51 protein-coding genes and 1 riboswitch (2 of these 52 running past the window's edge) are annotated in these 57,263 nt (G+C 59.9%); of the genes, 35 read left to right on the forward strand and 16 right to left on the reverse strand.

The annotated features are described in order from the left end of the window. Positions 1–429, forward strand: the final stretch of a protein-coding gene (locus tag HKK55_RS28130) for a glycosyltransferase (protein ID WP_169357568.1). The gene continues 456 nt to the left of window position 1, outside the view; the window shows 429 of its 885 coding nt (coding positions 457–885); its start codon lies off the left edge, out of view; its stop codon occupies positions 427–429. A gap of 67 nt (positions 430–496) precedes the next feature. Here HKK55_RS28130 and HKK55_RS28135 read toward each other — a convergent pair whose 3' ends face one another. Then, complete coding sequence (locus HKK55_RS28135) at positions 497–2,341, reverse strand: bifunctional O-antigen ligase/aminoglycoside phosphotransferase family protein (RefSeq protein ID WP_169357569.1); 1,845 nt, start codon at positions 2,339–2,341, stop codon at positions 497–499. 155 nt (positions 2,342–2,496) lie between these two features. Between HKK55_RS28135 and msbA the strand changes: the two genes are divergently transcribed. From msbA to HKK55_RS28160, 5 genes are all read left to right on the forward strand, one after another. After that, on the forward strand, positions 2,497–4,302 hold the full coding sequence (gene msbA, locus HKK55_RS28140; RefSeq protein WP_169357570.1) for a lipid A export permease/ATP-binding protein MsbA: 1,806 nt from the start codon (positions 2,497–2,499) through the stop codon (positions 4,300–4,302). A 185-nt stretch (positions 4,303–4,487) separates the two neighbouring features. Next, a complete protein-coding gene (locus tag HKK55_RS28145) occupies positions 4,488–5,192 on the forward strand; it encodes a sulfotransferase family 2 domain-containing protein (RefSeq protein ID WP_169357571.1) in 705 nt (234 codons plus the stop codon). Continuing rightward, positions 5,185–5,793 (forward strand): adenylyl-sulfate kinase, encoded by a 609-nt coding sequence (gene cysC / locus HKK55_RS28150; RefSeq protein ID WP_169357572.1) that lies wholly within the window; start codon positions 5,185–5,187, stop codon positions 5,791–5,793. The genes HKK55_RS28145 and cysC overlap by 8 nt, the downstream gene beginning before the upstream one ends. 103 nt (positions 5,794–5,896) lie before the next feature. Next, positions 5,897–7,327 carry a bifunctional D-glycero-beta-D-manno-heptose-7-phosphate kinase/D-glycero-beta-D-manno-heptose 1-phosphate adenylyltransferase HldE gene (gene hldE, locus HKK55_RS28155; RefSeq protein WP_169357573.1) on the forward strand — a complete coding sequence of 477 codons (1,431 nt, stop codon included), beginning with the start codon at positions 5,897–5,899 and terminating at the stop codon, positions 7,325–7,327. Positions 7,328–7,341: 14 nt separating this feature from the next. Next, positions 7,342–8,274, forward strand: a complete 933-nt coding sequence (locus tag HKK55_RS28160) for an NAD-dependent epimerase/dehydratase family protein (protein ID WP_169357574.1) — start codon at positions 7,342–7,344, stop codon at positions 8,272–8,274. A 42-nt stretch (positions 8,275–8,316) separates the two neighbouring features. On the opposite strand, the gene HKK55_RS28165 is transcribed toward HKK55_RS28160, so the two are convergent. The 4 genes from HKK55_RS28165 to HKK55_RS28180 all read right to left on the reverse strand — a co-directional run bounded on the left by HKK55_RS28165 (position 8,317) and on the right by HKK55_RS28180 (position 11,766). Then, the gene (locus HKK55_RS28165) at positions 8,317–9,282 is read right to left on the reverse strand and encodes a metal ABC transporter ATPase (RefSeq protein ID WP_169357575.1); all 966 of its coding nucleotides are present in this window, start codon (positions 9,280–9,282) and stop codon (positions 8,317–8,319) included. 41 nt (positions 9,283–9,323) lie between these two features. Beyond that, the gene (locus tag HKK55_RS28170) at positions 9,324–10,136 is read right to left on the reverse strand and encodes an aldo/keto reductase (RefSeq protein WP_169357576.1); all 813 of its coding nucleotides are present in this window, start codon (positions 10,134–10,136) and stop codon (positions 9,324–9,326) included. Then, a complete protein-coding gene (locus HKK55_RS28175; RefSeq protein WP_169357577.1) occupies positions 10,133–11,308 on the reverse strand; it encodes an FAD-binding oxidoreductase in 1,176 nt (391 codons plus the stop codon). Before HKK55_RS28175 ends, HKK55_RS28170 begins: the two co-directional genes overlap by 4 nt. A gap of 122 nt (positions 11,309–11,430) precedes the next feature. Then, positions 11,431–11,766: a multidrug efflux SMR transporter gene (locus tag HKK55_RS28180; protein ID WP_048727637.1), complete on the reverse strand. Its 336-nt coding sequence runs from the start codon at positions 11,764–11,766 to the stop codon at positions 11,431–11,433. Positions 11,767–11,868: 102 nt separating this feature from the next. Between HKK55_RS28180 and HKK55_RS28185 the strand changes: the two genes are divergently transcribed. Together HKK55_RS28185 and waaA are read left to right on the forward strand one after the other, a co-directional pair. Then, complete coding sequence (locus tag HKK55_RS28185; RefSeq protein ID WP_169357578.1) at positions 11,869–12,759, forward strand: LysR family transcriptional regulator; 891 nt, start codon at positions 11,869–11,871, stop codon at positions 12,757–12,759. Between the two features lie 23 nt (positions 12,760–12,782). Continuing rightward, on the forward strand, positions 12,783–14,060 hold the full coding sequence (gene waaA / locus HKK55_RS28190; RefSeq protein ID WP_169357579.1) for a lipid IV(A) 3-deoxy-D-manno-octulosonic acid transferase: 1,278 nt from the start codon (positions 12,783–12,785) through the stop codon (positions 14,058–14,060). 99 nt (positions 14,061–14,159) lie between these two features. On the opposite strand, the gene HKK55_RS28195 is transcribed toward waaA, so the two are convergent. Then, a complete protein-coding gene (locus tag HKK55_RS28195; RefSeq protein WP_169357580.1) occupies positions 14,160–15,599 on the reverse strand; it encodes a TolC family outer membrane protein in 1,440 nt (479 codons plus the stop codon). Positions 15,600–15,796: 197 nt separating this feature from the next. Continuing rightward, positions 15,797–15,902, forward strand: a riboswitch (TPP riboswitch). 149 nt (positions 15,903–16,051) lie between these two features. Here HKK55_RS28195 and thiC point away from each other — a divergent pair. Continuing rightward, a complete protein-coding gene (gene thiC / locus HKK55_RS28200; RefSeq protein WP_169357581.1) occupies positions 16,052–17,956 on the forward strand; it encodes a phosphomethylpyrimidine synthase ThiC in 1,905 nt (634 codons plus the stop codon). Between the two features lie 121 nt (positions 17,957–18,077). Beyond that, positions 18,078–19,367, forward strand: coding sequence for a putative hydroxymethylpyrimidine transporter CytX (gene cytX, locus HKK55_RS28205; RefSeq protein ID WP_169357582.1), 1,290 nt, complete (start codon positions 18,078–18,080; stop codon positions 19,365–19,367). Here the strand turns inward: cytX and HKK55_RS28210 are convergent. Then, positions 19,336–20,082, reverse strand: coding sequence for an RsiV family protein (locus HKK55_RS28210; RefSeq protein ID WP_169357583.1), 747 nt, complete (start codon positions 20,080–20,082; stop codon positions 19,336–19,338). The two genes, cytX and HKK55_RS28210, sit on opposite strands and share 32 nt — an antisense overlap. 224 nt (positions 20,083–20,306) lie before the next feature. Here HKK55_RS28210 and HKK55_RS28215 point away from each other — a divergent pair, with 224 nt between their 5' ends. The 3 genes from HKK55_RS28215 to cpdA all read left to right on the forward strand — a co-directional run bounded on the left by HKK55_RS28215 (position 20,307) and on the right by cpdA (position 22,280). After that, positions 20,307–20,924, forward strand: coding sequence for an NUDIX domain-containing protein (locus tag HKK55_RS28215; protein ID WP_169357584.1), 618 nt, complete (start codon positions 20,307–20,309; stop codon positions 20,922–20,924). Then, the gene (locus tag HKK55_RS28220) at positions 20,915–21,364 is read left to right on the forward strand and encodes a DUF1249 domain-containing protein (protein WP_169357585.1); all 450 of its coding nucleotides are present in this window, start codon (positions 20,915–20,917) and stop codon (positions 21,362–21,364) included. The genes HKK55_RS28215 and HKK55_RS28220 overlap by 10 nt, the downstream gene beginning before the upstream one ends. A gap of 100 nt (positions 21,365–21,464) precedes the next feature. Next, positions 21,465–22,280 (forward strand): 3',5'-cyclic-AMP phosphodiesterase, encoded by an 816-nt coding sequence (gene cpdA, locus HKK55_RS28225; RefSeq protein ID WP_169357971.1) that lies wholly within the window; start codon positions 21,465–21,467, stop codon positions 22,278–22,280. Positions 22,281–22,338: 58 nt separating this feature from the next. Here cpdA and HKK55_RS28230 read toward each other — a convergent pair whose 3' ends face one another. The 3 genes from HKK55_RS28230 to HKK55_RS28240 form a co-directional block, all read right to left on the reverse strand. Beyond that, complete coding sequence (locus HKK55_RS28230) at positions 22,339–23,322, reverse strand: M14 family metallopeptidase (protein WP_169357586.1); 984 nt, start codon at positions 23,320–23,322, stop codon at positions 22,339–22,341. An 85-nt stretch (positions 23,323–23,407) separates the two neighbouring features. Continuing rightward, positions 23,408–24,724 carry an MFS transporter gene (locus tag HKK55_RS28235; RefSeq protein ID WP_169357587.1) on the reverse strand — a complete coding sequence of 439 codons (1,317 nt, stop codon included), beginning with the start codon at positions 24,722–24,724 and terminating at the stop codon, positions 23,408–23,410. A gap of 275 nt (positions 24,725–24,999) precedes the next feature. Continuing rightward, on the reverse strand, positions 25,000–25,890 hold the full coding sequence (locus HKK55_RS28240; protein ID WP_169357588.1) for a LysR family transcriptional regulator: 891 nt from the start codon (positions 25,888–25,890) through the stop codon (positions 25,000–25,002). A gap of 225 nt (positions 25,891–26,115) precedes the next feature. Here HKK55_RS28240 and HKK55_RS28245 point away from each other — a divergent pair, with 225 nt between their 5' ends. The 6 genes from HKK55_RS28245 to HKK55_RS28270 all read left to right on the forward strand — a co-directional run bounded on the left by HKK55_RS28245 (position 26,116) and on the right by HKK55_RS28270 (position 33,356). After that, positions 26,116–26,724, forward strand: coding sequence for a YqiA/YcfP family alpha/beta fold hydrolase (locus tag HKK55_RS28245; protein ID WP_169357589.1), 609 nt, complete (start codon positions 26,116–26,118; stop codon positions 26,722–26,724). Positions 26,725–26,781: 57 nt separating this feature from the next. Beyond that, entirely contained in the window at positions 26,782–28,683 is a 1,902-nt protein-coding gene (parE, locus tag HKK55_RS28250) for a DNA topoisomerase IV subunit B (RefSeq protein ID WP_169357590.1), read from the forward strand. After that, positions 28,683–29,678, forward strand: coding sequence for an esterase-like activity of phytase family protein (locus HKK55_RS28255; RefSeq protein WP_169357591.1), 996 nt, complete (start codon positions 28,683–28,685; stop codon positions 29,676–29,678). The genes parE and HKK55_RS28255 overlap by 1 nt, the downstream gene beginning before the upstream one ends. Beyond that, complete coding sequence (locus HKK55_RS28260; protein WP_169357592.1) at positions 29,675–30,196, forward strand: TIGR02281 family clan AA aspartic protease; 522 nt, start codon at positions 29,675–29,677, stop codon at positions 30,194–30,196. The genes HKK55_RS28255 and HKK55_RS28260 overlap by 4 nt, the downstream gene beginning before the upstream one ends. A 10-nt stretch (positions 30,197–30,206) precedes the next feature. Continuing rightward, positions 30,207–32,471 (forward strand): DNA topoisomerase IV subunit A, encoded by a 2,265-nt coding sequence (gene parC, locus HKK55_RS28265; protein WP_169357593.1) that lies wholly within the window; start codon positions 30,207–30,209, stop codon positions 32,469–32,471. A 174-nt stretch (positions 32,472–32,645) separates the two neighbouring features. Beyond that, positions 32,646–33,356, forward strand: coding sequence for a membrane integrity-associated transporter subunit PqiC (locus tag HKK55_RS28270; protein ID WP_169357594.1), 711 nt, complete (start codon positions 32,646–32,648; stop codon positions 33,354–33,356). Positions 33,357–33,453: 97 nt separating this feature from the next. Here the strand turns inward: HKK55_RS28270 and HKK55_RS28275 are convergent, their stop codons facing one another. After that, the gene (locus HKK55_RS28275) at positions 33,454–35,001 is read right to left on the reverse strand and encodes an AhpA/YtjB family protein (protein WP_169357595.1); all 1,548 of its coding nucleotides are present in this window, start codon (positions 34,999–35,001) and stop codon (positions 33,454–33,456) included. Between the two features lie 134 nt (positions 35,002–35,135). Between HKK55_RS28275 and serB the strand changes: the two genes are divergently transcribed. Next, a complete protein-coding gene (gene serB, locus HKK55_RS28280) occupies positions 35,136–36,350 on the forward strand; it encodes a phosphoserine phosphatase SerB (RefSeq protein ID WP_169357596.1) in 1,215 nt (404 codons plus the stop codon). Between the two features lie 156 nt (positions 36,351–36,506). Here serB and asd read toward each other — a convergent pair whose 3' ends face one another. The 3 genes from asd to HKK55_RS28295 are packed head-to-tail and all read right to left on the reverse strand — an operon-like array spanning position 36,507 to position 39,793. Continuing rightward, entirely contained in the window at positions 36,507–37,367 is an 861-nt protein-coding gene (asd, locus tag HKK55_RS28285; protein ID WP_169357597.1) for an archaetidylserine decarboxylase, read from the reverse strand. A gap of 16 nt (positions 37,368–37,383) precedes the next feature. Beyond that, positions 37,384–38,199, reverse strand: coding sequence for a rhodanese-like domain-containing protein (locus HKK55_RS28290; RefSeq protein ID WP_169357598.1), 816 nt, complete (start codon positions 38,197–38,199; stop codon positions 37,384–37,386). Positions 38,200–38,257: 58 nt separating this feature from the next. Next, positions 38,258–39,793, reverse strand: a complete 1,536-nt coding sequence (locus tag HKK55_RS28295) for an HDOD domain-containing protein (RefSeq protein ID WP_169357599.1) — start codon at positions 39,791–39,793, stop codon at positions 38,258–38,260. A gap of 166 nt (positions 39,794–39,959) precedes the next feature. Here HKK55_RS28295 and motA point away from each other — a divergent pair, with 166 nt between their 5' ends. Continuing rightward, positions 39,960–40,811 carry a flagellar motor stator protein MotA gene (gene motA, locus HKK55_RS28300; protein ID WP_155582802.1) on the forward strand — a complete coding sequence of 284 codons (852 nt, stop codon included), beginning with the start codon at positions 39,960–39,962 and terminating at the stop codon, positions 40,809–40,811. Between the two features lie 3 nt (positions 40,812–40,814). Next, positions 40,815–41,840, forward strand: a complete 1,026-nt coding sequence (motB, locus tag HKK55_RS28305) for a flagellar motor protein MotB (RefSeq protein ID WP_169357600.1) — start codon at positions 40,815–40,817, stop codon at positions 41,838–41,840. Between the two features lie 163 nt (positions 41,841–42,003). Here the strand turns inward: motB and rsgA are convergent, their stop codons facing one another. After that, positions 42,004–43,035 (reverse strand): small ribosomal subunit biogenesis GTPase RsgA, encoded by a 1,032-nt coding sequence (gene rsgA / locus HKK55_RS28310; protein ID WP_169357601.1) that lies wholly within the window; start codon positions 43,033–43,035, stop codon positions 42,004–42,006. Between the two features lie 106 nt (positions 43,036–43,141). On the opposite strand from rsgA, the gene orn reads away from it, so the two are divergent. Both orn and HKK55_RS28320 read left to right on the forward strand, forming a co-directional pair. Continuing rightward, complete coding sequence (gene orn / locus HKK55_RS28315) at positions 43,142–43,684, forward strand: oligoribonuclease (RefSeq protein WP_169357602.1); 543 nt, start codon at positions 43,142–43,144, stop codon at positions 43,682–43,684. Positions 43,685–43,856: 172 nt separating this feature from the next. Next, entirely contained in the window at positions 43,857–44,468 is a 612-nt protein-coding gene (locus HKK55_RS28320; protein WP_155582798.1) for a trimeric intracellular cation channel family protein, read from the forward strand. Here the strand turns inward: HKK55_RS28320 and queG are convergent. After that, positions 44,450–45,529, reverse strand: a complete 1,080-nt coding sequence (queG, locus tag HKK55_RS28325; RefSeq protein ID WP_169357603.1) for a tRNA epoxyqueuosine(34) reductase QueG — start codon at positions 45,527–45,529, stop codon at positions 44,450–44,452. The genes HKK55_RS28320 and queG overlap by 19 nt on opposite strands. A gap of 63 nt (positions 45,530–45,592) precedes the next feature. Between queG and HKK55_RS28330 the strand changes: the two genes are divergently transcribed. From HKK55_RS28330 to HKK55_RS28380, 11 genes are all read left to right on the forward strand, one after another. Beyond that, the gene (locus HKK55_RS28330) at positions 45,593–46,453 is read left to right on the forward strand and encodes an NAD(P)H-hydrate dehydratase (RefSeq protein WP_169357604.1); all 861 of its coding nucleotides are present in this window, start codon (positions 45,593–45,595) and stop codon (positions 46,451–46,453) included. Continuing rightward, positions 46,441–46,911 (forward strand): tRNA (adenosine(37)-N6)-threonylcarbamoyltransferase complex ATPase subunit type 1 TsaE, encoded by a 471-nt coding sequence (tsaE, locus tag HKK55_RS28335; RefSeq protein WP_169357605.1) that lies wholly within the window; start codon positions 46,441–46,443, stop codon positions 46,909–46,911. Before HKK55_RS28330 ends, tsaE begins: the two co-directional genes overlap by 13 nt. Before the next feature lie 3 nt (positions 46,912–46,914). Beyond that, complete coding sequence (locus HKK55_RS28340) at positions 46,915–48,348, forward strand: N-acetylmuramoyl-L-alanine amidase (protein WP_202020938.1); 1,434 nt, start codon at positions 46,915–46,917, stop codon at positions 48,346–48,348. 14 nt (positions 48,349–48,362) lie between these two features. Continuing rightward, the gene (gene mutL, locus HKK55_RS28345) at positions 48,363–50,261 is read left to right on the forward strand and encodes a DNA mismatch repair endonuclease MutL (protein ID WP_169357972.1); all 1,899 of its coding nucleotides are present in this window, start codon (positions 48,363–48,365) and stop codon (positions 50,259–50,261) included. After that, a complete protein-coding gene (miaA, locus tag HKK55_RS28350; protein ID WP_169357607.1) occupies positions 50,261–51,232 on the forward strand; it encodes a tRNA (adenosine(37)-N6)-dimethylallyltransferase MiaA in 972 nt (323 codons plus the stop codon). The genes mutL and miaA overlap by 1 nt, the downstream gene beginning before the upstream one ends. A 94-nt stretch (positions 51,233–51,326) precedes the next feature. Then, positions 51,327–51,587 carry an RNA chaperone Hfq gene (gene hfq, locus HKK55_RS28355; RefSeq protein ID WP_094950970.1) on the forward strand — a complete coding sequence of 87 codons (261 nt, stop codon included), beginning with the start codon at positions 51,327–51,329 and terminating at the stop codon, positions 51,585–51,587. A gap of 12 nt (positions 51,588–51,599) precedes the next feature. Next, positions 51,600–52,901, forward strand: a complete 1,302-nt coding sequence (hflX, locus tag HKK55_RS28360) for a ribosome rescue GTPase HflX (RefSeq protein ID WP_169357608.1) — start codon at positions 51,600–51,602, stop codon at positions 52,899–52,901. Between the two features lie 96 nt (positions 52,902–52,997). Next, positions 52,998–54,176 carry an FtsH protease activity modulator HflK gene (gene hflK, locus HKK55_RS28365; RefSeq protein ID WP_169357609.1) on the forward strand — a complete coding sequence of 393 codons (1,179 nt, stop codon included), beginning with the start codon at positions 52,998–53,000 and terminating at the stop codon, positions 54,174–54,176. Next, on the forward strand, positions 54,176–55,042 hold the full coding sequence (gene hflC / locus HKK55_RS28370; protein WP_169357610.1) for a protease modulator HflC: 867 nt from the start codon (positions 54,176–54,178) through the stop codon (positions 55,040–55,042). The genes hflK and hflC overlap by 1 nt, the downstream gene beginning before the upstream one ends. 302 nt (positions 55,043–55,344) lie before the next feature. Then, positions 55,345–56,532 (forward strand): ATP phosphoribosyltransferase regulatory subunit, encoded by a 1,188-nt coding sequence (locus HKK55_RS28375; protein ID WP_169357611.1) that lies wholly within the window; start codon positions 55,345–55,347, stop codon positions 56,530–56,532. 54 nt (positions 56,533–56,586) lie between these two features. Beyond that, on the forward strand, positions 56,587–57,263 hold the 5' portion of the coding sequence (locus HKK55_RS28380) for an adenylosuccinate synthase (protein ID WP_169357612.1). 613 nt of this gene lie beyond the right edge of the window; 677 of the gene's 1,290 nt are visible here — the first part of the coding sequence; it begins with the start codon at positions 56,587–56,589; its stop codon lies off the right edge, out of view.

The raw sequence follows: 57,263 nt of genomic DNA on the forward strand, positions 1-57,263 counted from the left end.
CTGGAGCGTAAGCCGTACCCACCTGCGCCGACGTTGATGATTCGGCGTGAGGCGCTGGATAAGGTCGGTGGTTTTGATCCAGAGATCCGTCTGGAAGACTTGCTGATCGAGTTGAAAGTGACCCATGCCGGGTACTTTATCGATGGGTTGAATGTATTGATGGCCCGCTATCGCAAACATGCCACCAATTCATACAAGAATCATCGCTTCATGATTGATAGCATCCTGCGCACCTATGCGTTGTTCAGCGACCATCCGCTGTACGACCAGGTGCGCTACAAGTTTCTTAATTCGATGTTCCTCAAAACCTCTAACCGCGACCGTGCGTTGGCGCGCGAGGTGCTGGCACAGATTCCACTGAAGGCCTGGAACGGCAAGACGTGGCGTGGGCTGGCGCGGATGTTTTTTTCTCCCCTGGAGAAAAGCTGAGGCCTCGAGTGGGCGCTGGTGGTTTCGCCGGCGTCTGCATCTGCAAGCGCCTGGCTGAACGGCTGCGCTAGTGAGTCGACTGGATTTGTTTTTGCAGGCTTTCAACCGCCTGCACCGACGCCTTCGTGCCATACCCCTCAAGTAGCGCGTGCAGATGCTCACCGAAGAGCCAGGCACGGTCTTCGTCATAGCGCTGCATATGGCGCAGGTTGCGCTGGCGTAGTGACAGGCTCAGCGGCGAAGGGTAAATCCGCATGTCGGCCAGATCGATCAAGCCAAATCCGCCGGCTTCAAGTACCAGCACATTGCCCAAGTGCAGCGAACGGAAGTAGATGCCTTGTTCATGGAGTTGGGCCATGAAACGACCGAACTGCGTTACCTGTTCGTGGCGCTCGGTCGGGCTGCTCGAGCCTAGTACATGACGAAGTGTCTGCCCGCCCAAGGGTTGGTATTGCACGGCGTTACTCCCATCGTGCAAGTCATACAGCGCCCGCACTTCTGGCGTCGTTATGCCCAGTTCGCGAAGGCGCTGGCAATTGGCAGCAAAGCGCTGTGAATAAGGGTTGTAGCTGCCGGAGGTGTAGAAGCGGCGGCGGCGGAACAGTTTTAGAAAGTTGCCGTCCTTCAACTTAAGCACTTTCGGCCCCAGCCCGTCGGCTTCGATCACCTGTGCATCGGTCATCATTTCCTCAGCGCTCGAACGACTCAGTGGCTTCACCGGCAGGGTGAGCAAGCGCTTGGCGCGAGCATTGATAGACAGTGCGACGATCAGTGATAGGGGAATCCACAAGAGGAACCAGTGTTCTTTGGGGCGGGCAAGAATACCGCCGCCCTCGGTGAGGCCTGCGCCGATACCGTAGAGCAGCCAGGTCGAGGCCATGATGAACAGCGGCTGTGCGCGATGTTGCCAGCAGGTCAGCAGGCCTTTGAACTGAATGAACAGCCACGGCAAAAAGCCGATGATGCCAACGTAATAAAGGACGCCCAGGGCAAAGCTATGGGGCTCCTCCAGGACATACCCCAAGCCTGGGAGGCTGGCGCTGAAAGGCGCGTCGAAGCCATGGCCAATCCATGGGGTGCTGGCAATTTGTCCCAGCGCCAGTTGCCAGATGTCGAAGCGGTAGGAGCTGCCTCGTTCGATCAGCATTTGTGAGAGCAGAACGGAGACTACAACTGTGCAGATCACCATGACGCCGGCCAGTACCAGCGATCTACGGTTCCAGCAGTTTATGCTGATCCATAGGGCCGCCAGGGTCAGGGCTACGAGCGGGGTTCTTGAGCCCGTAGCCAGCACGGCCGCAAACATGATTGCGGTTGCCGGAAGGCTGAGCCAGAGCAGGGCATGGCGTCGGCAAGTCATGCTCAGGCTGAGCCAGTAAACACAAAAGAATCCAAACAGATGGGAGCTCAGCAGCGGGTTGTCAAAGGCCCCGCCACCAATCATTCGTAATTCAGGGCTATAGCCTCGAGCAAAGACGTAGAGGTCTTTCAGGGTGAAAACGAGCGCCAGGACCGCCGCGCCGAACAACAGTGGGCGCAGAATATCTTCGCGGTAACGAACCAGCGCGAAGCAGCCGACAAATAGAAATACGGTATGCAGCGGCGGCTTTGCTTCACTCAGGAATCCGTCGGTTTGCGGGCTCCACATCAGGCTCGTGAGTGCCCAGGCGACGAATAAAAGCATGGCAATGAAAATAGGCTCCCGCAGCAGCTCTTTGAACTCGCGGGGTCGCAGCAGCAAGGCAATCAGGGCCGGAATGCTGAACAGGCCATAATAAAATTTGTGCAGAACGCTGCGGTCCGGCAGGAAAAAAAGACCGCACAACAGCATGAAAAAACCAGCTGGAAGGATCCAGAGGCAAATGAAGTCGAAGATTCGATATGGGGTATTTTTAAGGCCGCTGAGGTGCATGCTTTGAAATTCGTCGCCGAGATGAGTGGCCATCATAACGGTAATGGGGGCGGGCTGTCGTTTGTCCGGTTCCCTCGACAGCAGCTTTTGCTGGTGCCGGTCCGACAGGGAAGCTGTGCTAAAGTCTGCATCCTTTCCAACGACTGTCGCGTGATATGACCAACTCCAGTCTCTCCGCAGACCCATCGAGCTTGAAAATCTACTTCCGTTTGCTCGGCTATGTCCGGCCTTACGCGGGGTTGTTTCTCATCAGTATCGTCGGGTTTCTGATTTTTGCTTCGACCCAACCGATGCTTGGGTACATCCTCAAGTATTTCGTCGATGGGCTGTCGAACCCCCAGGCCGTACTGTTTCCTTCGGTGCCTTACCTGCGTGACTTGCAATTGCTGCAGGCCGTGCCTTTGCTGATCGTGCTGATTGCCGCCTGGCAGGGCCTGGGTTCTTTCCTGGGTAACTACTTCCTGGCCAAGGTATCCCTGGGGCTGGTGCATGACCTGCGGGTGCAGTTGTTCAACAACCTGCTGGTATTGCCCAACCGTTACTTTGACCAGCACAACTCGGGGCACTTGATCTCCCGCATTACCTTCAACGTCACCATGGTCACTGGGGCGGCGACGGATGCGATCAAGGTCGTTATCCGTGAGGGCATGACAGTCATATTCCTGTTCGCCTCGCTGCTGATCATGAACTGGCGCCTGACGCTGGTGATGGTCGCCATTCTTCCGCTGATCGCCGTCATGGTCAGCACGGCCAGCAAGAAATTTCGCAAGCAAAGCAAGAAAATCCAGGTGGCGATGGGTGACGTGACTCATGTTGCCTCGGAAACCATCCAGGGCTATCGCGTCGTGCGCAGCTTCGGTGGTGAAGTCTACGAGCAGAAGCGCTTCCTCAAGGCCAGCCAAGGCAATACCGACAAACAGCTGCGTATGACCCGCACCGGTGCGATCTATACACCGATGTTGCAGTTGGTGATTTACACCGCGATGGCCGTCCTGATGTTCCTGGCGCTCTATTTGCGTGGCGATGCTTCGGCGGGCGACATGATCGCCTACATCACTTTGGCGGGTTTGTTGCCCAAGCCTATCCGGCAGCTGTCGGAAGTCAGCTCGACCATTCAGAAAGGTGTCGCAGGGGCCGAGAGCATTTTCGAACAGCTGGACGAAGAGCCAGAGGTCGATCGCGGCACCGTTGAACTGGACGCTGTGACCGGGCACCTTGAAATTCGTAACCTGAGCTTCACCTACCCAGGCACCGAGCGCCAAGTGCTCAACGACATCAGCTTCAGCGTCGAGCCTGGAAAGATGGTGGCATTGGTAGGTCGCTCCGGCAGTGGCAAGTCCACATTGGCCAACCTGATTCCGCGTTTCTACCATCACGATAAGGGCGAAATTCTCCTGGATGGCACCGAGGTGGAAGACTTCCGCCTGTTGAACCTGCGCAAGCATATTGCCCAGGTCACTCAGCATGTGACCTTGTTCAGTGACACCGTGGCCAACAATATTGCCTACGGTGACCTGGCGAACGCGCCTCGCGAGGATATCGAGAAGGCCGCCACCGATGCCTTCGCCATGGACTTCATTGCGCAGTTGCCACAGGGCCTCGACACCCAGGTCGGTGAGAACGGTGTGCTGTTGTCGGGCGGCCAGCGGCAAAGGCTGGCCATCGCACGGGCCCTGCTGAAAAATGCCCCGTTGCTGATTCTCGATGAGGCGACATCGGCGTTGGACACCGAGTCCGAGCGCCACATTCAAGCGGCGTTGGACAAGGTCATGAAAGGCCGCACGACCCTGGTCATTGCTCACCGCTTGTCGACCATCGAGAAGGCGGACCTGATCCTGGTCATGGACCAGGGGCAGATTGTCGAGCGTGGGACCCATGCAGAGTTGCTGGCGCAGAACGGCTACTACGCACGCCTGAATGCCATGGGGCTCGACGCGCCGGCGGCTGTCGACATCGTTTGAAAAAAAGCGGGGTGAGCCCAATCACCCCGTCATTCTCCAGGGCGTGCAACGCGCTCTGAGGCTTTGTATCCGCATCTTTACACACTTGACCAAAGCCAAATAATTCCCCGCCCTTCGTTTGTTATGTTGGCCCCCAGTTCTTGATGGCGAACGATGGGGGTTAACCCTCTCGCGTGGGTAATGGGATGTTGCAACGTATTCTCTGGAAATTACTTCCAAAACCTCAAAGGGCTTTCCTGTTGGCGCGCTTGTCGGTGGTTGATCGCCAAGCCGTGAACAAGTCCATGTCTGAGGGCACAGCGTTTCCGGAGCCTTTTCGGCGGCATGCCTGCGTGTTCATCCATGTCCCCAAGTGCGCCGGCAGTAGCGTCTGTTCTGCACTCTTTGATAACTGGAGGCCGGGGCATTTACCGTTGTATTGGTACCAGCAGCAATTCCCCGAGCACTGCTCGCGCAGCCTCAAGTTCACTTTCGTTCGTGACCCTCTGGAACGTGCCTACTCGGCCTATGCCTTTCTGCGGGGCAACCACTTGGGTACCCGTGACCATCAGGCTCAGGTGTTGGTGTCCAGCTACCGGGACTTCGACGATTTTGTCGCGCGCTGGCTGCACCCGGAAAACGTGCGACGCCAACTTCACTTTGCTCCGCAGACCGACTTTCTGGTGGACGCCATGGGGCACATGGCCATGGACTTCATCGGCCGCCAGGAGCATCTGGGTCGAGATTTCCAGCACCTGTGCGAGCGCCTGGGAGTTGCGTCAGCCCTGCCTCATTTAAATGGTTCCGTTGAGCGTCGTCCGGAACCTGTCAGGGAATTTTGCTCCCTGCGCACGCGCCGTCTGGTCAGACGTGTCTATCAACGTGATTACGAGCTCCTGGGTTATGAATAATGTGTCCCCCTCAGTCGGTTTTGCCTCTATTCGCCCATTTGCGTTGTCACTGTCAGTGGCCGCCCGTGCAGCCCTCAAACATCAACAGCCCTGTTGCCTGTGGTTGACGGGATTGTCTGGGGCCGGAAAGTCGACCCTGGCCAATGCGTTGGAGGTGAAACTCAACGAGCAAGGGCGCCATACCTTTGTGCTCGACGGCGACAACCTGCGCACCGGCTTGTGCAATGACCTGGGGATGGGTAATGAGGCGCGCAAGGAGAACATCCGCCGTATTGGCGAGGTAGCGCGCCTGATGGTGGACGCCGGCTTGATCGTGATTGTCTCGGCCATCTCGCCGTTTCGTGCCGATCGGGACACCGCCAGGGCGTTGTTTGGGCGTGGACAGTTCTTCGAAATTTACGTCAGCACGCCGTTTGATATTTGTGCCCGGCGCGACCCTAAAGGCTTATACCAGGCGGCATTACAGGGGCGTATCAAGGATTTCACCGGGCTGGACAGTCCGTATGAAGCGCCGCATCAGGCCGACTGTGAGATCAATACCGATGAGTTCGAATTGTCTGATGCCGTTCAGCATATCTTGGGCGATCTGTTCAAAAAATGATCAGTGCGAGGGTGTGATTCATTGCAGGTAAAGCTCTCGAACGAGCCAGCGCTCACCCTGTGGTAATATCGCGCCCCTGTTCATTTTGTATGTGGGTTGCTCCATGAAGTTGTCCATGCCGCGATTCGATCAAGCCCCTGTCTTGGTGGTCGGCGATGTCATGCTCGACCGTTACTGGCATGGCGGTACCTCACGGATTTCCCCTGAGGCACCGGTACCGGTAGTCAAGGTCGAGCAAATCGAAGACCGCCCAGGCGGCGCTGCCAACGTTGCCCTCAATATTGCCGCTCTCGGCGCCCCGGCCTCCCTGGTGGGTGTGACCGGTGACGACGAAGCCGCCGACAGCCTGGCCAACAGCCTGCGTGGTGCTGGCGTGCGTGCGCTGTTCCAGCGCATTGCCCATCAGCCGACCATCGTCAAGCTGCGGGTCATGAGCCGTCACCAGCAGTTGCTGCGTATCGATTTTGAAGAACCCTTCGCCACCGACGCCCTGGCTCTCAGCGAGCAGGTTGACGAGTTACTGGAAGGCATCAAGGTGCTTGTGCTGTCCGATTACGGCAAAGGCGCGCTGAAGAATCACCAGATGCTGATCCAGGCCGCCAAGGCCCGGGGCATCCCGGTGCTGGCCGATCCCAAGGGCAAGGACTTCTCGATTTATCGGGGGGCCAGCCTGATCACGCCGAACCTCAGCGAGTTCGAAACCATCGTTGGCGGCTGTGTCGATGAGCACGAACTGGTGACCAAGGGTGCAAAACTCATGGCCGATCTCGACTTGGGCGCCTTGCTGGTCACCCGTGGTGAGCACGGCATGACCCTGTTGCGTCCGGATCACCCGGCGATGCACCTGCCCGCGCGGGCCCGTGAAGTGTTTGATGTCACCGGTGCCGGCGATACAGTGATTTCCACCTTGGCGGCTGCGATTGCTGCCGGTGAAGAGCTGCCCCACGCTGTGGCCCTGGCCAATCTGGCGGCGGGTATCGTAGTCGGCAAGCTGGGTACGGCGGCCATCAGTGCCCCGGAACTGCGCCGCGCGATCCAGCGTGAAGAAGGTTCGGAGCGGGGCGTGTTGGGCCTGGAGCAGTTGCTGCTGGCGGTCGATGATGCCCGTGCCCATAACGAAAGCATTGTCTTCACCAATGGCTGTTTCGACATTCTCCATGCCGGTCACGTGACCTACCTGGAGCAGGCGCGCGCCCAGGGCGATCGCTTGATCGTCGCGGTCAACGACGACGCTTCGGTCAGTCGCCTGAAAGGGCCGGGCCGGCCGATCAACAGTGTCGACCGCCGGATGGCGGTGTTGGCTGGGTTGGGTGCAGTGGACTGGGTGATCAGCTTCTCCGAGGGGACCCCGGAAAACCTGCTGGCGCAGGTCAAACCGGACGTACTGGTCAAGGGCGGCGATTATTCCGTCGACCAGGTGGTCGGTGGCGATATCGTCAATGCCTATGGCGGCAAGGTCAAAGTGCTGGGGCTGGTGGAGAACAGCTCGACCACCGCGATTGTCGAAAAAATCCGCAGCAATGACGTTACTTAATAGGTTTTACCGATATGGCTGATGCTCCTCTCGTTCTGATCACCGGCGGTGCTGGCTTTATTGGCTCGCACCTGGTGGATGCCTTGCTCGTCAAGGGCTACGCGGTGCGGATCCTCGATGATTTGTCTACTGGCAAGCGCAGCAACCTGCCCATGGACAACGCTCGGGTGGAGTTGCTGGAAGGCAATGTTGCCGATGCTGCGTTGGTTGCCCGCTCGGCCATTGGCGCTTGTGCGGTGGTGCACCTGGCGGCAGTGGCCTCGGTCCAGGCGTCAGTGGACGACCCGGTCAGCACTCACCAGAGCAACTTCATCGGCAGCCTGAATGTCTGCGAGGCCATGCGCGAGGCCGGGGTCAAGCGCGTGGTGTTCGCCTCCAGTGCCGCTGTGTATGGCAACAATGGCGAGGGTGCTTCCATTGATGAGGAGACGTCCAAGGCGCCATTGACGCCTTATGCCTCGGACAAGCTGGCCAGTGAACACTATTTCGATTTCTATCGTCGCCAACATGGTCTGGAACCGGTGATTTTCCGTTTCTTCAATATCTTCGGACCACGCCAGGATCCTTCTTCGCCGTATTCCGGGGTGATCAGTATCTTCAGTGAGCGCGCGCAAAAAGGCCTGCCTATCACCGTGTTTGGCGACGGCGAGCAAACCCGCGACTTCATGTATGTGGGAGACCTGGTGGACCTGCTGGTGCAAGCGATTGAAGCCGAAGAAGTCCCGGCGGGCGCGATCAACGTCGGCTGGAACCAGACCACCACCCTTAAGCAGGTGCTGGAGGCGCTGGTCGAAGTGGTTGGCGACTTGCCGGCTGTCAGCTACACATCGGCACGGTCGGGGGATATTCGTCACTCGCGGGCGAACAATCAGCGCCTGTTGGCAAGTTTCAAACTGCCGGCGCCGACGCCAATGAAGGTGGGGTTGGCGCGGTTGCTCCAGCTCTGACTCAAGGCCGTCGTGGTGCCGAGCAATGAGTGAAGCCGTTAGTTAGCGGCTTGCCTTCTTCGGCACCATCTTGCGCAAGATCTGCCGCGCCTTGCCGGTCAATTGTTTCAGCTTCGATTCTTTCTCGGGTGTGCTCAGTCCCTGCTGTCTGAGCCAGTCCTTCCACCTGATCCGTTCGTCGCGTACCAACCAGCCTTCCTGCTGGGCAAAGCTTTCTGCCAGATACAGTCCGCGGGTGCTGGCGGGATAGAGCTGATCCTTCTTCAAGGTATACAACTCGGCGCTCGGTTGGCCGTCCTTGAGAGGCATCAGGTACAGGTCGGGGCGCTGACGGTCCAGTCGCGCCACCAACTGGTCGCCCTCCAGTCGCTCATCGACATGAAACAGGCTCAGGGACTTGGCCTCTTTCGGCACTTCCAGGCGCAAGTCATAAATCAATTGCAGCGAAGCTGTGGGCAAATGCACGTAGGCCCGTGGGCGCTCGATCAGTTGCATGGTGGCGCAACGTACCGGGCGGGCGGCACCCGATAGCGGGCTCAGGCGAAACGGTAAGGCTTCCCGGTAATGCAGGGCAGAAGAGTAGGGCGCTGGCAGCCAAGTGTCGTTGAAGCGACCGCCGAGCCAGCCTTCCGGGGTTTCCAGCAGGCACTCTTCGGCGATTTCCTGGATAGCGGTGTGCAGTGGCAGGTTCAGCTCGTGGGCCGGGACGTAACCGGAAATCAGCTTGAGCACCACGTCGCCGCGATCCTGCCGACGTTGGCGCACCAGTACCCAGTAATCGCGATTCTGCCAATGCAGGGTCAGGCGCACTGAAACGCCGAGATTGGCCAGCTCCAGGGAAAACCGCTCGGCGTCCGCCACGGTTACCGGTTTGCGTCGTTGTAAGGTTTGGGCAAAGTTGAGCGGCATACCGACGCTCTGGTAGCTCAGGCCTTCGGGGGTGGCTTCGACGAACAGCGGCAGTGTTTTAAAGTTACTGGGGTTTTTTCTTATGAGCGTTCGCGGCATGTCGGCTCCTTCTTGCGTCGGGGTCGGCCGCGTCGGCGGCATCAGAGTTGGCGAATGACCTGGGCAGCGGTCGCCACGTTATGGGCGAGGTGCAGCGGATTAATGGTCCCGACAATAGCACTGGCAACGCCGGTTTGCGCAAACAACAACATGAAACTGGCATGAATTGGATCCATTCCAGCTTCCAAGCACACGTGACCACTGGCCAGGGCCTTTTTCACCAGAATGCCTTTGCCATGGGCAGCGGCATAATCGATCACGGCTTTCTCGGCCTGTTCGTTCAGATTGTAGGTCACCATGGCACAATCACCCCGTTCCAGAGCCTTCACGCCGCCTTCGACAGTTTTGCCGGAGAAGCCATAACCGCGAATCTTGCCCTCGCGCTTGAGGTCCTCCAGGGTCTGGTAGACCTCGCAGTCATTGAGGATGCGCAGGTCGTTGCCGTCGGAGTGCACCAGCACCAGATCGATAAAATCCGTTTCCAATCGTTGCAGGCTGCGTTCCACCGAAAACCGGGTGTGGGCAGCACTGAAATCGTGGTGGGACACGCCATTGACGAACTCTTCGCCGACCTTGCTGACAATCACCCAATCCTGGCGCTGGCCACGCAACAGCGGGCCCAGGCGTTCTTCGCTATGGCCATAGGCGGGGGCGGTGTCGATCAGGTTGATGCCCAGGTCGCGGGCCTGGCGCAAGAGCATCCGCGCTTCGTCGTCTCCCGGAATCTGGAAGCCGTTGGGGTATTTCACCCCTTGGTCACGGCCCAGCTTGACGGTGCCCAGTCCCAGCGGCGAGACCAGCAGGCCGGTGCTGCCCAAGGGGCGATGTAGGTCATGCAGGGTCGGCAGGCTCATGGCAGCAGTTGCTCCCAGGCGGGTTGGGCGAGGGGCGGCTTTGGCAGTTCAGGCAGCTTTTCAGTGGTGGATGGCTTGATGCCGTCACGTTCCAGTGCATTGATCACTCGATCGGCGAAGTCGGGTGCCAAGGCCAGCTTGGTCGGCCAGCCCACCAGCAGGCGATCCTGTTCGGCGAGGAAGGCGTTGTCCGGGCGGGTCAGGCCTGATTGCAGCGGTTCGGCGCGATCCACTCGCAGGGTGGCCCACTGTGTCTGGCTCATATCGATCCACGGCAGCAGTTGCGCCAGTTCCTTTTGCGCAGTGGCAATCTGTTCTGCTGGCGTGCGGGCGACACCTTCGGCTTCGGCAATATCGCCTCCCAGGTACCAGACCCAATTGCCGTCGGCTGCCGGGTGAGTGGTGACGGTGATGCGAGGCTTGGTGCCGCCGCCCAGGCAGTGGGCATACAGCGGCTTCAGGCCGGGGCCTTTGGCGATGATCATGTGCAGTGGGCGACGCTGCATGGCGGGCTGGCTCAGGCCCAATGCGGTCAGCAGATCAGCCGTCCCGGCGCCGGCGCTGAGGACGATGCGCTGGGCGCGAATCTCGCGGCCATCGACCTTCAGTCCCGCCAGTGTGCCGTCTTCCAGCAGCGGTTCAATCTGTTGCCCGGCGAGCAAACCATCACCGGCCAATTCTGCCAGGCGTTTGATCAGACTCGGCACATCCACCACCAGTTCGGCCAGGCGATAGACCTTGCCCTTGAAGCGGCGGTCTTGCAGGGCGGGCGGCAGGTCGTCGCCCTTGACCTGATCCACCCGGCCACGCACGGCCTTGCTGGCGAAAAAGCTGGTGAGGTTGCCGGCCAGGGTGCCCGGGGACCATAAATAGTGGGCCTGGGACAGCAGGCGCACGCCGGACAGGTCCAGTTCGCCGCTGCCGGCCAAGGCCTCGCGCCAGCGGCGGGGCATGTCGGCAATGGCTTCGGAGGCGCCGGTCAGGGCGCCGTGCAGGGCATATTTTGCACCGCCGTGAATGATCCCTTGGGACTTCACGCTTTGCCCGCCGCCCAGCGAGGCACTTTCCACCAGCACCGTGGAAAACCCCTGGCTGCGCAGGCGCGCATTGAGCCAGAGGCCGGCAACCCCGGCGCCGACTATCAGAACGTCGGTGGAAATAACGGATGGCATGCGGCGACCTCAGTGTTCAAGACAAGCTGCCAAGTATACAGGCTCATGCCATGTGCACTGTAGGCGCTGTCGAGTGAAACGAGGCTGCGAATTCTGGACTCCCTTGAGTGTTGAGCGAACGGTCAATGCCCAGCGGTTTTCGAAAACAACTGAATCACTACCACCCCCAACACAATCAAGCCCATCCCGAGCATCGCGGGGATATCGAGTTTCTGCCCATAGATAAACAGTGCAGCAATGCTGACCATGACAATCCCCATCCCGGCCCAGACGGCATAAGCCACGCCCACTGGCACGGTACGTACCACCAGGGTCAGCATCCAGAAGGCCACGCTGTAGCCGACAATCACCAGTAGCAGGGGGATTGGTGTGCTGAAGCCCTTGATCGCTTTCATGGAAACGGTGGCGATCACTTCCGAGCAAATGGCGATAGCCAGGTAATAGTAAGCAGCGTTCATGGGGTAATCCTCGGTGTAGGGTCGCTTGATAAGGTCGGCATTCTAGAGACTCCACAAATGGGGTAAAGTCATTACCTATCAGAAATAAAGATGGGTTGAGCCATGAGTGTGCAGTGGAGCCTGGAGCAGATGCGTCTGTTTGTCAGCGTCGCCGAGCAGCGTTCGTTTTCGGCAGTGGCGCGGGACCAGCGTAGGGCGCAGTCGGCGGTTAGCAATGGCATCGCCTTGTTGGAAGCAGACCTGGGGCTCAGTCTGTTTGATCGCAGCAGCGGCCGTCAGCCACGCCTGACCGAAGCCGGAATGGTATTGCTGGAGGAGGCGCGGGAAGTCTTGCGTCAGTGCGAGCGCCTCAACGGTCGTGCCATGTCGCTGATGCGCGGCGAAGAGGCGTGCCTGCGCCTGGCGCAGGATGAGGCGATGCTCTATCAGCCGGTACTCGACAGCCTTGAAGCCCTGGCGGGGAAATTCCCCAGCCTGGAAGTGCAGCTGTCCAGCGCGGCCCAAGGAGACGTGGCGCGCAAATTGGTGGAGCGCCAGGCGGACCTGGGCCTGTTGTTCTACCACGACCAGATCCCCGAAGCCCTGGAGCGGCGGGTGGTGGGCAGTGTGGAAATGGTCACGGTGTGCGGCGTCGGGCATCCACTGGCAACGGGGAAACACGTGCTTTGCCAGCATCTGGCGCAGTTTCGGCAATTGCTAATGTCCACCCAAACCAGCGTGTATCCCGGCAGCGAAGCCGCCAGCCCGCAGGTGTGGCGTGCCGACAGCTTCTATGTGCTGGCCGAATGGCTCTCGCGGGGATTGGGCTGGGCCTGGTTGCCGCGACACGTGGTGCAGTACCCGACGTATCAGGGCCAGATGGTCGAACTGGACAGCGAATGGACTCCGCCGGCGCTGGTAGTGGAGATGGTATGGCGTCGTGATGAGCCCTTGGGCCCGGCCGCCCGCTTCCTGGCCGAACGTTTTGCCGAGTGCTTGCAGGCGATCGACTGAAAAAGCCGATAAACTCCGCCGCCATGAATAGAACTCTCTACAGCTGTCTGTTTTACCTGGCGCTGCCGTTGGTGGCTTTACGTCTATGGCTGCGGGCCCGCAAGGCACCGGCTTATGCCACGCGCGTCAGCGAGCGCTTTTCCTACGGACTGCCGGTGATGCAGCCCGGCGGAATCTGGGTGCACGCCGTGTCGGTGGGGGAAAGCATCGCCGCCGCGCCGATGATCCGCAGCCTGTTGCAACGTTATCCACAGCTGCCGATCACCGTCACCTGCATGACGCCCACCGGTTCCGAGCGGATCCAGGCGTTGTTCGCCAATGAGCCGCGGATCCAGCATTGCTATCTGCCCTATGACTTGCCCTGCGCTGCTGCGCGGTTTCTCGATAAGGTCCAGCCGAAGCTGGCGGTGATCATGGAAACCGAGCTGTGGCCCAACCACATCCATCAGTGCGCCAAGCGCGGGATTCCGGTGGCACTGGCCAACGCGCGACTGTCAGCGCGTTCGGCGAAGGGTTACGGACGTTTCGCTAAACTGACCGCGCCGATGTTGTCGGAAATGAGCCTGTTCGCTGTGCAGACCGAAACCGAGGCCGAGCGTTTTCGCAGCCTGGGTGCGCGACCGGAAACCGTCGAAGTCACCGGTTCGATCAAGTTTGACCTGACGATTGATCCTCAGCTTCTGGCGCGTGCAGCCGCCCTGCGCCAGCAATGGCAGGCCAGTGAGCGCCCGGTGTGGATCGCCGCCAGTACCCACGAAGGTGAAGATGAAGTAGTGCTGGCCGCCCATCGCCAGTTGCTCGCCAGTCATCCCGATGCGCTGCTGATTTTGGTGCCGCGTCATCCGGAGCGTTTCAACGCGGTGTTTGAACTGTGTCAGCAGCAAGGGTTTGCCACGGTGCGGCGTTCCAGCGGTGAGCCGGTTGCGGCCGATACTTCGGTATTGCTTGGCGACACCATGGGCGAATTGCTGTTTCTGTATGCCCTGGCCGACAGCGCCTTTGTCGGCGGCAGCCTGGTGCCTACGGGCGGGCATAATTTGTTGGAGCCGGCGGCGCTGGCCAAGCCGGTCATCACCGGCCCGCATTTGTTCAACTTCCTCGAGATCGCCGCGATGATGCGCGAAGTCGGCGCGTTACAGGAAGTGGATGATGCCGAAGGGTTGGCGGTGGCGGTGCAGCGTTTGTTCGAGTTGCCGCAGGATGCGCAGAAGATGGCGCAGGCGGGGCTCAAGGTGATGCAGGCCAATCAGGGAGCGTTGCAGCGGTTGTTGGATGGGTTGGGCAAACTGCTGAACCCCTGACAACACAAAGCCCAATGTGGGAGCGGGCTGCTCGCGAAGGCGGTTGTAGCCGCATTCGCGGGCAAGTCGCACCGCCGCCCCCACATTTTTGTGTTGTGCTTAATAGTTGGGATTAGCCTTCAACTGCTCCGCAGCCGCCTTGGCCAGATCCGGCGGCAGGAAGTCTTTATCCGGGTTGTAATCCGCCTTCAGATACCGCGACAAATCCTGCAAATCCCCCGGGTTCAACGTCCCCGCTGCCTGTTTCAAGCGCAGGTTGTCGAGGATGTAGTCATAGCGACTGTTGTTGTAGTTGCGCACCGAGGTGTACAGCTGACGCTGGGCATCGAGCACGTCGACGATATTACGCGTGCCCACCTGATAGCCGATTTCCGTGGCTTCCACCGCGCTCTGGTTGGAGATGATCGACTGGCGGCGCGCTTGCACCTGCTCCACATCGGTGTTCACCGCGCGGTGCAGGTTGCGGGTATTTTCCACTACCTGGCGGCGCAGGCCTTCGCGTTGCTGCTCGGTCTGATCCAGGCGGGAATAGGATTCGCGCACTTGCGAACTGGTCAGGCCACCGCTGTAGATCGGGATGTTCAGGCGCAGGCCAACGGTGCGTTGCGAAACATCACCACCGTAAGGGACGGGCAGTTGGTTTGGGTTGCTGAAGCCGAGAGCATCATTGTCACCCTTTTCGTACTGCGCCACCGCATCCAGGGTAGGTGCGTGGCCGGCCTTGCGTTGCTTGAGGGTTTCCTCGGCGGCGGTTACCGCATAGTTGCTGGCCAGCAAGTTCAGATTCTGCCGGCCTGCGGTTTCGACCCATGCCTTGGCGTCGTTCGGCGCCGGCGGCAACACCGGCAGGGTGTGCACGATGCCCTGAATCGAGTTGTACTGGCGGTTGGTCAGGGTGATCAGTGCTTCGAAGGCGTCGTCCACCTGGCGCTGGGCCAGGATCCGATTGGCCCGTGCGGTGTCGTAGCTGGCCTGGGATTGCAGCACGTCGGTCTTGTCTGACAGGCCGACATCGAAACGCTCATTGGACTGGTCGAGCTGGCGCTTGAACGCGGCTTCTTCAGCCTTGGTCGACGCCAGATTGTCCTGGGTCCGCAGCACCGTGAAGTAGTTCTCGGCGCTTTGCAGGATCATGTTCTGCTCGGTGGCCGACAGTTGCAGGGCGGCCTGTTCATTGACGGCTTCAGCGGCCTGCAACTGGAACCAACGATCAATGCGGAACAGCGGCTGGCTCAAGGTCGCACGCCAGGAGTGAGCATCGCGATTGGCGGTGGCGGCCGGCTGGTAGATTTGCGTACGCACGTTGTTGCTGTCGGCACCGGCTGACAGGTTCGGCAGTAAACCGGCGCGGGCCTGGGGCACCACCTCTTTCTGCGCGCCGTATTGGGCGCGGGCAGCAGCCAGGTCGGCGTTGTTATCCACGGCTTCCTCGTAGACGCTGACCAGGTCGGTTTTGGTTGTCAGGGGCGCTTCAGCTGCCCAGGCCATTCCATTGGTCGCACAAGACACGGCAAGAGCCAGTGAGAGTTTGCGCAGCATGAGGCGATCCCTAGAGTGAATATTACGACAATAATTTATCGCCCAAGGCTACGGCGAGCGATTCGGAGCGTCAAGGCCTCGGAGCAGTAGCCGAGTGTAGTGGCGGCGTCACGGCACAACAATCCTGTAATTACGCCATTCATCACGCTGAATGCACCGCTATTGGCAATTTGCCTGCTCCATGGTCTAGACTGGCTGCGTTCTTGTCGGGGTGCCTTGCTATGAGGCTGAGATCGGTAAATACCGGATCCCGTTGAACCTGATCAGGTTAGCGCCTGCGTAGGGAACAAGATTTCTCGTCACCCGGCGAGTCCTCTTGTGCTTCGTCCGGGATGTTGTTCGACAATCGAACAGCCCTCGTGCGCCAAGCACAGCACTTATTTCAGTGCGTCCATCCGTCACAGGTTCGCTCCGACAATAAATCCGCCGCCTGGATAGTTGGAGAGCCCGTGATGAGCATCGAATTAAAAAGCCAAAAATCAAAAAACACCGTGCACTTGAGTGAGTCGGCCAAGGTCGACTCTGGTTCCGTGCAGCCGTTTACCCGCTCGCAAAAAATCTACGTCCAGGGCACTCGCCCGGACATTCGTGTGCCGATGCGTGAAGTCAGCCTCGACGTGACCCCGACCGACTTCGGCGGCGAAATCAATGCGCCCGTGGTGGTCTATGACACCTCTGGCCCGTACACCGACCCCAACGTCATCATCGACGTGCGCAAAGGCCTGGGCGATGTGCGTTCGCCGTGGATCGAATCCCGTGGTGATACCGAACGCCTGTCCGGCCTGAGCTCCCACTTCGGCCAACAGCGCCTGAGTGATGCCGAGCTGACAGCCCTGCGTTTCGCCCACGTGAAAAACCCGCGCCGTGCCAAGGCAGGGGCCAATGTCACGCAAATGCATTACGCCCGCCAAGGCATCATTACCGCCGAGATGGAATACGTCGCCATCCGCGAAAACATGAAGCTGGAAGAGGCCCGTGCCGCTGGCCTGCTGGACCAGCAACACGCAGGCCACAGCTTCGGTGCCAGTGTGCCGAAAATCATCACCCCGGAATTTGTGCGCGAAGAAATCGCCCGTGGCCGCGCGATCATTCCGGCGAACATCAACCACACCGAACTGGAACCGATGATCATCGGCCGTAACTTCCTGGTGAAGATCAACGGCAATATCGGCAACAGTGCGCTGGGTTCGTCCATTGAAGAAGAAGTGGCGAAACTGACCTGGGGCATTCGCTGGGGTTCGGACACTGTGATGGACTTGTCCACCGGTAAGCACATCCACGAAACCCGTGAATGGATCATCCGCAACTCGCCAGTGCCGATCGGTACCGTGCCGATTTATCAGGCCCTGGAGAAAGTCGGCGGCGCCGCCGAAGACCTGACCTGGGAGCTGTTCCGCGACACGCTGATCGAACAGGCCGAGCAGGGCGTCGACTACTTCACTATCCACGCCGGCGTGCTGCTGCGCTACGTACCGCTGACCGCCAAGCGTGTCACCGGTATTGTTTCCCGTGGCGGTTCGATCATGGCCAAGTGGTGCCTGGCGCACCACAAAGAGAACTTCACCTACACACATTTCGACGAAATCTGCGAAATCATGAAGGCCTACGACGTCAGCTTCTCCCTCGGGGATGGCTTGCGTCCGGGGTCGATTGCCGACGCCAACGACGCCGCGCAATTCGGTGAGCTGGAAACCCTCGGTGAGCTGACCAAGATCGCCTGGAAGCACGACGTGCAAACCATGATCGAAGGCCCCGGCCACGTGCCGATGCAACTGATCAAAGAGAACATGGACAAGCAGCTGGAGTGCTGCGACGAGGCGCCGTTCTATACCCTTGGCCCGCTGACCACTGACATCGCTCCAGGCTACGACCACATCACCTCCGGCATCGGTGCGGCAATGATCGGCTGGTTCGGTTGCGCCATGCTCTGCTACGTCACGCCCAAGGAGCATCTGGGCTTGCCGAACAAGGATGACGTGAAGACCGGGATCATCACCTACAAGATCGCAGCCCATGCGGCGGACTTGGCGAAGGGGCACCCGGGGGCGCAGATTCGCGACAACGCGTTGAGCAAGGCGCGCTTCGAGTTCCGCTGGGAAGACCAGTTCAACCTGGGCCTGGACCCGGATACCGCGCGTTCCTATCACGATGAAACCTTGCCGAAGGACTCGGCCAAGGTCGCGCATTTCTGCTCCATGTGCGGGCCGAAATTCTGCTCGATGAAGATCACCCAGGAAGTCCGTGAGTACGCGGCCAACCAGCGGATCGAAGCGGTGGATGTGGACGTGGCCAAAGGACTGGCGGAACAGGCGGAGCGGTTCAAGCAGGAAGGTAGTCAGCTTTACAAGAAGGTCTGATCCGGGATTGCGGGTGCCTGTAAGGACCTCTTCGCGAGCAAGTCGAATCGTCGCACCGCCGATTCGACTTGCTCGCGAAAGCAATCTCTCAAACAACAAATGCCCCTCTGAGATAACACCCTTGAGCATTCAACCCAGCACCTATTCCCCAGACATTGCGGTCCCCACCGACAAGCGCGTCTTTGGCGCCCGCGATCTCTTCTCCCTGTGGTTCTCCCTAGGCATCGGCCTGATGGTCCTGCAAACCGGCGCATTATTGGCGCCGGGCTTGGGCTTGTCCGGCTCGTTACTGGCGATTTTCCTCGGCACTCTGGTCGGCGTGCTGCTGCTCGCCGCCGTCGGCGTGATTGGCAGCGACACCGGCCTGTCCTCCATGGCCGCCCTCAAGCTCAGCCTCGGCGCCAAGGGCGCAAGCCTGCCCGCGCTGCTGAACCTGCTGCAACTGATTGGCTGGGGCTCGTTCGAAATCATCGTCATGCGCGATGCCGCCAGCTTGCTGGGCACACGGGCGTTCAACGAAGGCAGTCTGCTGGCCAGCCCGCTGCTTTGGACCTTGTTCTTTGGCGGCCTCGCAACCTTGTTGGCTGTCAGCGGTCCATTGACCTTCGTGCGGCAAATCCTGCGCAAGTGGGGCATCTGGCTGCTGCTCGCCGCCTGCTTGTGGCTAACCTGGAACCTGTTCGCCAAGGCCGATCTGGCCGCCCTCTGGGTCCAGGCCGGTGACGGTTCGATGCCGTTTGCCGTGGGTTTTGATATCGCCATTGCGATGCCGTTGTCCTGGCTGCCGCTGATTGCCGATTACTCACGCTTCGGCAAACGTGCGAAAAGCGTGTTCGGCGGTACCGCACTGGGCTTTTTTATCGGTAACTTCTGGCTGATGAGCCTGGGCGTGGCTTACACCCTGGCGTTCGCGCCGAGCGGTGAAGTGAATGCGCTGCTGCTGGCGTTGGCCGGGGCTGGCCTGGGGATTCCGCTGTTGCTGATTCTGCTGGATGAATCAGAAAATGCCTTCGCCGATATTCACTCGGCTGCGGTGTCCAGCGGGATTCTGTTGCGCTTGAAAGTCGAGCACCTGGCGTTGGCTATCGGTGTGATCTGCACCCTGATCGCTTGCCTGGCACCGCTGGCGCAGTATCAGAACTTCCTGCTGTTGATCGGCTCGGTGTTCGCGCCGCTGTTCGGCGTGGTGTTGGTGGATCACTTTATCCTGCGCCGCCGTGGCCAGGCCGTCGCCGCAAGCCTGCGCTGGCCGGCGTTGCTGGCCTGGCTCGGAGGCGTCAGTACCTATCACCTGTTGGCCAATTTGTACCCGGATATTGGTGCGACCCTGCCGGCACTGGTGCTGGCAGGGCTGCTGCAATTTATCCTGGGCCGGGCCTTCAGTGGCGCGCGGGCACCAGTTCAGGCTTGATCACACCGCTGAGCCGGGCGTAGGGAAGGGTTATTTCGATCAGCCCCAAGGCGTAAGGCGCAATGGTGGTGACGTTGTACTTGAGGACTACCCCGGTGCTGGTCAACGCCACATTCGGGGTTTTCTGGAAAGGCCAGTTCTTCACGAATTCCGGGTCACGGTCCATTTGCGAACTGATCAGCCAGCTGTTGTGGGCCACTTTCGCGGTTCTCCAGAAGGCGTCTTCCTGGCCTGGCAACAGCATGTCGGCCAGGGTCAGCTCTTTGTGCAGCAGGCGTGAATAGTTGATGAAGCCGCGTCCCGGGTCGCCGTGGGCGGTACCGGTGTCCAAATAACTGGATACTTCGATGATCACCAGTCCGTCATGCTGCTCACGTACCTTGGCTTGTAAGTACATGCTGTTGCGATTGGGCGACTCGCGCAAAAACTTTTCCCGATAGGCGCTCAGGCTGGATGGCACGCTGGCGTTGGGCGAGGTACGGGTCATCTGCAACAGGCGTTGTTCCACCACGGTGTCGAGTTGTGGCTCGGCGGGGAAATGCACGGTGTCGATGTTCACCAGTGGGCAGTCCGGGCTGCCGCAGCCAGGCTTGATCTGCTCCGAGGCGTCCGAAGTGCTATCCAAAGGTTTGAGGTAGCTGGGTTGGAACAGACTCTGGCAAGCGCCGAGGGTCAGGGCAATACAAGCCATAGAGGCGATTTTTAAAAGCGACATGTGCGTCCTTCGTGCCTTCTAGAGAAATCGGGAGGAAAGGTGAAAATGTGGAGCTTCGACTACCAACGGGGCCGTCAGTTCGCCACTAAGCTGATTAGAGTGAGTTTGACGTCCGCCGTCCATCCCGGCAACCGGAAAGGGGCTGCATCCTGGGGGCGGAGCGCGTTAGGATGGCGCGATCTCGAGGGCTACCTCGACACCGCCAGGCAATAAACGAGGTTGATATGACGGACACTGCGAAATCGACGCCGAGCAAGATTGAAGTGGTTCAGCGCGAGAATGCCTACAAGGGCTTCTACAAGCTCGATCGGCTGAAGCTGCGCCACGAGAAGTTCGACGGTGGCATGAGCCGAGAGCTCAATCGCGAAGTCTTTGTTCGCCATGATGCGGTGTGCGTGCTGCCTTACGATCCGCAGCGCGATGAAGTGGTACTGATCGAACAGTTTCGTGTCGGCGCCATGGGCCGCACCGACAACCCGTGGCTGATAGAAATGGTTGCGGGCCTGATCGACAAGGATGAACAGCCGGAGGAGGTTGCGCACCGCGAAGCCGAGGAGGAAGCTGGACTGACCTTCTCTGCGTTGTGGCCGATTACCCAATACTTCCCTTCGCCGGGCGGCAGTACCGAGTTTGTTCATCTGTTCCTGGGGCGTTGCGACAGCAGCGGGGCAGGTGGAGTCCATGGACTGGAAGAGGAAGCAGAAGACATTCGCGTCACCGTCTGGGCCTTCGAAGATGCCCTGCAAGCGGTGCGTGATGGAAAAATTTCCAACGCAGCCAGCATTATCGCCCTGCAATGGCTTGCGCTTAATCGCGCGGAAGTGAGGGGGTTATGGCAGTAAAGACACGGGAGCGATATCGGGTGGACCTGATCGGGCTGCAAGCAGCCTGTGAGGCCAACTATGCACGGCTGATGCGGCTGCTGCCGGACATGCGCCACACCCCCGAGGCGCGGCGCATTGCCGTGACCCACGGGGATCAGATGCTCGGCGTGCTGACCCTGGAAGTCATTCTGACCTGCCCGTACACCACGACATTGCGCGTGCGCCAGGAGCATAGTCTGCCGTGGTTGCCGGTGCCGCAGCTGGAGGTTCAGGTGTATCACGACGCGCGCATGGCCGAAGTAGTCAGCGCCGAACATGCGCGACGCTTTCGCAGCATCTATCCTTACCCCAATGTGTTCATGCACCAGCCCGATGAGAAAGCACAGCTCAATGTGTTCCTCGGTGAATGGTTGAGTCACTGCCTGGCCCTGGGCCATGAGTTTGAAGTCGTTCGGTAGATGTGAACTGCGTCTGCTTCCTTAGGTTTCCTCTTTGTGTCCTGCCCCAGCATAATTGCGCCTAATGTCCATTCCTGTGATCACGCCCTGGGAGAACGCCTTGCCGAGCGTATCCACCTTGAACCCTGACGCTGCGGCGTTGCTGGTGCAACTGTCCGACAGCCATCTGTTTGCCGAGGCCGACGGCACGCTGCTGGGCATGAATACCCGCGACAGCCTGCAACGGGTCATCGACCTGGTGTTGGCCCGGCAGCCGCAAATCGACTTGCTGCTGGCCACTGGCGATCTGTCCCAGGACGGCACGCTGGAGTCTTATCAGGCGTTTCGTGACGCGACCCGGCAGATCCCGGCACCCGCGCGCTGGATTCCGGGCAATCATGATGAACCACAGATCATGGCGCACGCCGCGATCAACAGCGCGTTGCTGGAACCCGTGGTGGATGTGGGCAACTGGCGCATCACCTTGCTGGACTCTGCCGTACCGGGCTCGGTGCCGGGGTACTTGCAGGACCGACAGCTTCAGTTGCTCGCGCAATCCTTGAGCGAAGCGCCAACCCGTCATCATCTGGTGTGTTTCCACCATCACCCGGTGTCCATTGGTTGCGCCTGGATGGAGCCCATTGGCCTGCGCAATCCCGAGGCGCTGTTTGCCGTGTTGGATCGCTTTCCCCAGGTGAAAGCGGTGCTCTGGGGTCATGTCCATCAGGAGATCGACCGCGAGCGCAACGGCGTGCGCTTGCTGGCGTCACCGTCCACCTGTATCCAGTTCGCCCCAGGCAGTGAGGATTTCAACGTCAGCGAGGAGGCGCCAGGCTATCGCTGGCTGCGCCTACATGCCGACGGACGGTTGGAAACCGGCGTGGAGCGGGTCGAAGGCTTCGCGTTCCAGGTGGATTACGGTAGCAACGGTTACTGAGAGATTCGAGCTCGATGCCAGATCGCATCCAGTGGTGCCACGCCTGGCTTGAGTGCAGCTAAAGATCCAGCACCCGCGCCAACCTCACCACCGTAACCCCGTGCCCCAGATGCCGCAGCGACGGCTGGATCAGCACGCAGTTGTCATACGGGGTGACGATCTCGCGCTGGCCATCCCGGGCGATCACCGTTCCAGCATGAGCAATCCGTTCAAGGCCGCGATAGTCATCGCTAAAACTGAAGTCCATGCTGTGGGCGACAACCGGATCGGTGACGTGCAAAAACTGCTGCGCTGCAGGTTTTTCCTGGCTTAAAAACGCCAAGACGTCTGCTTTGGCGACAGCTTCAGTAGCAATCAAGAAGCGTGCCGCCACATCGAGGGCGACGTGTTCGCTCTTTTTTGAAAAGTGCTGGCCGGTCTCGATCAGCAGCGCATTTTTGTGGCTGGCAGCATCGCCAAACCCGCCGTAGTCACGCATGCGCCGACCGTTGGCGTGGCCGGCATCGGCGACTACAGTTGCGGGTACGCCTAACGATTCAGCGAACTCCAGGCCTTTGGCGCATGCGCCACACATCATCAACGGCGGGGACTCTTCGTGCATCGAGTGGATGTCGAGCAGCAAATCGACACTGTCGATCAGCGGTCGTAACTCACGTGCGCGGCGTAACTCGACAGAATCGCGCTCGCCGTCCAGCGTCGATGTCAGCCAGACACGGTTCATGTCCTCGTCCAGAAAACGGGTCGCATCGATGTCCTGCGGATCGAAGCGGTGATAAGCATCAATGTTGCCAAACCCCAGGGACAACCGCCCCTGACGAGGGCGCACACCGCTGCGCAACAAGGTGTCAACCGCGATTGCACCGCTGACTTCGTTACCATGAGTCAGCGCCATGATCAGCACATGCGGTCCTGGCTTGCCACTGTCGAAGCTGTGGACGTAGTCGATCCCGCAGTTGCCTGTTTTCCATTGGCTGAGATCCGGGAATTCGACTTCCACGGGATACGGTGTCAGCGAGGCACGAACTTGCTCAAGTGTTTTCATTTAAGTCTCCGACAGACCAACTAGGGTTAACGGCCAGAAAGCGCTTCCGTATTCGCGAGCAAACCGGCTCTGGCAAGGACGTTGCTCAACTGGCGGATGGATGGTTGCCCCGCATGCGGCGGCCCAGACAGACGATCGCCAGTACGCTGATCAAGACAGTCGCCATCACATAAAAGCTTGGGGCCAGTTTGCTGCCGGTGGCATCGATCATCCAGGTCACGATCAGCGGTGCAAAACCACCAAATAGGGTGACGGAAAAGTTGTAGCTGAGTGCCAGGCCGGTGCCGCGAATGCTGGTCGGGAAGATGTCGGCAAGCATCGCCGGTATCGGCCCCAGGCAGGCCGCGATCAACACGCCGACAATCGCTTGCACGATCAGCAGCGTAGAGAAGCTGGGGAAGGTGTTGAGCAGCAAGAACATCGGATAAGACGACAACCCGGTAATCAACAAGGCGATTGTCAGCACCCTGAATCGCCCGTGGCGATCAGAAAGTCCACCAAATACCGGGGCCATGATCATCAGCGTTACGCCTGTCATCAGCGCCCCGAGATACGAGGAAGTGGCAGCAATATTCAACTGTTTCAAGGCATAGATTGGCATGTACAACTTGTGTACATAGTTGAACGCTGTCGCACCGGCCACCACGCCGATAGCCAGCAAAAGGCTGACATGCCCTTTGATCAAGACATCCCGCAGCGGAGTTTTGACCGCTGTGTTGGCCACGGTTTTCTTGAAGTCCGGGGTTTCATCGATTTGTGTGCGAATGTAAAAGCCCACCGGCCCGATCAGCAGTCCGAAGCCGAACGCAACGCGCCAGCCCCAGTCGTTCAATTGCACATCCGACAGTGCATAGCTAAGGATTGCGCTGACACCTGCTGCCAAAACCGTTGCCAGGCCTTGGGTCGACAATTGCCAACTGGCAAAGAAACCACGGCGCTTGGCATCTGCGTGCTCGACCATAAACGCGGTCGCCGCACCAAACTCTCCACCTGTAGAAAAACCCTGGAGCATGCGCGCAACAATGATCAGCAGTGGCGCCGCCAAGCCGATCTGCTCATAGGTTGGAGCGAAGGTAATCATGGCGGTGCCGAGCAGCATGATCATGATTGACATTGTTAGCGACGCCTTTCTCCCGGCCCTGTCGGTGTATGAACCGAGCACAATGGCGCCCAGCGGACGCATCAGAAAGGAAATGCCGAACGAGCCTACGGCCAGCAACAGTGAGGTGGTTTCGTTATCGGACGGGAAAAACTGTTTGCCGATAACCACCGCAAAGTAGCCGTAGATCAGCAAATCGTAGAATTCCAGTGCGTTGCCAACACTGGCAGCGATGATCTCCTTCCATGGACCTCGCCGGGTTGCCGTCTGTGCCGATGGTAATGCGGAGGACTGAACTGTCATGAGTGTGCACCGGGTTTGTTTCACTGTTGGCCTTCGGATTCGCCGAGCCGCAGCGCGGCCTGACGAGATCGAAGGCATTAATTGTTATGGGTGAAAGCCCGGATGAAATTGAATCAAGTGCGGCCGAACAGCAATTGCTGTTTCGGCACAGGTTTGAGCTGTTTTGGCACAGCTGCGGTTTGGTGGTTGCGGGAGGCGATGATCGAGCGCGAAAGTGCGTGACTATGAACGCCTCGCCGCATGGGTGGTCCGCGACTGGAGCCTGTCAGTCGATGTCAAAGACATTCCCATATCTTCATCACCATTTCGCCCTGGTTGGCGCGCAAGCGATGCAGCGACACGTCGAATCCGACGTGAAACTCGGCGCCACCGGCAATCAGCAACTCACCCGACGCCAGCGCGTCTTTGACCACCATGCGCGGCAGCCATGCGAGGCCTCTGCCACGCTTGGTCATTTCCAGAATGGCATCATAGGAGTCAGCTTGGTAAACCATTCGCAACGCCAGGCGCTGAGGTAGACGCTCCAGATGTTGAGCCAGCACGCCGCGCAGCGCCAGGGTGGGTGAGAAGGCTAGCCAAGGGATGGTCAGGCCGCTGCTGCTGGCGGATATCTGCTGTCGCGGTTGGCCTTGGGCATCCGGCGCGCTGACCGGTAGCAATTCCTCATTGGCCAGCACTCGCGAGTCGAAACGCTCCGGCTCCATCAGCGTGTGGGTCAACGGGCTGGAAAAACTCAGCAGCAGATCGACCTCTCCGGTGGATAACTTGCTGATCGCTTCTTGTGCGCCACTGGTGACCAATGACACCGCAAAGCTGCCCAATTGCTGATGCAGTGATTCGTACCAGTCGGGGAAAAAGTCACAGGCCAGGGTCCGCCCGGTGGCAATGCGTACTGGCTCGTCGCGGCTCAGGATGCCGCCCTTGAATTGCGCTCTGACGGCGGTCAGCAATTCCAGTGATTGTGTGGCGGCATCAAGGAACAGTACACCGCAAGGCGTCAGTGACAGGGGTTGTTTGCGTTCGATCAATGCCGCGCCGATCCATTCTTCCAGTGATCGGATACGTCGACCGAACGCTGGATGTGTGACGCAGCGATTTTCGGCGGCGCGTGACAGGCTGCGGGTGCGAGCCAGTTCGATAAAATCCTCAAGCCATTCAAGCTGCATACGGGTGTCCTGCTCGGCGACTCATTAATAATACGCCGCCAATACAGGCGGTTCTTCTATCGTTGGAGGTGTTACTGAGCCTCTCACAACCGAGCAACTGGCTGTTCGGATAGGTCTCGGAGGGTCGGGGGGGGGGGCTAGCACCGTTAGAGGCGATGGGCTGCCCCCACAACCCCCCTGTTCCCTGTAAACTGCGCCTCTTTGGTAGCCTACAGAGGACCCGGAATGTCCGCTTCGATCTTGTATATCCACGGTTTCAACAGCGCGCCGGCTTCCAATAAGGCCTGCCAACTGATCACCGTGATGGACAGCCTCGGTCTGGCTGATCAACTGCGTGTGCCGGCCCTGCATCATCACCCGCGTCAGGCGATTGCCCAGCTGGAGCAGGCCATCAGCGAGATGGGCCGGCCACTGCTGGTCGGCAGCTCACTCGGCGGCTACTATGCAACTCATCTTGCCGAGCGCCATGGCCTCAACGCCTTGCTGGTCAACCCTGCGGTCAGCCCCCATCGGATGTTCGACGGTTACCTGGGCACCCAGAAGAACCTTTACACCGACGAAACCTGGGAACTGACCCATGATCACGTCGCGGCCCTGGCCGAGCTGGAAGTCCCGGCGCCCCAGGATGCCCAGCGTTATCAGGTGTGGTTGCAGACCGGGGATGAAACACTGGATTATCGTCTTGCCCAGCAATATTACCGGGCCTGTGCCTTGCGTATCCAGGCCGGTGGCGATCATGGTTACCAGGGGTTCGCCCGGCAGCTACCGGCGCTGTTGAGTTTTGCCGGCATAAGCTCCGATCAGTATCAATCCTTCGATTTCGCAGCGCTGTAATACACATGCTGGACATCGCAGGTTACTTTTTAATCGAATGACTCACGACGAGACCCCATGGCCACTCCCAGCGCTAGCTCTTATAACGCCGACGCCATCGAAGTCCTCTCGGGCCTCGACCCGGTGCGCAAACGCCCCGGCATGTACACCGACACCAGCCGGCCGAACCACCTTGCCCAGGAAGTCATCGACAACAGCGTCGACGAAGCCTTGGCCGGGCATGCCAAGTCGGTACAAGTCATCCTCCACGCCGACCATTCCCTGGAAGTCAGCGACGATGGTCGCGGCATGCCGGTGGACATTCACCCGGAAGAGGGTGTGTCGGGCGTCGAGCTGATCCTCACCAAGCTGCACGCCGGGGGCAAGTTCTCCAACAAGAACTACCAATTCTCCGGTGGCTTGCACGGCGTGGGCATTTCCGTGGTCAACGCCCTGTCGACGCAGGTCACGGTCAAGGTCAAGCGCGACGGCAACGAATACCAGATGACCTTTGCTGACGGCTACAAGGCTACCGATCTGGAAGTGATCGGCACCGTTGGCAAGCGCAACACCGGGACCAGCGTTTACTTCGCGCCGGACCCGAAGTACTTCGATTCTCCGAAATTCTCCATCAGTCGCCTCAAGCACGTGCTCAAGGCCAAGGCTGTGTTGTGCCCGGGGCTGCTGGTCAGCTTCGAAGACAAAGGCACCGGCGAGAAAGTCGAGTGGCACTACGAAGACGGCCTGCGCTCCTACCTGGAAGACTCTGTCGCCGAATTCGAACGCCTGCCCAACGAGCCCTTCTGCGGCAGCCTGGCCGGTAATAAAGAGGCCGTGGACTGGGCCTTGCTGTGGCTGCCCGAAGGTGGTGACAGTGTTCAGGAAAGCTACGTCAACCTGATCCCGACCGCCCAAGGCGGCACCCACGTCAACGGTTTGCGCCAGGGCTTGCTGGATGCCATGCGCGAATTCTGCGAATACCGCAGCCTGTTGCCGCGCGGCGTGAAGCTGGCGCCGGAAGACGTCTGGGAACGGATCGCTTTTGTCCTGTCGATGAAAATGCAGGAGCCGCAATTCTCTGGTCAGACCAAGGAGCGTCTGTCGTCCCGTGAGGCGGCAGCGTTTGTCTCGGGTGTGGTCAAGGACGCTTTCAGTCTGTGGCTCAACGAGCATCCGGAACTGGGCCTGGCCCTGGCGGAATTGGCAATCAACAACGCCGGTCGTCGCCTGAAAGCCAGCAAGAAGGTTGAACGCAAGCGCATCACCCAGGGCCCGGCACTGCCTGGCAAGCTGGCGGATTGCGCCGGACAGGACCCGATGCGCTCCGAACTGTTCCTAGTGGAGGGTGATTCCGCCGGTGGTTCCGCCAAGCAAGCGCGGGACAAGGAGTTCCAGGCGATCCTGCCGCTGCGGGGCAAGATCCTCAACACCTGGGAAGTCGACGGCAGCGAAGTGCTGGCCAGCCAGGAAGTGCACAACATTGCGGTGGCCATCGGTGTCGACCCTGGCTCGGCGGACATCGCCCAACTGCGCTACGGCAAGATCTGCATCCTCGCCGACGCCGACTCCGACGGTCTGCACATCGCGACCTTGCTCTGTGCGCTGTTCGTCCAGCACTTCCGCCCGTTGGTGGATGCTGGTCACGTCTATGTCGCCATGCCGCCGCTGTATCGCATCGACTTGGGCAAAGAGATTTTCTACGCCCTGGACGAAGCCGAGCGCGATGGCATTCTCGACCGCCTGGTGGCCGAGAAGAAACGCGGCAAGCCGCAAGTCACCCGATTTAAAGGCCTGGGCGAGATGAACCCGCCGCAACTGCGGGAAACCACCATGGACCCGAACACTCGGCGCCTGGTGCAGTTGACCCTGGAAGACTTCGACGCCACCTCGGAAATGATGGACATGCTGCTGGCCAAAAAGCGTGCTCCTGATCGCAAGAGCTGGCTGGAGTCCAAAGGCGACCTGGCGGTTCTGGACTGATGCGCAGCGGTTTCGCCCTGGCGATACTGTTGTTGAGCGGGTTGGCGACCACCTCGGTGGTCGCGGCGCCTGCTGCTGAGCTCAAGCTATTGTCTGAACACCCGGTAGATGGCATGCGCGGCGGCAACCTGTCGGGCTTGGCTGTTTGCGGTAAAGAACTGTGGACCGTGTCCGACCGCGATGACGGGCAGATTTACCGGCTCGATACCTCGACGGATGTCTGGCAAGCGCAAACGGTGAAGATCAACGTGCCGCCGGTGCCTGACTCGGGGCTTCCCTGGGGCTTGCGCTCACGCACCAAGGTTGCGTCCTTGGTACGCGGTGGCGACCTGGATTTTGAAGGCATCAGCTGTGATGCCGCCGGCAATCGCTACATTGTCAGCGAAGCCCATGCGGCGGTGCTGCAAGTACCGGTAACGGGGGAGCCAGAATGGCTGAAGATCGCCCCAAGCATGGTCCGCGAAGCCCGTGCCAGTGGCATGTTGCTGCACTTCAATGCCTTGTTTGAAGGCCTTGCGGTTAACCCCGAGGGCAATCAGATGTGGCTCGCGGCCGAACGTGAGCGGCGTGGGCTGATATCGATCAAGCGTGGGCAAAGCCTCTGGGACTGCGACGGGCCTTGCGTGCTGTTGAGTGAGGCTGGCCAGGAGATGCAGCCGGCCCAGTTCCCAGGAGCCAAGGCGGTGTCCAAGGACTTTGCAGACCTTGCCCTGTTCAATGGCAAGCTGTTTACCCTTGAGCGCAACGCATTCCAGATCTGTCGTCGGGATACCGTTACCGCCAAGGTCGAGTTGTGCTGGTCCTATGCCGAAGACGCGCTGGTGCCGAACCGGCGTTACCCCCAGGCTTATGGTCTGGCCGAAGCGCTGGTAATGGACGAGGAGGGTGCCTGGATCGGCATCGACAATAATTTTGGTCCCCGCGCCGATGGTGAAAAAAGGCCGATGGTCTATCGTTTCGCCGCCCCTGCCGGTGGCTGGAGCGCCAAGCCATGAGCACGCAGCTGCCTGGCAAGCGCGCCGGACGTGTGTTGATGTTCGTGGCCTGGGGCGCCGGGCTGTTTTTGGCAACACGGTTTTTTGGGCAGTGGGAAGCGCGTCAGCAAAATCCCAATGCCGTGGTCACCTCGGAGCAACACGAGGGTTACATCGAAGTGAAGCTGGCCGGTAACGGTCAGGGGCATTTCGTCGCCAGCGGCCAGATCAACGGCCAGCCGGTGGAATTCATGCTCGATACTGGCGCTACCGACGTGGCGGTGCCAAGCGAGTTAGCCGAGCGCCTGGGGCTCAAGCGGGGTTTGCCGGTGACCTTGAGCACTGCCAATGGTCGTAGCGAGGGGTATCGTACCCACCTTGACCGCCTGCAATTGGGCGATATTGTCTTGCAGGATGTCCGCGCCCTGGTGGCGCCGGGACTGGGGGGCGAGCAAGTGCTGTTGGGCATGAGCGCATTGAAACAACTTGAATTTACCCAGCGTGGCGGCACTTTGCTGCTGCGCCAGACCAAACAATGATGAGGCCCGCATGAGTGACATCCTTGCAGACAGCTTAGATGGCGTTGAACGCCGATCGCTGGCTGACTTCACCGAAAGTGCCTACCTCAACTACTCCATGTACGTGATCATGGACCGTGCCTTGCCGCATATCGGCGACGGCCTGAAACCGGTACAGCGGCGCATTATCTACGCCATGAGTGAGTTGGGGCTGGACGCCGACTCCAAGCACAAGAAGTCGGCGCGTACCGTCGGTGACGTGCTCGGCAAGTTCCACCCCCACGGCGACTCGGCGTGCTACGAAGCCATGGTGTTGATGGCCCAGCCGTTCAGCTACCGCTACACCCTGGTAGACGGCCAGGGCAACTGGGGGGCGCCGGATGATCCCAAGTCCTTCGCCGCCATGCGTTACACCGAGGCGCGGTTGTCCCGTTACTCGGAAGTGTTGCTCAGCGAGCTGGGCCAGGGCACGGCCAACTGGGGGCCGAACTTTGACGGCACCCTTGAGGAGCCGCTGGTACTGCCGGCGCGTCTGCCGAACATCCTGCTCAATGGCACCACCGGCATTGCCGTCGGCATGGCCACTGATGTGCCTCCGCATAACCTGCGGGAAGTTGCCACGGCCTGCGTGCGTTTGCTGGATGAGCCCAAGGCCACCGTCGAACAACTGTGTGAGCACATCCAGGGTCCGGACTACCCGACCGAAGCGGAAATCATCACGCCGCGCGCTGACCTTCTGAAAATGTATGAAACCGGTAAGGGCTCGGTGCGCATGCGCGCCGTGTACCACGTCGAAGACGGCGACATCATCGTCACCGCGCTGCCGCACCAGGTCTCCGGTGCCAAGGTGCTGGAACAGATCGCCGCGCTGATGCAGGCCAAGCCATCGAAGCTGCCGCAAGTGGCCGACCTGCGTGACGAGTCTGACCACGAAAACCCATGCCGCATCGTGATCATCCCGACCAACAGCCGGGTTGACCACGAAGTGCTGATGCAGCACCTGTTCGCCAGCACCGACCTGGAGTCCAGCTACCGCGTCAACGTCAACATCATTGGTCTGGACGGCAAGCCGCAGTTGAAGAATCTGCGCAACCTGCTGGTGGAATGGCTGGAATTCCGCGTGCAGACGGTGCGCCGCCGCTTGCAGTTCCGCCTGGACAAGGTCGAGCGCCGTCTGCACCTGTTGGACGGTTTGCTGATTGCCTACCTCAACCTGGATGAAGTGATCCATATCATCCGCACCGCCGAGCACCCGAAAGCCGACTTGATCGCGCGTTTCGAGTTGAGCGAGATCCAGGCTGATTACATCCTCGACACCCGTCTGCGTCAGTTGGCGCGGTTGGAAGAAATGAAGTTGCGGGACGAGCAAGACGCGTTGCTCAAGGAGCAAGCCAAGCTGCAAGCCTTGCTGGGCAGCGAAGCCAAACTCAAGAAACTGGTGCGCAGTGAACTGATCAAAGATGCTGAAACCTATGGCGACGACCGCCGTTCACCGATTGTCGAGCGCGCCGAAGCCAAGGCCCTGACAGAAACCGAATTGCTGCCTAACGAGAAAATTACCGTCGTTTTGTCGGAAAAGGGTTGGGTTCGCTCGGCCAAAGGGCATGATATCGATGCCACGGGGCTGTCCTACAAGGCGGGTGACGGTTTCAAGACCGCTGCAGCCGGACGTTCCAACCAGTTTGCGGTGTTTATCGACTCCACCGGTCGCAGTTATTCGGTGCCCGCCCATACCCTGCCATCGGCACGTGGGCAGGGCGAACCATTGACCGGTCGTCTGACACCGCCTCCGGGGGCGAATTTTGAGTGTGTGCTGCTGCCGGATGACGATGCGCTGTATGTCATTGCCTCCGATGCGGGCTACGGGTTTGTGGTCAAGGGTGAAGACCTGCAGGCCAAGAACAAGGCGGGCAAGGCATTGCTGAGCCTGCCGAACAACGCCAAGGTGATCCTGCCACGTCCGGTCAGTGATCGTGATAGCAATTGGCTGGCGTCGGTGACCACCGAAGGTCGCTTGCTGATCTTCAAGATCAGCGACTTGCCGCAGTTGGGTAAAGGCAAGGGCAACAAGATCATCGGTATTCCAGGGGAGCGCGTGGCCAGTCGCGAAGAGTTCGTGACCGACATCGCGGTGATCCCGGAGGGTTCGACCTTGGTGCTGCAAGCCGGCAAGCGCACGCTTTCGTTGCGTCCTGACGATCTTGAACACTACAAAGGCGAACGAGGCCGGCGTGGGAATAAACTGCCTCGAGGCTTCCAGCGAGTGGATGCGTTACTGGTAGACACTCCCGTTTAAGGCGATATAGAGCCCCCGATCTACGATTTAACCCGTAGATCGACGCTTTCGCGCTGGAGTCATGGCGCATATTCACGGATGATATGGCCTTTCCAGCGCCAGCGTGGCTGAGCGCGTACAGGTTATTTTTGAGTATTACATTGTGGTTCGCCTTGTGGCAGCCACCTGGATGGGATGATGACTGCTTCGCGCCTTCCTTTATTTTTGTTGCTCGCTGGCCTTTTGGGGTTGGCGGGTTGCAGCACGCACCAACCGGTGTCGCTGTATCAGTTGGACAGTGGAAGTCCAGCTCAGCCTGCACAAAGTGCCGGCATGGCAGTATTGCTTGGCCCGGTTGTGGTGGCGGACTATCTGCAACGCGAAACCCTGCTGCAACGTCAGAACGACGGCAGCCTGCAAGGTTCCGTCGACGGTCGTTGGGCGGGTAGCCTTTCGTCCGACATCAATCAGTTGATGTTGCGCCAGGTGGCTGGTCAACTGGACAGTCAGCGCGTGGTGTTGGCGCCGGCACCGACAGGGTTTGCCCCGGATGTGCAGGTGCTGCTGACCATCACGCGACTGGACTCGGGTGCTTCACAGCCGGCGATCCTTGATGCGCAATGGCGTTTGATCGACCGCCGTGGCCAGGTACGGGATAACCGCATCGTGCACTTGCAGGAAGAACACGCGGGCACCACCGCCTCCCAGGTCCAGGCCCAGGGTGTGTTGTTGCAGCATTTGGCGGAGCAGTTGTCGGTGGCACTCAAGCCATTGGCCAACCAGCCAGCGGTCGCTGAGGCTCCACGTAAGCCAGCGCCAGCCCCGGCCAAGCCGGCGGCACCGGAGAAGCCCAAGATGCCGATGGCTTCGCCGATTCGTACCGATATGGAAGTGTTCAGGTTCTGAGTTGAATGCTGACCAAAAAAGGCCCGCTTATAGCGGGCCTTTTTTGTTGGATCGGGATTTGAGTCGCGGCGCAGACCAAATGTGGGAGCGGCGGTGTTTATGAGTGCTTCGCCCGGGTCTCATGCATGCGCGCCAGTTGCCGCTCCAGCATCGACGGATAAGGCTCCATCAGTCGCTCTACGCAGCAGGCACCTTCTGGGCTGGCAATCGGCCGAATCCGCGCACGCTGGCGGATCAGCGCGTCATCACCGATCTTGCGCTCCACCAGCAGCAGGTTGCGGCTGTGTTGGGACAAGGCCAGGGCGTCCTGGGCGATTTCGGTCAGCAGCAGGTCGATTTGGCTCATGCCATACAGGTCGTCACCCACTGTTAAGCCAAGCTGCAGCTGCAAGGTGATGCCGCTGTCGGCCACTTCGATTTGCAGCGCGTGGCCCAGGGCCCGCAGCAACTCACCGCAGCAGATGGCGTTGGTCAGGTAGTCTTCGCCGCTGTCTTCGCTATGGAACAGCATCAGCGTGCTGCCATCGTTCAGGGTGTGAAGTTCGCTCTGATACAACGATGCGGCCTGGTCGAGGCAATCACGATAGCGCTCCAGCAACTCAGTCAGGCGTGCACGAGGCAGGCGACGCAGTTGGTCTTGCGCACCCAGTTGCACCGCCAGCACCGCGCTGTGCTGTGGCTCGGTGTTTTGCACCGGTGCCGGCTTGGGTGCAACGGCTGGAGGTGTCGCCACCTCCGAATGATCGCGAAGGTCAGCGAACGGGTCTTCCTCGTCCAGTTCGTCTTCTTCAGCCTTGATCACATGCCGTGTAGCAGGCTTGAGCCCGGCCACCGGTGCGCTTTCATCGAAGCTTGGGTCGCGCAGGTTGCGCACTTCAAATTCAGGCTCTTCTTCCTCTTCGTACTCGGTGTCGTCGTACTCAGGCTCAGGTTCAACCTCGGGCACCACCGGTTCCGGAGCGAAGCTTGCGTGCAATTGGCGCGCGAGGTCACCGATTTCATCCTGGCGATCGGTGGCTGGGGTGTGTTCGTCGATGTCCCGCAGCCAGATGCGCAATTGCATCAGGGGCGTGGAGATATGCCGCCCCAGGCGCAGGCTCAAAGCCAGGGACAGGGCCAGCAGGATTGCACTCAAGATGCCCATGCTTTGCAGGCTGATGGTCATCGGCTGCTGGAACTGCTGCATGTCCAGGCTGATGCGCAGTTGTCCTGCTTTCACATCCTGAAAGGTGATATTGCTCGAATACAGACCTTCGGCTTCACCCAGCAGGCCGTTTTTCGGGCGTTGCCCGGCTTCGGCCATGATCCGGTTGTCCACGCTATAGATGGCGGCGTGGGCCACCAGCGGGTTCTTGGTCAGGTTGTTGAGCAGCACGTTGAGGCTGAGGATGTCGTTGGATACCAACAGCTCCGTCGCAGACGTTGCGGTCTGGGTGGTCAAGCTCTCGCCCAGGGCGTCGGCTTGCTCGTGCATGGCCTGTTTGAACTGCAAACCCATCACACAGGCGTAGATCACCAAGGCCAGAGCGACCAGGATCACGTTATGGCTGGCGATGCGTAATGCGATCGGTACACGGCGGTGACGCAGTGCCCGGAAGATCAGCAGGAAGAAGTTATCGGTTTTTACTGGCGTGGGCCGGTTCACTTGAGCTCGGCTCTTTAGTCCGTGAAGTTGACGCGCAGTATAGCGACAGGCCTAGGACCGGCAAAGCGCTGGCTGTGCCCGATGGTCACTGAAAGTGGGTAGAATGCGGTTTTTTTCCACCTCGGGGGTGCGCTTTGCGCGAAATTGTCCTGATTAACATCACCGGTGTTGACCGTCCGGGTCTTACCGCAGCCATTACCGGTGTTCTGGCCCAGGGTGGTGTGAACATCCTCGACATCGGCCAGGCGGTGATCCACGACACCTTGTCGTTCGGCATCCTCGTCGAGATCCCAGGCACTGAACGCGCCTCGTCAGTACTCAAAGACATCCTGTTTACGGGCTATGAGCTGGATCAGCAGGTGCGTTTCACTCCGGTCTCTGAAGAGGACTATCAGAATTGGGTCGCCGGCCAAGGCAAAAAACGCCACATCGTGACGCTGCTAACTCGCCAGGTAACCGCTGAGCAATTGCAGCGTGTCAGCTCGATCACCGCTCAATATGGTTTGAATATCGACCATATCGACCGTCTGTCGGGTCGCATGCCATTGGACACGCCAGCGGACAAGGGCAAGGGCTGTATCGAGTTCTCCGTGCGCGGAGAACCGGCTGATCCGCAAGCGTTGCGCGCAGAATTTCTCAGTGTTGCCCAGGAATTGAATGTCGATATCGCCTTTCAGGAAGATTCGCTGTTCCGTCGCAACCGTCGCCTGGCGGTTTTCGACATGGACTCGACGCTGATCGAAGCCGAAGTCATCGACGAACTGGCCAAGGCCGCTGGCGTCGGCGAACAAGTCTCGGCGATCACCGAGCGTGCCATGGCCGGTGAGTTGGATTTTCGCGCCAGTTTCAAGGAGCGCCTGGCGCTGCTTAAAGGCCTGGATGTCAGCGTGCTGGACTCCATCGGTGCTTCCCTGCGCCTGACCGAAGGCGCAGAAACCCTGTTTGCCGAACTCAAGCGCCTGGGATACAAGACCGCCATTTTGTCGGGCGGCTTCACCTACTTCGCCAAGCAATTGCAGGCCAAGCTGGGCATCGACTATGTATTCGCCAACGAGTTGGAAGTGGTGGATGGCAAGGTGACGGGCGTGGCGGTCGAGCCGATTGTCGACGCGCAGCGTAAAGCTGATTTGCTGAGGGAGTTGGCGCACAAGGAAGGGTTGCGTCTGGAGCAGACCATCGCGGTGGGCGACGGTGCCAACGATTTGCCGATGCTGGCAATTGCCGGGTTGGGCGTGGCGTTCCGTGCCAAGCCATTGGTCAAGCAATCGGCCAAGCAGGCGATTTCGACCTTGGGGCTGGATGGGGTGTTGTACCTGTTGGGTTTCCGCGACCGCGATGGGCAGCTGTAACCCGTTCTGACTGTAGGGATACGGTCAATGTGGGAGCGGGCTTGCTCGCGAAGGCGGCGTGTCAGTCAAACATGCATCAACTGACCCACCGTTTTCGCGAGCAAGCCCGCTCCCACACAAGCCCCGCTCCCACATTTGATCTTCGCAGTATTCGAATCAGGCTTTTGGCAAACCGATGCTCTGACCCATCTGCACCGGCGTTCCCGCCACCAGCTCTTCAGTCCACTTCACCTGATCCGGGCCAAACAGCACGATCGCTGTCGAACCCAGCTTGAAGCGTCCCAGTTCTGCACCTTTTTCCAGATGGATCGGCGCGCGGGCGGCTTCGTCGTAGCGTACGGTTTTTAGTTCGCGTTTGGGCGGCGTGACCAAGCCGGCCCACACGGTTTCAATCGACGCCACAATCATCGCGCCCACCAGTACCACAGCCATTGGGCCGCGTTCGGTGTCGAACAGGCAAACCACGCGTTCGTTACGGGCAAACAGCTCCGGCACGTTTTCTGCGGTGGTCTGGTTCACCGAGAAAATCCGCCCCGGGACGTAGACCATTTCCCGCAGGGTACCGGCCAGTGGCATATGCACCCGGTGGTAGTCCTTCGGTGACAGGTAGATGGTGGCGAAGTCGCCGCCCATGAATGGCGCCGCGACGTCCGCGTCACCCCCGAGCAATTCCAGCACGCTGAAACTGTGGCCCTTGGCCTGGAATACCCGGCCGTGCTCAATCGGGCCAGCCTGGCTGACGGCACCATCGGCTGGGCTCAGGACGGCACCCGGAGTTGGGTCCAGCGGGCGAGCGCCATCTTTCAAGGCTCGGGTGAAGAAGGCGTTGAAGTGCTCGTAAGCCGTCACGTCTTCAACCAAGGCCTGGGACATGTCCACTTGATAACGCTTGGCGAACCAGGTGGTGAAGGCATTCTTGAACCAGCGCACGCGGCATTCGGCGATGCAGCCCGCCAGCCGCGACAGCAGGTGGTGAGGCAGCAAGTACTGGCTGAGGATAAACAACTGCTTTTTCATTAACTGTCCTTAACGCTTAAATCTCGACGGGGGTGTCGGGGTGGTTGCCCCATTCGCCCCAGGAACCGGCATAACCTTTGACTCGCGGATAACCGAGCGCCTTGGCCACCAGGTAGGTGAAGCCAGAACGGTGGTGAGTCTGGCAGTGGGTGATGATTTCTTTGTCTTTAGTCAGCCCCAGGTCTTGGAGGATCTGTGGCATATCGCGACGGATACGCAGGTTGCGCGCCTTGTCCATGCCGGCTGTCCATTCGAAGTTCACGGCGCCGGGGATGTGCCCGCCCTTGGCGGCGAGGACCTTCTCGCCGGAATACTCCAGCGGGCCACGGGCATCCCAGATGCCCAGGTCGGCAGCACCAAGGCGGCTTTGCAGGTACTCGCGGGTGGCGGTGGGTTCTTCATGCAGGGTCAGGCTGACCGGGCCGCCAGCACTGGCCGGCACCTCGGTGCTAACCGGAAGTTGCTCATCCAGCCACGCCAGCAAACCGCCGTCGAGGTAGTGATATTTCTTGTGCCCGATCACGTCGAGCATCCAGATAAAGCGCCCGGCCCAGCCACCGCCTTCGTCGTCATACACCACGTAAGTGGCGTCTGGCGTGTGGCCCAGTTCGCCAAACAGTGCCTCAAGGGATGCCTTGGATGGCAGCAGCCCCGGCGCCGGTGGCTGGCCCAGTTGGGTGCGCTTGGGGTCCACGAAGCGGGCGCCGGGAATATGCTCTTCGGCATAACGTGCCACGCTGGTGAGGTCCACCAGAATCATATGTTCCGCGTCAAGGCGACCAAGCAGGTCGCTTGGCTCGATTACCAGCGGCAAGCCAGAGAAGTCAGGCATGTGAGGTCTCCTGGGCATAAGTGTGGGGCTGTAGAGGAGGGCGATTGTAACGCAAGCATCAAGCGCTGCGGTTGGTAAAGCTGCGCAGAGCCTTCTCGATGCATTGGGCCGTTTTACCGAAGGCTTGCACGGTGGTTTCCGAGAACGGCCCACCGCCTTGGTCGGCCACCATCAGCATCACTACCCGGCCGTTGCTGCTCAGGGAGCGTAACAGCAGGTGTTGGCCGACAAACAGGCGCCGCAACTGCGTGGGTAACAGTGCCGAAAACTGGGCGTGATTATCCGGCGTGAGGCGTACCTGGGCGGACTTTTCCAGCAGACGCTGCAACAGCGTGCTTTGCGCGACGTCCAGACTCAGGTGGGCGGCATCCTTGGGCAGGCCGTCGATCTGATGCACACGCAAGGTGCTCAAGGCCCGGTCAGCCATCAGCAACATGACCCGTTGCATGCCGCTGGCCACCAGGGCCTCTTTGGCGCAGGTGGTCAAATGCATGGCGTTGGCGAAGCGGCTCGGTTCTATCAGCAGTTCGGTGCAGCGGCTGCGCCAGACTGCCAGCGCTTCGGCAGTTGGCGGCGGCGCAGGGAGCAGGCCGCGATGAACCCGTTGCACATTCCACGGCCAGATCAGCGACAACGCCGGGTGCCAGAGATCGCTCATCAGGTCGTTACGGGCACTGGTGACCGCTTGTTGATGCACCTGTTGCTGCACTTCACCCAAGGGTTGTTGCAAGTACAGCGCAGTCAGGTATTGCCAGCGCTGAGTGTGTGGGCAGGTCCAGGACTCCTGGGCCGCCAGGGCCAGTCCGTTGGCCAGCAGCACGGTGTTGGCCGGCTGGTTCAACCAGCGCCGCAGCGTCGGGTCGGCATCCAGCAATTGCTGTTGGCGCAACGGCTCTTCTTCCCGGGCAATGTGCAGCACTTTGACCAGCAGGCGTTGCTCGTTCAGCAGCAGGGTGTAGCCCTGTGAGACCCAGATTGGCAGGCGCCAGGCTTCGGTCAGGCCCAGGCACAACTCCAGCAGACGCACGCCGAACAATTCCCGTTCGACCTTGTAGGCCGACTGGCCTTTGTGGATCACCCGCAGTTCCCATTCCTCCAGCAGCTTGGGATAGGCAATCGCCATCGGCCACAGTGGCGATAGAAACAGCAAGCTGCCCCAATGAATGTCTTGCCACAACCGCGCCAGGCGACTGGCGAACAGGCCATTGGCTTGTTGCGAGGCGTGCTGGCTGATCATTTGCAATTGGCGCAGGGCCACAGGGATTTCATTGAGGGGTATGGACGGCAGGCGGGCGAGCAACTCTGCGGTGCGTTCAAGACCTAGGCGGTTGATTGCCACCTCAAGGTTTTCCGCCGGTTCTGACAGGCTGCCATGGGTGTGATGGTTCGCTTCGCGCATCACACTGAGTACCAGTGCCGGGCTGTTTTGCATCAGCTCAGCAATCTCTCTCAATGATCGGCGGCTGTCGCCGATGGCTTTGCACACTCGCTCGTGGCTCGCCTGGGGAACAGGCAGCGCAACCTCGTCCAGCCGCTTTATCCAGCCGGCAATCGTGTTGGGTTTGGGAGTTGGAGCTGTCGTTTCATTAGCCATGATTAGCGCGCGATCATCACTTGCGGTCAACACGCCCGGAGCGGGCCGAACTGGCTTTTCGCCTTAACGGGCTATAGTCTGGCGCAGATTTGCCGATAAGTAGAAGAAGAGTTTTCAGATCTTCCGAATATGTCCATGAACCCGACGGCACAAGTACTCATCCCCTATGGCTAAAATTATCGGCATCATCGTCGTCATCGCGAGCGTGCTCGGCGGATACGTCCTTTCCCACGGTAAAATTGCAGCGCTGATCCAGCCCTTCGAAGTGCTGATTATTGGCGGTGCGGCATTCGGTGCATTTCTGCAAGCCAACCCTGGCTACATGACCATGCACGTGATCAAGAAGTCGCTGGGCATGTTCAGCTCGCGCTTCTCCCACACGTTCTATCTGGAAGTGTTGGGGCTGATCTACGAGATTCTCAACAAGAGCCGCCGCGAAGGCATGATGGCCATCGAAGGTGACATCGAGGACGCTGCGGCGAGCCCGATTTTCGCCAAGTACCCGGCCGTGCTCAAAGACGAACGCATGACCGCCTATATCTGCGATTACCTGCGCATCATGTCCTCCGGCAACATGGCTCCCCATGAGCTGGAAGGCCTGTTCGACATGGAATTGTTCAGCTTGAAAGAAGAGCTTGAACACCCTTCCCACGCCGTGACCGGCATCGCCGACGGCATGCCTGGTTTCGGTATTGTGGCGGCGGTTCTCGGGATCGTGGTGACCATGGCATCCCTCGGCGAAGGCGACCAGAAAGCTATCGGCATGCACGTGGGTGCGGCACTGGTGGGGACCTTCTTCGGTATTCTTGCCGCCTATGGTTTCTTCGGCCCTCTGGCGACTTCGCTGGCCCATGATGCCAAGGAAGAGCTGAATGTTTACGAGGCGATCAAGGCCTCTCTGGTGGCCTCGGCTTCCGGTATGCCGCCGTCCCTGGCGGTGGAGTTCGGGCGCAAGGTTCTGTATCCAAAGCACCGTCCGAGCTTTGCCGAGCTGGAACAAGCAGTTCGCGGTCGCTAAGTCATGGAAAACAACCAGCCAATCATTATCAAGCGCGTCAAGCGCTTCGCTGCGGGGCATCACGGCGGCGCTTGGAAAATCGCTTTCGCCGACTTTGCGACGGCGATGATGGCGTTCTTCCTGGTGCTGTGGCTGATGTCCACCGCCACGCCGGAACAGAAGATCGCCATCGCTGGGTACTTCAAGGATCCCATCGGCTTCTCCGAGAGCGGCACCCCCTTTGTGATCGACCTGGGCGGTTCGCCGCAACTGGCGCCCGAACGCACGATCAACCCGGAAGTGAAGACCGAGTCGCCCCAGGAAAATATTCCCATCGAGCGTGACACCGTCGAAAGCATGGCCGAACAGGTCGAGCACGAACGGCTGGAGTTGCTCCTGCAAGAATTGCAGAAAAAGGTCGACGAGAATCCGCAGTTGGAGAAGTTCAAGGATCAGATCCTGTACCAGATCACTCCTGATGGTTTGCGCATCCAGATCATGGACGCCGCCAACCGGCCAATGTTTGACTCCGGCAGCGCGCGCTTGAAACCGTACTTCGAGGACATCCTGCTGGCCATGGCTGACACCATCAAGGCGGTGCCGAACAAGATCAGTATCAGCGGCCACACGGATGCCAAGCCGTATTCAGGCTTGGGTGATTTCGGTAACTGGGAGCTGTCCGCCAACCGTGCCAACGCTGCGCGCCGGGCCTTGGTGGCTGGGAGTTATCCGGATGAGCAAGTAGCGCGGGTGGTGGGTTTTGCTTCTTCGCAGCTGTTTGATATCAAGGACCCGTTCAACCCGGTGAACCGCCGTATTGATATCGTGGTGCTGACCAAAAAGGCCCAGCGCGCGATTGAAGGTGAGCAGGGTGCTCCGCAACCGCCGGTGCCCACTCAGGGCGCTGGCGCACCGGGAGAAGTGCCGGCGGATCCAAATGCGCTGCCGCCTGAGCAGGAGCCGCTACCGGCTCACGAACTGCGCCAGAAGCTGAACCTGTTTGATGATGGTGGGATGAAAGATCCGACTCAGCCAGCGGCTGGCTCATAATCCAATAGGGCGTTTGTGGCGAGCGGGCTTGCCCGCGTTGGGCTGCGTAGCAGCCCCAATAAGGCCGTCGTATTTCTTCAGATAGATCTAGGCTGGCTGTTTTTAGGGCTGCTTCGCAGCCCAACGGGGGCAAGCCCCCTCGCCACGGTGTTGTTTGCGCTACCTAGTAACTGGTTTCCGGCAAGCTGGCGATGATCGAGCGATAGCTGTTCATCCGCTGCTGTTGCACGCGACCATCTTCCAGCGCCTTGAGCAGGGCGCAACCCGGCTCGCGATCATGCTTGCAGTCGCGGAAACGGCACGTGCCGATCAAGTCGTTGAACTCGATAAAGCCCGCTTCCACATCCGCCCGGCTGACATGGCCCAGGCCAAATTCACGGATCCCTGGTGAGTCGATCAGTTCGCCGCCGCCCGGGAAGTGGAACAACCGCGCCGTGGTGGTCGTATGCGTACCTTGGCCGGAAAGCTCCGACAGCGGACCGACACGGGTCTCGACTTCCGGCAGCAGGCTGTTGACCAGCGACGACTTGCCCACGCCCGATTGGCCAACGAACACACTGATGCGCCCATCCAACTGCTCTTGCAGTTGTTCCATACCGTTACCGTGATGGGCCGAGACTTCCAGCACCGGGTAGCCCAAGGTGCGGTAGACCGCCAGCAACGCATTCAGCGCCGGTGCGTTCTGCTCGTCGATCAGGTCGAACTTGTTCAGCAGCAACAGCGGACGAATGCCCGCGTGCTCGGCAGCCACCAGGTAGCGGTCGATCAGGTTGGCATGCGGCTCGGGCAGCGGCGCAAACACGATGACGATCATGTCGACGTTGGCCGCCACCGGCTTGAGCTGGCCACGGCTGTCCGGGCGGCGCAGCTCGGTGGTACGCGGCAGTTGCGCCACGATCACACCGATACCCTGGTTGCCGGCACGCCAGACCACTTGGTCGCCGGTTACCAGCGCGGGCAGGTTGGCGCGCAAGTGGCAACGGAACACCGAGCCTGCGTGTTCGCCTTCCTTGGCCTCGACCTCGACCTGCACACCGAAGTGCGCGATCACCAGCCCCGTTTGTTCGGGGCCCAGGTCGCCGCCTTCCAGCGCTTCCACGGCGGAGGATTCACGTTTGGCGGCGCGGGCAGCGCGTTCACCCTGAATCTTTTCGATGCGCCAGTTTTGGCGACGGTTGAGCTGGCGTTTGGCCATGGGTGTTCCGTGTCGATAATGCAAAGGTTAGGTAAAACGGTCGCGAGTCTAGCACGCCCTGCCTGCTAAACTGCGCAGCTACGCCAAGGTGCCAAGGAACCAAGACATGCAAAACCCACAGAACCTGATTTGGATCGATCTGGAAATGACCGGTCTGAACCCTGACACCGACGTCATCATCGAAATGGCGACCATCGTCACCGACAGCAACCTCAACACCTTGGCCGAAGGCCCGGTGATCGCCATCCACCACAGCGACGCCGTCCTGGCCACCATGGATGAGTGGAACACCCGCACCCACGGCGGCTCGGGCCTGACCCAGCGCGTGCGTGAAAGCCGCGTCAGCATGGCCGAGGCCGAGGCTGAAACCATCGCGTTCCTGGAAAAGTGGGTGCCGAAGGGCAAGTCGCCGATCTGCGGCAACAGCATTTGCCAGGACCGTCGCTTTCTTTATACCCACATGAAAGCGCTGGAAAGCTACTTCCACTACCGCAATCTGGATGTGTCCACCTTAAAAGAGCTGGCCGCACGCTGGGCGCCGGAAGTGAAAGACAGCTTCCACAAGGGCAGCACCCACCTGGCACTGGATGACATTCGCGAGTCGATCGCCGAGTTGCAGCATTACCGCAAGCATTTCATCAAGTTCTGATTCCGCAGGTGAGCTGTTGTGGCGAGGGGGCTTGCCCCCGTTGGGCGGCGAAGCGGCCCTGAAACCTGACAGCACTACCTATCTGAAAAAAACTCCGCTGCCTTTATAAGGGGGCTGCTTCGCACCCCAACGGGGGCAAGCCCCCTCGCCACAACTTGCAAGGATCGCCCTCATGCTGCTGATGCTCTACCTCATCGCCATCACCGCCGAAGCCATGACCGGTGCCTTGTCCGCCGGTCGGCGCGGCATGGACTGGTTTGGTGTGGTGTTGATTGCCTGCGTGACGGCGCTGGGGGGCGGGTCGGTGCGTGATGTATTGCTCGGCCATTACCCGCTGACCTGGGTCAAACATCCGGAATACCTGGTGCTGACTTCCGTCGCCGCGCTGGTGACGATCTTCATCGCGCCGCTGATGCGCCACCTGCGCTCGCTGTTTCTGGCGCTGGATGCCGTGGGTTTGGTGGCCTTCACCCTGATCGGCTGCATGACCGCCCTCGAAATGGGCCACGGCATGTTGGTGGCTTCGGTCAGCGGGGTCATTACCGGGGTATTTGGTGGCATCCTGCGGGATATCTTCTGCAACGACATCCCGTTGATCTTCCGACGTGAGCTGTATGCCAGCGTGTCGTTCCTTGCCGCCTGGTTCTATATGCTTTGCATCTATCTGCAGTTGCCCAGCGAGCAAGCCATTCTGCTTACGCTGTTCAGTGGCTTTTTATTGCGCCTGCTGGCGATCCGCTTTCATTGGGAAATGCCCAAGTTCGTCTACAACGACGAACACTGACGCTCGGCGTGCTGGTTCAGCGCCCATTCCACATGTTCGCGTACCAGCTCAGACGGGTAATCCCGTCGCGCTTTCAGGGCTTCCAGCACCGGAATACTCGACGGCGCATTGCCCAACCCTACCGCCAGATTACGCAGCCAGCGCTCATAACCGGCGCGGCGAAGGGGCGAACCTTCGGTACTGCTGAGGAATTTATCCTCGTCCCACATAAACAACTCGGCCAGTTCTGCGTTATCCAGATTGTGCCGAGGCTTAAAATCGCTTTCGGCTGAGGTTCGTGCGAAACGATTCCACGGACAAACGATCTGACAGTCATCGCAGCCGAACACGCGGTTGCCGATCAGTGGGCGCAGGTCTTCGGGGATGGCGCTCTTGAGCTCGATGGTCAGGTAGGAAATGCAGCGCCGGGCGTCGAGTACGTAAGGCCCGACGAAAGCATTGGTCGGGCAGATGTCCAGGCAGGCGGTGCAGCGGCCGCAGTGTTCGGTGGAGTGGGGTGGGTCGACCGGCAACGGAAGGTCGACAAACAGTTCGCTGAGGAAAAAGTAGCTGCCAGCCTTGCGATTGAGCACCAGGGTGTTTTTGCCGATCCAGCCTAGGCCTGCCTGTTCGGCGATGGCTTTTTCCAGCACCGGGGCGCTGTCGACAAAAGCACGAAAGCCAAACGGGCCGATTTGTGCCTGAATCCGGTCCGCCAGTTGCTGCACGCGCTTGCGGATCAGCTTGTGGTAGTCGCGGCCCAGGGCGTAACGGGAGATATAGGCTTTTTCGGGGTGGGCCAGCAATTGCGCCATGTGCGTGTCGCCGGGCAGGTAATCCATGCGCAGGGACACCACGCGCAAGGTGCCGGGCACCAACTCTTCGGGGTGGGAGCGTTTGCTGCCATGGGCGCCCATGTAGTCCATCTCGCCATGGTAGCCGGCGTCGAGCCAGCGTTGCAGGTGTTGCTCATGCTCGGCCAGGTCCAGGCCGCTGATGCCCACTTGTTGAAAGCCCAGCTCACGGCCCCAGTCTTTGATCGATTGGGCGAGGGCGGGCAGGTCGGAGGTGATAGCAGGCATGAGACAAGAGAAACCGCAGGTTAGATGCGTATAATTCTGCCAGACATCGGAGCTTGAAGACGCATGCCGCAGACAAAACACGAAATAACCGACGTTCAGCACCTGTTGCCCGGCCAATTGCCGCAACTGCCTGCCCGTTTCCCGGACGCCCATAAAGGTCAGTTTGGCCATGTCCTGCTGATTGGCGGCGACCGTGGATTCGGTGGCGCGGCCTTGCTGAGCGCGCAAAGCGCGCTGCGCAGCGGTGCCGGCCTGGTTTCCCTGGCGACCCGCAGTGAACATGTGCCGGCCGCCCTGGCGCGCCTGCCGGAAGTCATGACCCTGGGCGTGCATTCGGCCAACCAGTTGATGGCCTTGCTGGAAAAAGTCTCGGTGATCGTTATCGGTCCTGGCCTTGGCGAAGCGTCCTGGGGCAAGAGCCTTCTGTCGGTGGCAGCGAATGCCCAGCAGCCGCAGGTCTGGGATGCCGACGCGCTGAATCTGCTGGCGACGGGCGCTGTCAGCCTGCCGGCCAACTGCGTGATCACCCCGCATCCCGGTGAAGCGGCCCGGTTGATGGGGATGTCGACAGCCGAGGTTCAGGCGGACCGCCTTAATGTAGCGCGCGCGATGAGTCAGAAATTCAATGCGGTGGCGATCCTGAAAGGCGCTGGCAGTTTGATTGCCAGCCCTGACGGTCGGGTTGCCCGCTGTGATCAGGGCCACCCGGCGATGGCTACAGCCGGTTTGGGCGATGTATTGGCTGGTCTGGTGGGGGCCTTGCTGGCCCAGGGGATGTCGGCATTTGACGCCGCCTGTCTGGCGGTCTGGTTGCACGCTACCGCCGGGGATCGCCAAGGTACGTTGGGTCGCGGGCTGGCGGCCAGCGATCTGATTCCCGCCATTCGTCAGTTGTTGGAGGAACAGTCACCGTGTCTGAAGTAACCCTTTTTCTGGCTGATGAAGAGGCCATGGTCGCGTTCGGCAAGCGTATTGCCGAGGTCACCAAAGGCTCGGGGCTGATCTTTCTGGAAGGGAATTTGGGTGCCGGTAAAACCACCTTGTCCCGAGGCATTATTCGCGGGCTGGGTCATGACGGCGCAGTGAAGAGTCCTACGTTTACCTTGGTCGAACCCTACGAGATCGGCGAAGTACGGGCCTTCCATTTCGATCTATACCGATTGGTGGATCCCGAGGAATTGGAGTACATGGGCATCCGCGATTACTTCGATGAAGACGCCTTGTGTCTGATCGAGTGGCCGGATAAAGGCACAGGCTTTTTGCCAAAGCCCGACCTGACCATTACCATTAGCCCGCATAACAGTGGACGTCAGCTGAAGTTGTTGCCCCAAGGTGCGCGCGGTGAGTCGTGGTGTGTCACTTTGGCATTGGAATTCAAATAATTGATGGGGTTAGGTATGCGCTTTCGCGCGTTGGTTACTGTCGTAGGGGTGTTGCTTGCGGCAATGACTGTCAATGCTCTGGCCGCTTCACAGGTGAAAAGTGTTCGCCTGTGGCGGGCACCGGATAACACGCGACTGGTATTCGACCTGTCTGGCCCGGTCCAGCACAGCGTCTTCACCCTGACGGCGCCTGATCGCCTGGTGATCGACATCAACGGTGCGACCCTGGCTGCGCCGTTGAAAGTCTCCACGGCCAATACGCCGATTACCTCCATGCGCTCGGCCCAACGTACGCCGACGGATTTGCGGGTGGTCATCGACCTGAAAAAGGCCGTCACTCCGAAAAGTTTCTCGCTGGCGCCTAACGCCCAGTACGGCAACCGGCTGGTGGTCGACCTGTTCGACAACGCCGCCGATGCCGCGCCACCACCTGCGCCAACGCCAAGCGTGGCGACGGTTCCTGCGGTGCCGGTCAATCAGTCGCAACCCCAGGTCAAACTGCCGCCGTTACCACCAGCTCCGGCGGGCAAGCGCGACATCATCGTGGTCATCGATGCCGGTCACGGCGGGGAAGACCCGGGTGCCTCTGGGTCGCGCGGCCAGCATGAAAAAGACGTGGTACTGGCCATCGCCCGTGAGCTGCAGCGCCAGATCAACGGCATGAAAGGCTACCGCGCCGAGCTGACCCGCACCGGCGACTACTTCATTCCATTGCGTGGTCGTACCGAAATCGCCCGCAAGAAGGGCGCCGACCTGTTCGTCTCGATCCACGCCGATGCCGCGCCTTCGGCTGCCGCCTTTGGTGCTTCGGTGTTTGCCCTGTCTGATCGCGGCGCCACCTCCGAGACGGCCCGTTGGCTGGCGGACAGTGAAAACCGGTCCGACTTGATCGGCGGGGCCGGCAACGTGTCCCTCGATGACAAGGACAAGATGCTCGCCGGCGTATTGCTCGACCTGTCGATGACCGCCTCGCTGACTTCCAGCCTGAACGTCGGGCAGAAAGTCCTGAGCAATATCGGTCGCGTCACCTCGCTGCACAAACAGCGCGTGGAGCAGGCCGGGTTCATGGTGCTTAAATCGCCGGACATTCCATCGATCCTGGTGGAAACCGGGTTTATCTCCAACTCCAATGAGGCGTCGAAACTGGCCTCCTCCAACCACCAGCAGGCGCTGGCGCGCTCCATCAGCGCCGGTGTTCGCCAGTTCTTCCAGCAGAATCCTCCACCAGGTACGTATATCGCCTGGTTGCGTGATTCCGGGAAAATTGCCCAGGGCCCGCGTGACCATCGAGTCCAGCCGGGCGACACCCTGGCGATGCTGGCGGTGCGATTCCAGGTTTCTGCGGCGACCTTGCGCAGTGCCAACAACCTGACGACCGACGAGCTGAAGGTCGGTCAAGTGTTGACCATTCCAGGCACTGAATTGGCGGCCCAGTAATGAGCGAATCGGTATTGAGCAACACCTCGCGCATTGAGTTGCTGAGCCCGCGTCTGGCTAACCAGATCGCGGCGGGCGAGGTGGTCGAACGGCCGGCTTCGGTGATCAAGGAGTTGCTGGAAAACAGCATCGACTCCGGTGCCAAGCGCATCGACGTCGACGTTGAACAAGGCGGCGTCAAGCTGCTGCGGGTGCGCGACGATGGCAGCGGCATCTCCTCCGATGACCTGCCGCTGGCCCTGGCCCGTCACGCCACCAGCAAGATTCGCGACCTGGAAGACCTTGAACGGGTGATGAGCCTGGGCTTTCGCGGTGAGGCGCTGGCCTCTATCAGTTCCGTGGCGCGCCTGACCCTGACCTCCCGCACCCGTGACGCCGAGCAGGCCTGGCAGGTAGAAACCGAAGGCCGCGACATGGCGCCCCGGGTTCAGCCGGCTGCGCATCCGGTGGGCACCTCGGTGGAAGTGCGCGACCTGTTCTTCAATACCCCGGCGCGACGCAAATTCCTCAAGGCCGAGAAAACCGAATTCGATCACCTGCAGGAAGTCATCAAACGCCTGGCCTTGGCCCGTTTCGATGTGGCTTTTCACCTGCGCCATAACGGTAAGACCATCCTTAGCCTGCATGAAGCCAATGACGATGCGGCCCGCGCCCGGCGTGTAGCGGCCGTCTGTGGTTCGGGGTTCCTGGAGCAGGCTCTGCCCATTGAAATAGAGCGCAATGGCTTGCGCTTGTGGGGTTGGGTCGGTTTGCCGACCTTCTCCCGTAGCCAGGCAGACTTGCAGTACTTCTTTGTGAATGGTCGGGCGGTGCGCGACAAACTGGTGGCCCACGCGGTGCGCCAGGCGTATCGCGATGTGTTGTTCAACGGGCGGCACCCGACGTTTGTGCTGTTTTTTGAGGTCGACCCGTCGGTGGTGGACGTCAACGTGCACCCTACCAAACACGAAGTGCGCTTCCGTGACGGGCGCATGGTTCATGACTTCCTTTACGGCACCTTGCACCGTGCTCTTGGCGATGTGCGGCCGGATGATCACTTGGCGGCACCGATTGCGACGGCCATTGTCCGTCCTTCGGGGCCGGAAGCCGGTGAGTTCGGGCCCCAGGGTGAAATGAGCCTGGCGGCCAACTTGCTGCAATCGCCACAAGCCCAGCCGAGTTATGCCGCGCCGGGTTCAGGGGCGGGCGCTGGCTATCAGTATCAATACACCCCGCGTCCGCAATCGGCGGTGCCGGTGGCTGAGGCCCAGGCGGCCTACCGCGAATTTTTCGCGCCGCTTCCCGGTGCTGAGCCGGGCGCTGTCGCCTTGCCAGAAGGCCAGGGCGATGTACCTCCGTTGGGTTACGCTCTGGCGCAGCTTAAAGGTATCTATATTCTTGCGGAAAACGCCCAGGGTCTGGTGCTTGTGGACATGCACGCCGCCCACGAGCGGATCATGTACGAACGCCTGAAAATCGCCATGGCCAGCGAAGGTCTGAGTGGCCAGCCGTTGCTGGTGCCGGAATCCCTGGCAGTCAGTCAGCGCGAAGCCGATTGCGCTGAAGAGCACGTCAGCGTGTTCCAGAAGCTCGGCTTTGAACTGCAGCGCCTAGGTCCGGAAACCCTGGCTATCCGCCAGATTCCTGCATTGCTCAAGCAAGCCGAAGCCAACCGGCTGGTAGCCGACGTGCTGGCAGACTTGATGGAGTACGGCACCAGTGACCGGATCCAGGCGCACATCAACGAACTGCTCGGCACCATGGCCTGCCACGGGGCGATTCGCGCCAATCGGCGTCTGGCCCTGGCGGAAATGAACGGCTTGCTGCGGGACATGGAAAACACCGAGCGCAGTGGCCAATGCAACCATGGCCGACCGACCTGGACCCAAATGGGCCTGGACGATCTGGACAAACTATTCTTGCGCGGTCGTTGATGAGCGCTCTACCTCCGGCCATCTTCCTGATGGGCCCGACTGCCGCCGGCAAGACGGACCTGGCCATCGAACTGACCAAGGTCTTGCCGTGCGAGCTGATCAGTGTCGATTCCGCCCTGGTTTACCGGGACATGGACATCGGCACCGCCAAGCCTTCAAAGGAACTGCTGGCCCAGTATCCGCACCGATTGATCGACATCATCGACCCGTCCCAAAGCTATTCGGCGGCGGATTTTCGCACCGACGCGTTGGCGGCCATGGCTGAAATCACCGCGCGGGGCAATATTCCGCTGCTGGTGGGCGGTACGATGCTCTACTACAAGGCTTTGCAGGAAGGTCTGGCGGATATGCCGCCAGCCGATCCCCAAGTGCGCGCCGAGTTGGAAGAAGAGGCTGCGCGCCTTGGCTGGCAAGTCCTGCATGACCAGTTGGCGGCGGTGGACCCAGTGTCCGCTGCGCGGATTCATCCCAACGACCCCCAGCGCCTGTCACGGGCACTGGAAGTCTGGCGAGTCAGTGGTCAGACCATGACTGCGCACCGACTGAGACAATCTGCGCAAAGTACTGATGCAGGCGCGTCTAGGCAGCCACAATTGCCCTATACTGTGGCGAATCTGGCCATCGCTCCGGCGAATCGTCAGGTGCTGCATGAGCGAATTGCACAAAGATTCACAATTATGTTGGAACAGGGGTTCGTGGACGAGGTCGTAGCACTGCGTTCCAGAGGTGACCTGCATCCGGGGTTACCTTCGATACGTGCTGTAGGCTACCGCCAAGTCTGGGATCATCTGGATGGCAAGTTGACGTCAGCCGAAATGCAGGAGCGCGGCATCATTGCCACGCGCCAATTGGCGAAACGCCAGTTCACCTGGCTACGCAGCTGGACTGACTTGCATTGGCTGGACAGTCTGGATTGCGACAATCTGTCACGCACCTTGAAATACTTGGGAACGGTCTCCATATTGAGCTGAGTCCTTGCAATTGCCGTCTATCCTTGGGGGTGTGACGGCTACGAGCTATCTATTTTCCGATTTTTTATTATTGATCCTTAAAGGAGTGCGGCACATGTCAAAAGGGCATTCGCTACAAGACCCTTACTTGAATACTTTACGTAAAGAGAAAGTTGGGGTTTCCATCTATCTGGTCAACGGTATCAAACTGCAAGGTACGATCGAGTCTTTCGACCAGTTCGTTATCCTGCTGAAAAACACCGTCAGCCAGATGGTCTACAAACACGCTATCTCGACAGTAGTGCCGGTTCGTCCAATTCGTCTGCCTAGTGCAACCGATGCCGAACAGGGTGACGCTGAGCCAGGTAACGCCTGATAGGAGTCTCCTTTGTTCTTTGAGCGCCACGGTGGTGGTGAGCGGGTAATCCTCGTTCACTTGGATGGTCAGGACCCTGAGGCGCGCGAAGATCCGCAGGAGTTTCAGGAGCTGGCAAATTCGGCTGGCGCCGAGACCGTCGCGTTTTTTAACGTGCCGCGTCATCGGCCAACCGCCAAATTCCTGATTGGCAGCGGCAAGGTCGAAGAGTTACGCGACCTGGTCCATGCCGAACAGGTCGATCTGGTTATTTTCAATCACGTCCTCACGCCCAGTCAGGAACGTAACCTCGAACGTGTTTTCGAGTGTCGCGTGATCGACCGCACAGGTCTGATTCTCGATATTTTCGCCCAACGCGCCCGCACCCATGAAGGCAAGCTCCAGGTAGAACTGGCTCAGCTAGATCACATGAGCACCCGGTTGGTTCGTGGCTGGACTCACCTTGAGCGTCAAGGTGGTGGTATCGGCATGCGTGGCCCGGGTGAAACCCAGTTGGAGACTGACCGTCGTTTGCTGCGGGTTCGCCTGAAGCAGATCAAGGCGCGGCTTGAAAAGGTCCGCAGTCAGCGTGAGCAATCGCGGCGAGGGCGCAAGCGCGCCGATATCCCGACCGTTTCCCTGGTGGGCTACACCAACGCCGGCAAATCCACACTGTTCAATGCGGTGACGGAGTCCGACGTTTTTGCGGCTGACCAGCTCTTCGCGACCCTCGACCCGACCTTGCGCCGTCTGGATCTGGACGACCTTGGGCCAATTGTCCTGGCCGATACCGTGGGGTTCATTCGTCACTTGCCCCACAAGCTGGTCGAGGCATTTCGGTCTACGCTCGAAGAGTCGAGTAACTCCGACCTGCTGTTGCATGTGATCGATGCGGCTGAACCTGACCGTATGTTGCAGATTGAGCAGGTAATGGTGGTGTTGGGCGAGATTGGCGCCCAGGACTTGCCGATCCTCGAGGTCTATAACAAACTCGATTTGCTTGAGGGCGTGGAGCCGCAAATCCAGCGTGACGAAGACGGCAGGCCACAACGGGTCTGGCTTTCAGCGCGCGACGGTTCCGGGCTGGACTTGCTCAAACAGGCGGTTGCCGAGTTGTTGGGCAACGATTTGTTTGTTGGCACCTTGCGCTTGCCGCAGCGTTTTGCTCGACTGCGTGCACAGTTTTTCGAGTTGGGCGCGGTCCAGAAAGAAGAACACGACGAAGAAGGTGTCAGTTTGCTGGCTGTTCGACTGCCGCGGGCAGAGCTGAACCGGCTGGTCAGCCGGGAAGGCATGCAGCCGATGGACTTCATCGAACAACACACTTTGCAATAAAAGCCTGAGAAAGCGGTTGTGCCGCTGTAGCAGGCATTCTGTAGCATTGGTCGGCGCGCCGTGGGTGCGTCTTTGCTTTATCAGATGGAGAGCGCTATGGCTTGGAATGAGCCGGGTGGCAACTCGAATAATCAGGATCCTTGGGGTGGTAAGCGCCGCAATAATGGCGACCGCAAGGGGCCACCGGATCTCGACGAGGCCTTCCGAAAGCTGCAGGAAAGCCTGAATGGGTTGTTCGGTGGTGGAAAGAAACGTGGTAGTGGTGACGAAGGCGGTGGTTCGGGCAAGGGCGGTGGTTACGGCCTGCTCGGCATCGGCCTCGTCGTGCTGGCGGCTGTCTGGCTGTACAGCGCGGTCTACGTGGTGGACGAGCAGGAGCAAGCCGTAGTGCTGCGCTTCGGCAAATACTACGAGACTGTCGGCCCGGGCCTGAATATCTACTTCCCGCCGATCGACAAGAAGTACATGGAAAACGTCACGCGTGAGCGTGCCTACACCAAGCAGGGCCAGATGCTCACTGAAGACGAGAACATCGTCGAAGTGCCGCTGACCGTGCAGTACAAGATCAGCAACCTGCAGGACTTCGTGCTGAACGTCGATCAGCCGGAAATCAGCCTGCAACAAGCGACCGAAAGTGCTCTGCGCCACGTGGTGGGTTCCACTGCAATGGATCAGGTACTGACTGAAGGTCGTGAATTGATGGCCAGCGAGATCAAGGAGCGCCTGCAACGGTTCCTCGATACTTATCGCACCGGTATCACTGTCACTCAGGTCAACATACAGAGCGCAGCTGCACCGCGTGAAGTACAGGAAGCCTTCGATGACGTGATCCGTGCCCGTGAAGACGAGCAGCGTTCGCGCAACCAGGCTGAAACCTACGCCAACGGCGTCGTGCCGGAAGCCCGTGGTCAGGCCCAGCGCATCCTTGAAGATGCCAACGGCTACCGCGACGAAGTGGTCTCCCGCGCCAAGGGTGAGGCTGATCGCTTCACCAAGCTGGTGGCCGAGTACCGTAAGGCACCGGAAGTCACCCGTGAGCGTCTGTACCTGGACACCATGCAGGAAGTCTTCACCAACACCAGCAAGGTTCTCGTGACCGGCAACAAGGGCGGGCAGAACAATCTGCTTTACCTGCCGCTGGACAAGATGATCGAAGGTGGCCGTAGTGGCAGCAGTGCGCCGTCCAACGCTTCGACTGCCGCTGCCAATGAGGCGAGCGCCCGTGCGGCCGCGGACTTGCAGCAACAGCAATCACGTACCAGGGAGAGTCGTTGATGAGCAATAAATCGCTGACCGCCCTGATTGTGGGCGTCGTCGTGGTCATCGCTGCCTGGAACTGCTTCTACATCGTGTCTCAGACCGAGCGCGCGGTGTTGCTGCAATTCGGTCGTGTGGTCCAGGCGGATGTCCAGCCGGGCCTGCATGTGAAAGTCCCCTACGTTAACCAGGTGCGCAAGTTCGACGCCCGCCTGATGACGCTGGATGCACCGACACAGCGCTTCCTGACCCTTGAAAAGAAAGCTGTAATGGTTGATGCCTACGCCAAGTGGCGCGTCAAGGATGCCGAGCGCTTCTACACCGCGACCTCCGGCCTCAAGCAGATTGCTGACGAGCGTTTGTCGCGCCGTCTGGAATCGGGCCTGCGTGACCAGTTTGGTAAGCGCACCCTGCACGAGGTGGTATCGGGTGAACGTGATGCGCTGATGGCTGACATCACGCGTTCGTTGAACACAATGGCGGAAAAAGAGCTGGGCATCGAAGTGATCGATGTTCGGGTCAAGGCCATTGATCTGCCGAAGGAAGTGAACCGCAGCGTGTTCGAGCGTATGAGCACCGAGCGTGAGCGTGAAGCGCGTGAGCACCGCGCCAAGGGTAACGAACTGGCTGAAGGTATCCGTGCGGATGCCGACCGTCAGCGTCGCGTACTGTTGGCAGAAGCCTATCGTGAGTCTGAAGAGGCCCGTGGTGATGGTGATGCTCAAGCCGCGTCGATCTACTCCAAGGCGTATGGCCAGGACCAGGAGTTCTACGCGTTCTACCGTAGCCTGCGTGCCTACCGTGAAAGCTTCGCGAACAAAACCGACGTCATGGTGCTGGACCCAAGTAGCGATTTCTTCCGCTACCTGGAAAAGTCCAAGTAACCCGCACTTGACCTGAGAATCGCTCCGTCTGGCGGCTAAAATGCCGGGCGGGGTGATCCTTTGAGAAAACGGGTGTATGATGCGGCAGCCGGGAAATTCCCGGCTTTTTTGCGTCTGCATGTTTGATTGTTATTTTGTGTCCGCAGACGCGACAGGTTTTTCGAGGAAAGTGCCCGACGAGGCCAATTAGTGGTCGTTCGTCACGTCGCTCTTGCGCGTGGTTTATGCAAGAGCCGGGCATTTTCTGCTTCACTCAAGGCTCGCCCAAGGGCTGGCCGCCCGGATCATAGGGGAATGGCGTAATGGCAACGGTAGACCGCTGGCTGCTGCCAGATGGCATCGAAGAAGTACTGCCACCGGAAGCTGCGCGCATTGAAGTTGCGCGTCGCCAGGTGTTGGATCTGTTCCAGAGCTGGGGTTACGAGTTTGTCGTGACCCCCCATATCGAGTACCTGGAATCCCTGCTGACCGGCGCGGGCCAGGACTTGGATCTGCGCACCTTCAAGGTCATCGACCCGCAATCGGGCCGGCAAATGGGTTTTCGTGCCGACATCACTCCGCAAGTGGCGCGCATCGACGCGCACACCTTGCGCCGTGAAGGTCCGAGCCGCCTGTGCTATGCCGGCAGTGTCCTGCATGCTCAGCCGCGGGCCTTGTCGTCTTCGCGCAGCCCGATTCAACTGGGCGCTGAGTTGTATGGCGATGCGAGCCCGAGCAGCGATGTGGAAGTCATCAGCCTGATGCTGGCTATGCTGCAACTGGCCGATGTGCCGGATGTGCACATGGACTTGGGGCATGTTGGTATCTACCGTGGCCTGGCCCGTGCCGCTGGTTTGTCCGGTGAAGTGGAGCAGCAGTTGTTCGATGCCCTGCAACGCAAGGCTATCGATGAAGTGATTGCTCTGACCGAGGGCGTGCCTGCTGATCTGGCTGGCATGCTGCGTTCGCTGGTGGATCTGTGTGGTGGTCGCGAAGTGCTGTCCGCTGCCCGTGATCGCCTGGCCAATGCGCCGGCCCCGGTGTTGGCTGCCCTGGACGACGTGCTGGCGATTGCCGAGCGCCTGTCGGCGCGGTTCCCGCAGTTGCCACTGTACTTCGACCTGGGTGAGTTGCGCGGTTATCACTACCACACCGGTGTGGTGTTCGCCGTGTTTGTCCCGGGTGTTGGCCAAGCCATCGCCCAGGGTGGTCGTTATGACGATATCGGCGCCGATTTTGGCCGCGCCCGTCCGGCGACCGGCTTTTCCACCGATTTGAAAACCCTGGTGACCCTGGGGCGTGCTGAGGTCGAGTTACCGTCTGGCGGTATCTGGATGCCCGACAGTACGGACGCGGCACTCTGGCAGCAGGTTTGCCAGTTGCGCAGTGAGGGTCAACGTGTTGTCCAGGCCTTGCCTGGGCAGCCATTGGCCGCCGCCCGTGAAGCGGACTGCGACCGGCAATTGATTCAGCAGAACGGGCTTTGGCAAGTATCGCCACTGGCCTCTTGAGTTTTCCTGCCGGCCGTAGCCGGCACCAAGTTTGCGCGAATGAGGACAAGTGTTATGGGTAAGAATGTCGTAGTCCTGGGCACCCAATGGGGTGATGAGGGCAAAGGCAAGATCGTTGATCTGCTGACCGAACATGCTGCCGCCGTAGTGCGCTACCAAGGTGGCCACAACGCTGGCCACACCCTGGTCATCGATGGCGAAAAAACCGTCTTGCACCTGATCCCGTCGGGTGTGCTGCGCGAAGGCGTGCAGTGCCTGATCGGTAACGGCGTGGTGGTTGCACCTGACGCCCTGCTGCGCGAGATCACCAAGCTGGAAGAGAAAGGCGTACCGGTGCGTGAGCGCCTGCGTATCAGCCCGTCCTGCCCGCTGATCCTGTCCTTCCACGTAGCGCTGGACCAGGCCCGTGAAAAGGCCCGTGGCGAGCTGAAGATCGGTACTACCGGTCGCGGCATCGGCCCGGCATACGAAGACAAGGTTGCTCGTCGTGGCCTGCGTGTTGGCGACCTGCTCAACATGCCGCGCTTTGAAGACAAGCTGCGTGAGTTGGTGGAATACCACAACTTCATGCTGGTGGGTTACTACAAAGAGCCAGCCATCGACTTCGAGACGACCCTGGCCGAGTGCAAGGAATACGCTGAGCTGCTCAAGCCGCTGATGCTGGACGTGACTGCCGAGCTGCACGATCTGCGTCGCGCTGGCAAAGACATCATGTTCGAAGGCGCCCAAGG

Origin of the sequence: Pseudomonas sp. ADAK18, from assembly GCF_012935695.1 — a bacterium.
Classification (GTDB): Bacteria; Pseudomonadota; Gammaproteobacteria; order Pseudomonadales; family Pseudomonadaceae; genus Aquipseudomonas.

Bases quoted from the DNA above. Each gene is read 5' to 3' on its own strand.
- HKK55_RS28320 (WP_155582798.1), top strand. From the start codon at position 43,857: ATGCTGCTGATGCTCTACCTCATCGCCATCACCGCCGAAGCCATGACC.
- miaA (WP_169357607.1), top strand. From the start codon at position 50,261: ATGAGCGCTCTACCTCCGGCCATCTTCCTGATGGGCCCGACTGCCGCC.
- HKK55_RS28220 (WP_169357585.1), top strand. From the start codon at position 20,915: ATGGCAGTAAAGACACGGGAGCGATATCGGGTGGACCTGATCGGGCTG.
- HKK55_RS28210 (WP_169357583.1), bottom strand. From the start codon at position 20,082: ATGTCGCTTTTAAAAATCGCCTCTATGGCTTGTATTGCCCTGACCCTC.
- hflC (WP_169357610.1), top strand. From the start codon at position 54,176: ATGAGCAATAAATCGCTGACCGCCCTGATTGTGGGCGTCGTCGTGGTC.
- HKK55_RS28185 (WP_169357578.1), top strand. From the start codon at position 11,869: ATGAGTGTGCAGTGGAGCCTGGAGCAGATGCGTCTGTTTGTCAGCGTC.
- rsgA (WP_169357601.1), bottom strand. From the start codon at position 43,035: ATGGCCAAACGCCAGCTCAACCGTCGCCAAAACTGGCGCATCGAAAAG.
- HKK55_RS28165 (WP_169357575.1), bottom strand. From the start codon at position 9,282: ATGCCGCGAACGCTCATAAGAAAAAACCCCAGTAACTTTAAAACACTG.
- HKK55_RS28235 (WP_169357587.1), bottom strand. From the start codon at position 24,724: ATGACAGTTCAGTCCTCCGCATTACCATCGGCACAGACGGCAACCCGG.
- hfq (WP_094950970.1), top strand. From the start codon at position 51,327: ATGTCAAAAGGGCATTCGCTACAAGACCCTTACTTGAATACTTTACGT.
- HKK55_RS28240 (WP_169357588.1), bottom strand. From the start codon at position 25,890: ATGCAGCTTGAATGGCTTGAGGATTTTATCGAACTGGCTCGCACCCGC.
- HKK55_RS28260 (WP_169357592.1), top strand. From the start codon at position 29,675: ATGAGCACGCAGCTGCCTGGCAAGCGCGCCGGACGTGTGTTGATGTTC.
- HKK55_RS28230 (WP_169357586.1), bottom strand. From the start codon at position 23,322: ATGAAAACACTTGAGCAAGTTCGTGCCTCGCTGACACCGTATCCCGTG.
- queG (WP_169357603.1), bottom strand. From the start codon at position 45,529: ATGCCTGCTATCACCTCCGACCTGCCCGCCCTCGCCCAATCGATCAAA.
- HKK55_RS28245 (WP_169357589.1), top strand. From the start codon at position 26,116: ATGTCCGCTTCGATCTTGTATATCCACGGTTTCAACAGCGCGCCGGCT.
- HKK55_RS28340 (WP_202020938.1), top strand. From the start codon at position 46,915: ATGGGGTTAGGTATGCGCTTTCGCGCGTTGGTTACTGTCGTAGGGGTG.
- HKK55_RS28215 (WP_169357584.1), top strand. From the start codon at position 20,307: ATGACGGACACTGCGAAATCGACGCCGAGCAAGATTGAAGTGGTTCAG.
- parC (WP_169357593.1), top strand. From the start codon at position 30,207: ATGAGTGACATCCTTGCAGACAGCTTAGATGGCGTTGAACGCCGATCG.
- parE (WP_169357590.1), top strand. From the start codon at position 26,782: ATGGCCACTCCCAGCGCTAGCTCTTATAACGCCGACGCCATCGAAGTC.
- HKK55_RS28195 (WP_169357580.1), bottom strand. From the start codon at position 15,599: ATGCTGCGCAAACTCTCACTGGCTCTTGCCGTGTCTTGTGCGACCAAT.
- HKK55_RS28175 (WP_169357577.1), bottom strand. From the start codon at position 11,308: ATGCCATCCGTTATTTCCACCGACGTTCTGATAGTCGGCGCCGGGGTT.
- HKK55_RS28375 (WP_169357611.1), top strand. From the start codon at position 55,345: ATGGCAACGGTAGACCGCTGGCTGCTGCCAGATGGCATCGAAGAAGTA.
- hldE (WP_169357573.1), top strand. From the start codon at position 5,897: ATGAAGTTGTCCATGCCGCGATTCGATCAAGCCCCTGTCTTGGTGGTC.
- cysC (WP_169357572.1), top strand. From the start codon at position 5,185: ATGAATAATGTGTCCCCCTCAGTCGGTTTTGCCTCTATTCGCCCATTT.
- asd (WP_169357597.1), bottom strand. From the start codon at position 37,367: ATGAAAAAGCAGTTGTTTATCCTCAGCCAGTACTTGCTGCCTCACCAC.
- msbA (WP_169357570.1), top strand. From the start codon at position 2,497: ATGACCAACTCCAGTCTCTCCGCAGACCCATCGAGCTTGAAAATCTAC.
- HKK55_RS28330 (WP_169357604.1), top strand. From the start codon at position 45,593: ATGCCGCAGACAAAACACGAAATAACCGACGTTCAGCACCTGTTGCCC.
- HKK55_RS28180 (WP_048727637.1), bottom strand. From the start codon at position 11,766: ATGAACGCTGCTTACTATTACCTGGCTATCGCCATTTGCTCGGAAGTG.
- waaA (WP_169357579.1), top strand. From the start codon at position 12,783: ATGAATAGAACTCTCTACAGCTGTCTGTTTTACCTGGCGCTGCCGTTG.
- motA (WP_155582802.1), top strand. From the start codon at position 39,960: ATGGCTAAAATTATCGGCATCATCGTCGTCATCGCGAGCGTGCTCGGC.
- HKK55_RS28270 (WP_169357594.1), top strand. From the start codon at position 32,646: ATGATGACTGCTTCGCGCCTTCCTTTATTTTTGTTGCTCGCTGGCCTT.
- HKK55_RS28145 (WP_169357571.1), top strand. From the start codon at position 4,488: ATGTTGCAACGTATTCTCTGGAAATTACTTCCAAAACCTCAAAGGGCT.
- HKK55_RS28160 (WP_169357574.1), top strand. From the start codon at position 7,342: ATGGCTGATGCTCCTCTCGTTCTGATCACCGGCGGTGCTGGCTTTATT.
- HKK55_RS28290 (WP_169357598.1), bottom strand. From the start codon at position 38,199: ATGCCTGACTTCTCTGGCTTGCCGCTGGTAATCGAGCCAAGCGACCTG.
- motB (WP_169357600.1), top strand. From the start codon at position 40,815: ATGGAAAACAACCAGCCAATCATTATCAAGCGCGTCAAGCGCTTCGCT.
- hflK (WP_169357609.1), top strand. From the start codon at position 52,998: ATGGCTTGGAATGAGCCGGGTGGCAACTCGAATAATCAGGATCCTTGG.
- orn (WP_169357602.1), top strand. From the start codon at position 43,142: ATGCAAAACCCACAGAACCTGATTTGGATCGATCTGGAAATGACCGGT.
- HKK55_RS28135 (WP_169357569.1), bottom strand. From the start codon at position 2,341: ATGCACCTCAGCGGCCTTAAAAATACCCCATATCGAATCTTCGACTTC.
- HKK55_RS28255 (WP_169357591.1), top strand. From the start codon at position 28,683: ATGCGCAGCGGTTTCGCCCTGGCGATACTGTTGTTGAGCGGGTTGGCG.
- HKK55_RS28295 (WP_169357599.1), bottom strand. From the start codon at position 39,793: ATGGCTAATGAAACGACAGCTCCAACTCCCAAACCCAACACGATTGCC.
- HKK55_RS28170 (WP_169357576.1), bottom strand. From the start codon at position 10,136: ATGAGCCTGCCGACCCTGCATGACCTACATCGCCCCTTGGGCAGCACC.
- thiC (WP_169357581.1), top strand. From the start codon at position 16,052: ATGAGCATCGAATTAAAAAGCCAAAAATCAAAAAACACCGTGCACTTG.